Below are 57,671 nucleotides of genomic sequence, written 5' to 3'. Positions count from 1 at the left end.
GGTACGGGATACAAGACAGCTTCTGCCTGCAATTTTCACATTTTCTTTGAAATAGAAAAATGCAATTTCAGATAATTTTATATCTGCCAGCTCTTGGAGTATTTCTTCTGCTTTAGGCCCCTGGAAGGCCACCTCCGATATATCAGCCGATATATCCACAAGCTCTATATCATAGCCGCCTATATTATTCTTCATCCATTCAACATCTTTATCAACATTGCCCGCATTGATTACAAGCATATAATGATTATTTGTATACTTGTAGACTAAAAGGTCATCGACAATGCCGCCGTCGGGATAGCACATGAGAGAGTAGATAATCTGGTTTTCGTTCATATTAGATATATCGTTGGTGATCAGGTTTTGAATATAGTCTGTGGCCTGGCCTCCTTTTATCTCAACTTCTCCCATATGGGATACATCGAATAAACCCGCATTATTCCTGACAGCTTCATGCTCTGCGGTTATGCCCTCATATTGTACCGGTAGTGACCAGCCTGAATAATCAACGATTTTTCCCCCATATTTTCCATGAGAATTATAAAGGGCCGTTTTTTTAGGATCACTCATAAGACTATTCCTCCTTTTAATTTTAATATATTTATCCTATAGCTCATCGCCGCTGATATTTGCGCCTATCGATCAAAGGGCGCTAAGCTTCGGGATAATATTTTCTAAAGCTCATATGCAGTTATCAAATAGTATACAGTTGTATTGTGTCCAAAATATAAAGGGATATAATAGCATAATAATAAAAGATGCCATTATATCCCACTCTGTTCCTTTACCTGAGAGCTTCTACACTCGCAGTGTATTTCCCCTACGGCGCCGTTTTACGGACTTTTCAGAGGTCCGTCCAATGACGATCCTTTTGCCTGAGAGTGTTTGTAAAAAGATGGCTTCCTTTTTATAATTGCTCCTTCGGCTATCTATTATGATATCTCTCGCCATTTTCATCCGGTTGAATATTCATTCATTGCTATAATTATATAAATGTATTCCAAATATTTCAACCATTGATATATATTTAACCCAAATATTTAAAAATTATGTTGACATTAACGTTACGTAAAGGTGTATATTGATTTTGAAAGGAGGCAAACACATGGAATATACAGTGCAAGGTTTGGCAAAATTGGCGGGTGTCAGCACCAGGGCTCTTAGGTATTACGATGAAATCGGTATTCTTAAGCCGGCAAGAATCAATTCATCGGGATATCGTATATATGGCCAGGCGGAAATTGACAGGCTGCAGCAAATAATGCTTTATAGAGAGCTGGATATAAGCTTGGACAATATAAAAGATTTAATATCTTCACCTGCTTTTGACGGGGTTGCTGCACTTAGAGAACATCGTGAAAGACTCCTTGAAAAACGAAGCCAATTGGATGCGTTGATAGCCAATGTGGAAAAAACCATAGCCTTTGCGGAAGGGAGGATAAAAATGTCTGATAAAGAAAAGTTCGAAGGCTTTAAGCGAAAAATGATCGATGATAATGAAAAGAAATATGGAAATGAGATAAGAGAAAAGTATGGTGATGATGTGGTTGACAGGTCCAATAAAAAAGTTATGGGCATGACCTGGGAAGACTATGATAAGGTAACAAAGCTTGGAGAGCAGGTTAAGGAAAAACTTGCTGAGGCCTTTAAAACCGGTGATCCCGCAGGGGAATCTGCTCAAAAAGCAGCTGAGCTTCACAAGCAATGGCTCACATATTATTGGGATGAATACAGTAAGGAAGCCCATGCGGGTATTGCCCAAATGTATGTTGATGATGAAAGATTCAGGGCTTACTATGATGAAAAGCAGCCGGGTACGGCAGAATTTTTTAGAGATGCGATACTGATCTATACGGGTATGAAAAAGAAGTAGCAGCGTCCAACCGTGAGCTTGCTGATACAAGCACCGCTAAGTAGAATGGTATGTATATCTGTACACAGTTATGCATTTTGACATGTCTATTGCTCGCCTTTGGAAAACTCCTAACGGTTCCGAACAGGCCTCCTGCCTGGTGGAACCTAAGCTGTCGTCCATGACAGCTTTACGAAGTTTTCATCAAAGCCATCGCAAAGACCTGTTAGCAAAATACATATAAGTGCCATCTATACATACCATTTACTTATTCCGTTATACAAACGATAGTAGCTAATGTGTATATGCCTGAGTAACTTATTGCGCTATAGTAAAATAGCATCCATGTATAGGCTAAGTATGCTTATATAAAAATTGAGAATGACCCTTATGAGCTGAACCTTAGAAAAGCCGTAGGCGAGGCACGGATGCCGAGCAAGCTTTCCAGATCACGGATGACCTTTGGGAAGCGTAGGATTTTCTTAGGCTCAGTGAATTAGTGTCATCAATTTTCATATACTATACGAAGCTATACATGGATGCTATTGCTTATGAAGCTTGTCAGCAAGCTCACGGTTGGATGCTTTAGCTTATTTCTTGATCTCCTGCTTTCCGGTGACCTTGCTCTTATCATCCATTGTAAAGGTGCTCTTGGCTTCATCTGCAGTAAAATATACATTTCCGTCAACGGTAGCATCTACAAGCTTAAAATTCTTAGATGAAACATAAAGGTCGCCTTTAAAAGTTCCATGCTGGATGCTGGCTTCGGGACTGTTGATGGTGAGCCTTGGTGCTGTTAAAGTGTATCTGGCAGTGATGTTTCTGTTAGCATCCTGGGCATAAAGAGCGATCTTTCTTTGTATGATATCCTTGCCCTCATCGTCTTTCTTGCCGTTTTTAAATTCGCCGTCCAATACCAGCTCTTTATCAATGTTCAGGTCTTTTGTGATAGCGATGATCCATGTGCCGCTGCTGCCTATTGCCTTTTCAAATGCTGCCGCATTATCAACTATAGAAGCAGTTGTCACCTTATCCGGTGTAGCATCTGAAGGTGTTGGAGTCGGAGAAGGCGCAGGTGCAGGCTTTGTGCATCCTGCAAGCAGTGCAGCAGCAAGGATAAATATCGATATTAAATTCTTTGCTTTCATGAATGGCCCTCCTTAAAAGTAATAAATTTTACTTTGAACTTATTATATCCATATGAAAAAAATCAATGTAAAGTGCCTGGCAGCATGTTTGTTGTCTTATGATCAGAGATTTAATATAATAAATAGTATAAGCACACAGTGGTTTGCAGGAGGAAAAATGGAATTAAAACAAGTTGACGATATGAATGTGAAAGCTTTTTTCAAGTTTTATGAAAATCAATATTTGAATAATCCTTTTAAGCGAAATTCTATGTCAGGGCTGCTAAAGGGTTTGTTGAGCGGCAAGAGTGAATTATGCAAGTCTGCTTACCTGGAACCGTTGATGGTGATGAATGACGACAGAATTATAATGATATGTATATTGGCTTATGCTTATCGGATGCCTGAGCTTCTGCAGATAGGCTTCTTTGAAGCCGAAAAATTTGATATGGAGGCCTTTGATTTAATAATCCATCGAGCCGAAACCCTGACTAAAGAAAAGGGTGCAGATAAAATATCGGGCTCTTTAAATATTCATGTGAATTACGGTTTGGGGTTCTTAGCTAGTAATTATGAGGAGCGGCAAAGCTTTGGCATGCCTCATAACCCGCCTTTTTATCATGACTTTTTTGAAAAAAGCGGCTTCAAAGCCATAGAAATGATAAGCTATAAAAAAGATATGCATTCACTTGAGCATTTGCTCAATTCTGGACTTCAGATACGGATCAGAGAGAAATATACGGTTCGCCCGGCTGATTTCAGGAATTTAAAAGCCGAAGCGCATATATATACTCAAATAAATAATGAAGCTTTTAAAGAGCATCTCTTTTATTATCCGCGAAAAGCTGAAGAAGATTTAGAATTGTTTAAGGATTTCAGATTTTTGTTAAAACCTGAAAATCTTTTGTTTGTTGAAAAAAATGGAACGCCTGTAGGATTCATGCTATGGTATCCCGATTTTCATCAATTGATGAAGCCTTCAGAGACATTAGGTTTATCAACTGTGATTAAAAATAAATTTTTTTCTGATAAAATAGATACCTTTAAAATTGTAGAAATGGGAGTTATACCGAATGAAAAAGGGCGAGGAGCGATTTTAGCATTGTTTGATCATTGTTTTCAATGCGTTAAAGGGCGGTATGATAATTTTGAATCCGGTTGGATTCTCGAAAATAATACTCTTTCAAAGAGCTTTGGCATTAAATGGGCAGATAGCAGGCATAAACGCTATAAAGCCTATATAAAGGATGTGCATTAATTGGCTGTCTATAGCAATTTATCGGATATCAAATCAAAATTACCTTTTGAACATGAGTTGTCAGTATTGCTGGAGCTCCTGGAAAAAGTAAATCCATGCAGTCAAATATATAGCTTTAATGGAGACAGCTTTATCCTCTCATACTCTTTAAAGCTAAACCTGCTGAATTTCAAACATGCTTTCCCGCTGAGAGCCGATGTCAGAATCATTGGATTGCCTATTTCGCTCTGCTGCAAAGGCTATTGGGGAGAGGTTTCTTCTGTGGAAAGAGCCATAGAAGAGATGAAGGGGCTGAAGGTAGTGCTAAATGCTGATCCCGGGTTTAAAAGGCTCGTTGCAGGAAGAACCTTATCAACCTTTGTTTTTAATAATAGATTTTCTTCTTTTGAGGATTATCTAAAAGCACTGCGCAGTTCGTATAGGAGAAGGATTATGAAGGCGCTTAAAAAAGGAGAAGGCCTTATAGTGAAATCTTTAGACAGAAAAAGATTCAGCAGGGAGCATTATGATTTGTATTTGAGCATAATGGATAGGACCCAAAATCCCTTAGAAATACTGCCTATGCAATTCTTTACCGATTATGAAGCAGATTTTTTCGAATTTATCGATTCAGGTTCCGGCCAGCTTTTGGGATTCATCCAGCTAAAAGAATTGGGAGGAGAGCTTTGCTTTCTATTTGGCGGTTTTCGCAAGGAGTACAACGAGCCTTATGACCTTTATTACAATATGCTGCTTAAGATCCTTAAAGCAGGTATAGAGAGGGGATATAAGACCATCAACTTCGGTCAGACAGCAGAAGAAAGCAAATTGAAGATAGGATGCAGGGAAGTGTATAAATATTTATATCTGCATCATAGTAACCCTATTATCAATAAGCTTTTGCAGCGCTTAGTGCCTATGTTTTCATACAAGCCCTATAAAATCCGGCATCATGTATTTAACATGGACTTGAAGGAAGTATCGTTCAAGCCGGAGATAGAGAGCGTAAAGGGGGGACTCTTATGATTGTTTTGTTGAAAAAAGTGAGAGTCAAAACCCTGTTTTCATTATTTGATCCCGTAAAGGTTGAACCCTTGGAACTTTGCTATTTGGAGGCTGTATTAGACTCTAGCGGCATTGAGTGCTATATTGCCGATGATTTATTCGGACTCAAGGAACCAGAAGAAATCAAGCCGGATGTTGTGGTCCTTACTGGTTATAACGTAGCCGAAGAGGAAATCATACGAGAAGCCAGGGCTTGCAAGACAAAATACTCCGGAGTGATTGTTATTGTCGGTGGAGTTCATGCCCAGCTTAATGCATCTGCTTTTCATCATAAAAACATAGATTATGTCATTCATTCCCAATGCTTATCGGTTTTTAAGCAGGTTATCGAGCATATTTCGGATTCAAAGAACAAGCTGACCGAGGCAGGGGTAGATTATTTCATAGATCAAGCCGGTTCGGCAGATGGCATATGGAAGGTTGGAGGAAAGCATTATATAAAAGCAGCAGACTCAATCAAAGCCGATCGCCGTTTGTTTCAAATGATCAGTCCCAAGACATCATATCTGGAGAAAAAACAGGTGGCATTGATTAAAGGAAGCATAGGCTGCCCCTATGGCTGCGAGTACTGTTACTGCAGATGTGTCAATGGCGGAATATATATAAAGAGTGATTATGATAAAATGGTTGAAGAAATGGCTGATATTGGAGCAGAGTATTTCTGGATTGTGGATGATGTACTTTTTGCAATGCGTGAGGATGCTTTAGCTTTTATAGAAGCCATAAGCAAAATTGATTTAAAGGTTAAGATAATCGGATATTTAAGAGCAGACTTTATTATAAGGGAAGCAGATCTGCTGCCTCGCTTGAAAAAAGCAGGGCTGGCAGAAGTGATCGTTGGTTTTGAATCTGTCAACAATGAGGAATTGGAGGATTATCACAAGTCAACGGACGCGCTGCGTTACCCTGAGGCTATATCGCTGCTGAAAGAAAACTCCATAGATCTAACGGCATTATTCATGGTGCATCCGGATTATTCCCTTAGAGATTTTATTGACTTGAGAGATTTTATCAGGAAGCATGATATTGACGTTTATACCATATCTGTATTTACTCCGATAAAGGGTACAAACAGCTATGAAAAAGCAAAGAAAGACCTGATAACTCAAGATATAAAAAAATATGACTTTCTTCATCTGGTATTAAAGCCCAGGCTTCCGGTCCCACTATTTTATATTTTGTTTTATTGGACACATTTGAGGCTGCTAAAGTCAAAACGCATATGGAAATATATAAGACAAAGCATCTGTTGTGTTGACTGATAAAAGAGTGCTTTGTGAAGGGGCTTAGAGTTTGTTAGCGAAGTCAAGGTGAATTGCGACACAGGAGCAAGAGAAGGTGCCCTGGGGCAATAGGAAAAGTTGCGTCAACTGTTTGAGCCGAAACATAGGTAAATCAGAGAACCGCATAACTTGCTTGAATCTTAACAGTAATGACAAATGTTTCATGTGGCGAGTTTTGACGCAACCCTATGCAAGCTTACAAACTTTTAGTCCCGGAGCTCTGCAATAGTTATCAGTCAACACAACAGTTAAATTAGAGTTATTGCAGTTAGTTCAGTGATAAAACAGGAGGAATGTTATGGCTTTCAAAATATGGGATTTTTGGGCAAGCAGATATGATAAATTATGGGTTCAAAAGTATTCATTAAAACCTACAAGAAATTATATACTGAAGCTCATAGAAAAAGGCTATAGAGGCAATAAGCATTTAAAGGTTCTGGATCTGGGCTGCGGGCCCGGTGAATTGATTGAAGAGATAGAAAAGAGATATGGAGGCTATGATATTACAGGGATAGATTATTCTGAGGCAATGCTTGAAATTTCAATGAAGAGGAATCCCAAGGCCGATCATATCTGCATGGATGCGGCAGAATTGGACAAATATGATGATGAATTTGACATCATCATCTGCACCCACTCCTTTCCCTATTATAAGGATAAAGCCAAGGTTATAGCTGATCTATCAAATATTTTAAAAGACGATGGAAGGATATTTGTGGCCTTTGCCAGCGGCAACAGCTTTTATGACAGGTTCTGCTTATTTTTTGTAAAATTTACAACCGGTAAGGCTTGTTATCCGTCGGATTTTCAATTCAGGGAGCTGGTTAAGCCATGGCTGGAGATAGAAGAGCTGGGGGTAATCAAAGAGAAATTTTTCATGCCCAGAATTGCAGTTTATACATTGAAGAAGGTGAAACAGTGAAGGTGCTGCTCGTAAGACCAAAGCCCCACAGAGAAACCATTGGGCTTCAGCATGTTATGATATGCGAGCCCCTTGAATTGGAATACCTGGTCTCTAATATACCTGATTTTATCAAAAAAAGCATAGATATAAAAATAGTAGATATGATTTTGGAGAAAATCTCATATGAATCTGTCCTGCTAAAGGAGAAGCCGGACTTTATATTATTTACGGGCTATATCACCCATGTAGGAATTATAAAAAAACTGGCGGAGCAAGCCAAAGGGTTATTGCCGGAAATAAGCACCGGTGCTGGGGGAGTTCATGCGGAGGTAGTACCTAAGGATTTCAAATGTGAGTATATAGATTTCGTGTTTGACAGAAATGGTATTGACGGATTTAATGAAGCATTGAAAGCCTTGCTGGAAGGTAAGAGTAAATCAGATATCAGAGAGATGCTCAAGGAGTCAGGACCCAAAAAATACAGTTTTTCATATAAGCATCCTGCACGCGAGGCTGTCTCGCAGTATAGGAAGTATTATTACTATATGTTTCACAAGCCCTGTGCATTGATCAAAACCTCCTTTGGCTGTCCATATAATTGTCAGTTTTGTTTTTGCAGAGAAATTACAGATGGGAAATATTTTGCAAGGGATGTTGAAGATGTTATCGACGAACTGGAAGCCATAAAAGAAGAAGAAATATATATAGTTGATGATGATTTCTTGTATGATGCGGACAGGATCGGGGATTTCATAGCAGCTATCAAAGAAAGAAATATTAGAAAGAAGTTTCTGGTATACGGGCGAGCAGACTTCATAGTCGAGAATGAAAGCCTCTTGAAGGAATTCAAAGATTGCGGTCTGCAGGCGGTAATAGTCGGCATTGAGTCCATAAGAAGCAAGGACTTGCATGATTACCATAAAGGAACCACAAAGCAGGTCAACGAGAAATGTATAGGAATACTGAAGAGCATGGATATTGAACTCTATGCCACATTGATAATTCCGTTGGATTTCAGCAAAAAAGATTTCAGAGAGCTGACTGCCTGGCTAAAAGCTCTTGAAGTAAGGTTTGTGAACCTTCAGCCATTAACTCCCTTGCCTGGGACAGATATTTTTGATATGTACCTGCCGGAATTATTGATTCGCTGCGAAGATTATCATCTCTGGGATATGGCCCATGTAGCCTTAAAGCCGAAGCATATGAGCATATCAGAATTTTATTTGCAGCTGTTGGCTTCATATTATAAGGTTATTATGAGGCCAAGACATGTAGCTGCGCTGATAAAAAAGTATGGCATTAAAGCTAATATTAAAATGCTCATAGGCAGCAGCTTCGTAAGCTGGCAGTATTTGCAGAAAATTTGGAGAGGAAAATAAATGAGGAAATTATTGTTGATTCAACCCAGCCCCTATGATAAATTTAAGCATCCAATAAAAAAGAAACGATTGTATTTTGTCGGTTTAGCTATGCCTTTATTGGCTGCCATGACTCCGGAAGATTGGACTGTAGAGATTGTATTGGAGCTGCTGGAGGAAGTGCCAATGGATACCGATGCGGACTTGATCGGCATAAGCACCATGGGGCATGGGGTCATACGTTCTATCGATCTGGCCAGGGCTTTTCGTGAAAGAGGGAAAACCGTGATATTGGGCGGCTATATGGCCAGTATCATGGCAGAAGAGGCGCTGAAATACTGTGATGCAGTTGTGGTCGGTGATGCGGAGCTGGTATGGAAAGAGCTGTTAGAGGATTTTAAAAATGGAAGGCTGAAGAAGATATATCAAAATAATTTAAAAAGCGGAAGCTTTTCAACACCTCTGCCAAGATTTGACTTGATCATGGACAAGCCTATAGGAGATTTTCTTCCGGTGCAGGCGGGAAGAGGTTGTCCCAACACCTGCAGTTTTTGTTCAGTGGCCTGCTTATATAAGGGGCACTATATCAAAAAACCTCTTGAAGAGGTGATCAGGGATATACAGCAAGTAGCAGATTTAGGATTTAAAAAATTCCTGCTTCTGGATGATAATATCTTTTCTGATAGAGAATATTTAATGGAGCTGCTGGAACATGTAAAAAGCATGAATATGTCCTGGATGAGCCAATGCGACATCAGGATAGGAGAAGATGATGAACTGCTGGGAATCTTAGCTGACAGCGGCTGCACCGCTTTGAGCTTTGGCCTTGAAAGCATTTCCCAAGAGAGCCTGAAAGCGATGAATAAAGGCTGGGCAAATCCGGCTGACTATCCAAGGCTGATCAGGAATATCCGGGGCTATGGCATTGATGTATCGACAGAAATGGTAGTTGGCGGAGAAGGAGATACTATTGAGTCGATAAAGGACACAAAGGAATTTGTTGAGAGAAACAAAATAGGAGTACCCAGGTTTTATATATTGACCCCCATACCCGGCACAAGATTTTTTAAAGAAATAGAAAATCAAAAGCGTCTGGTCAAGGAAGATATTTATAGCTTTGACGGTACGGAAGCCGTTCATATGCCTGCCAATATGTCGCCTGAGGAGCTTACGGAAGCTTATTGGCAGCTTTATGAATCCTTATTTACCATTCCCTCAATAGTTAAGAGGAATATTCTTCGAAGAGAATTTATCAAAAATCCGGGAAAGTATTTGTTTAACTGCATAATAAATCTATATTACCGGCATCAAATAAAGCGAAGGATTACACCAAATATCTTTTAGAATCTGTTTAGCGTCTGCGGATGCCTTGGTTTTGCTGGCTGATATAAGAGTGCAGCACTGAACTAACTCGCCCTAAGACCCACACCGCTATAGGCGGCATGTGCCTAAGGGCGACTAAGTCCAGCATGGACTCGACTAACATTCAGTGGAGTTGAAACCCCACTGAATGAAGTCTCGTTCAATGTGAAGGGACTTAGAGTTTGTTAGCGAAGCATAGGACAAGTTGCGTCAACTGTTTGAGCCGAAGCGGGTTTTGACGCAACCCTATGCAAGCTTACAAAGTCTTAGTCCTTGAGCATAAGGTAAATTGCTCCACAGGAGCAAGAGAGGATGCCCTGGGGCATTCGCAATCGTTATCAGTCAACATAACTAAGTTGAATTGCTCAGCAGGAGCAAGAGAAGATGTCCTGGGGAAAGATGCACCAATGAGTCATTGCAGAAAAATAAAATTTATGAAATAAGCAATTTAAATAATAAAGGAGGCAATGAATTGAAAATATTATTGGTGAGGCCGCCCAGGATCAAACAAGCTATAACTTTAAGCGATTTCATGTTTTCAGAGCCCTTGGGCTTAGAGATGATTTATGGGGTTTTAAAGGAGAATCATAATGTAGAGATCTTTGATATGATGATTGAAACTATAAGTCTGAAGGATAAAATAAAATTATGCAGTCCGGAAGCTGTCGGTATCACCAGTTTATGCATTGACGTAAATAAAGTCCTTGACCTTTGCATTGAAGTAAAAAATGAGGATGATCAGATACACACCATTGTGGGAGGAACACAAGCATATTTAAATTCTGAAGCTTTTTTTCATGACGCCGTAGATCATATCTTTGAATATACAAATGAGGAGAACCTTATAGAGCTCTATGAAAGATTAGCTCAAGGCTCAATGAGATCCAAAATTGATGGAATCAGATCCAAAGAATTTGGTTATGCATCGACAAGGAAGAAAGGCAGATATGCCTATATGCTGCCTGATAGGTCTTCTACGGAAAAGTATCGTCGTGAATACTCCTACTTTGGCTATCGTCCCGCAGCAATAATGGAATTCGGTGTGGGCTGCGAGAAAGCTTGTGATTTCTGCTTGAGATGGAGGATTGAAGGCTATGAGGAAGGCTTAATCGATCCGGAATTGACCAAAAGGGACATGGCACAAATTAAAGAGCCCACTATAATGATGATGGATAACGATTTTTTTGCGAGCGAAGAAAAAGTCAAGGCATTTCTCAGTTTGATAAGAGGAATGGGTATAAAGAAGAACTTTATAGTATATGGTTCGGTCAAAGGCATAATTTTATATAAAAATGCAATTAAAGAGTTTGTAGAATGCGGTCTGAAGGCTGTTTTGGTGGGCTATGAAACATTTAAAGATACAGAGCTGGCGGACTACCGCAAAAAATCCACAATAGAGGATAACTATAAGGCGGCCGGAATCCTTCGGGAACTAGGCGTGGATGTTTGGGCATCCTTTATGGCTCATCCGGACTGGGATGCGAATGATTTCAGTGCATTGAGAAGATATATAAAAAGCCTTAAACCCCAGATAACCAGCATCAGTCCCTTGACTCCGTTCCCCAATCTGCCGATGTATAAAAAATATGAAGACAGGTTGCTCTATAATGCAAAGGATTATGAAAAATGGAGCTTTGGACAGGTGATGATCCGCCCTTCCGGAATGAGCCTGCGAAGATATTATTGGGAGCTGCTGGTGACGAATCTATATGTAAATATCTTTGTAAACAAAAAAACAGAAATGATTGACCGATATGGATTGATGAATATAATAAGGATTTTTACGGGCTCTTTAAAAGCTTTTAATAAATATATTTCCTTGATGATCAAAAATTGATAATGATTGAGGGGTGCGGTATTAAAAATGGAGTATGAAATTGAAATTGTAAGAAAAGAACAGCTACAGACAAGTCTTTGGTCAGGCGGCACAACGACACAGCTTGCAATTTACCCTAAGGATGCTGTTTACAGCCAGCGCAACTTCACTTGGCGCCTGAGCTCGGCAAATGTTGAAGAAGAAGAGTCTGTTTTTACCTCATTGCCGGGTATAAGCAGGATCATTATGATTATTGAAGGAGAATTACTTCTGGAGCATGAAGGCCACTACAGGAAGGTTCTGAAAAGATTTGATCAGGACTCCTTCAACGGAAGCTGGACTACCAAAAGCTATGGCAAAGTGGTAGATTTCAATCTGATGATGGGGGAAGGCTGTGAGGGAGATCTGGAGGCCATACATCTGGATGGAGAGACAACTAAAGCCGTTGACTTCCAAAATAAAAAAGGGTTTTTCCGATGTGTGCAGGTTGTGTACTGTGTCAATGGTGAGGTAAGCATCAAAGCTGCTGCGGAAGACAAAACTATTATACATAAAGGAGATATTATATTAATAAAAGCAAAGGATTGCGAGTGCGGTTCTTCGGATTTCGAGATATCCAATATAAAAAGTGACAGAGCTGACTTAATCCTGGCCCGAATATATTATTGAAGCCTTTTTGATATTTAATCTCATTTTGACTAATAGATGGTTTTGTAGTAAATTTATGATATGATCAGTTAGAATAATAAAGGAGTCAAGAAGATGAGTAATTCCTACATTGCAATTGTCGGCGGCGCAAACATGGATATACAGGGCTTTCCCTATGAAAAATTCATTCCCCGAGACTCAAACCCGGGGAAGATAAAAGTATCCCTCGGGGGAGTGGGTAGAAATATCGGAGAAAATCTGGTGAAGCTTGGAATCGAAACAAGGCTGTTGAGCGTTATCGGAGATGATCCTTACGGCTATGCCATACTTAAAGAAGCGAAGTTGATCGGGCTTGATATGAGAGATACATTGGTGCTTAAAGGAGAGTCAACCTCTACATATCTGTCTATACTTGACGAATCAGGCGATATGGCTGCGGCAATATCCTATATGGATATTTGTGAAAACATGAGCGTTGATTTTATAAAAGAAAAAAGGAATGTGATCGAGGATTCGAAGCTCTGTGTTATTGACACCAATATACCCAGAGAAGTGATCGAATATATTGTTACAACATACCAAGGAACTGACTTTTTTCTTGATACTGTCTCAACTGCAAAGGCAAAAAAGGTTAAAGAAGTGATTGGATATTTTCACACCATCAAGCCTAATAAAATTGAGGCCCAGATGCTCACGGGAATTGAAATAAAAGATGATGATGATCTGAAGCGAGCTTCGGAATATTTTCTGGCAAAAGGAGTCAGAAGGGTTTTCATAAGCCTGGGTGATAACGGAATATTCTACAATGACGGAAGCAGTATTGCTCACATACAAGTACCCAAAATTAGAGTAATCAATGCTACAGGAGCGGGGGATGCCTTTATGGCGGCTCTCGCTTATGGACATTATTATAATCTGAGCATCAAGGAGAGCGCCAATATGGCCGTAGCCGCATCAATACTCGCCCTTTCACACGAGGATACTATTAATCCTGATATATCGGTGCAGAGTATAAAATCAAAGATGAAGGAGATAAATTTATGCTGGAAGGATATTTAGATATAAAACCGGAAGTTGCAGATGCAATAAAAAACGGAAAGGCCGTTGTTGCCCTGGAATCCACCATCATATCTCATGGCATGCCATATCCGCAAAATGTGGAGACTGCACTCAAGGTGGAAAGGATCGTGAAAGAAAATGGAGCAGTACCTGCCACCATTGCAATTCTTGAGGGAAAGCTGAAGGTCGGCTTGACCGAGGAGGAAATAGAATATCTGGGAAAGGCAAAGAATGTTGTGAAAACCTCCAGAAGGGATATGCCCTTTATAGTTTCTGAAAAGCTTGATGGAGCTACTACAGTAGCATCTACTATGATTATTGCGGCACTGGCAGGCATCAAGGTTTTCGCAACAGGCGGGATAGGCGGAGCACATAGGGGGGCGCAAGAAACCTTTGATATTTCGGCTGACCTCCAGGAGCTTGCCCGCACTAATGTGGCCGTGGTATGTGCAGGAGCAAAATCGATACTTGATATAGGCTTGACACTTGAGTATTTAGAGACTCAGGGTGTGCCTGTAATAGGCTTTGGTACCAGCGAGATGCCGGCTTTTTATACAAGGAAAAGCGGCTGCAAGGTTGATTATAGAGTAGACTCGGTAAAGAAGCTTGCTGATATTATTAAGACAAAATGGGATCTGGGCCTTAACGGCGGGATAGTCATAGCCAATCCTATACCGGGAAAATATGAGATGGATTATGATATGATTACAAGGGCCATCGATAATGCTGTTGCAGAAGCGGAGCAAAAAGGTATAAAAGGAAAGGAATCCACTCCATTCCTCCTTGCAAAGGTAAAAGAGATCACAGGCGGAGAGAGCCTGGAATCAAATATTGCTCTCATATACAATAATGCGATGGTTGGGTCTCAGCTTGCAGTTGAGCTCGCAGGGCCGGAAAACTGAGAGGATTATAAACATGATGCAAAGAATAAGAATTTTATGATACAATACAATTGTGATTTCACTGCAAAAACTTTAGTCCTGAGGAGCAAGAGAAGATGACCTGGGGCAAGATGCACCAATGAGTTATTGCAGTAAAATCAATTGTATATCTTAGAAAAGGAGTTGAAAAGCAGGGTTATTATTTAATATAGTGGGCCCTGCGTATTATAATGAAAATTGGATTGATAGGACTGCCGTCTGTCGGCAAAACTACTTTGTTCAATCTGTTGACGGGATCAGATCAGGAAGTAGCAGGCTTCTCAACGGGCAAGGTCGATGCAAACCTCGGCATAGCTAAGATCCCTGATGAAAGGATTGATTTTCTCAGCCAAATGTATGAACCCAAGAAAACAACATATGCAACAATTGAAGTTATTGATGTCCCTGGTCTAGTGAGCGGCTCAAGCACAGGCAAAGGAGTAGGCAATCAATTTTTGGATAACATAAGAAAAACCGATGCTTTGATACATATAATCAGAGCTTTTAAATCTGACGAGGTTATTCATGTTGAAGGCAGCATCGACCCCATGAGGGACATAGAAACCATAAATATGGAGCTGCTTTTTGCCGATTTGGGAGTGATAGATAATAGAATAGAAAGAATACAAACCTCTAAGAAGGTCACAAAAGAAAATCTGGCTGAACTGGAAGTGCTTAAAAAGTGCAAGGAAGGTCTTGAAAACGGGCTTTTGATACACAATCTGAATCTAAGCGATGAGGAGAAGGAGCATCTTAAAACCTTTGGCTTCCTATCTGAAAAACCTATGATTTTAGTTGTCAATGTGGATGAAGACCAGTTCAGGGCTGATGATTATCCCTCCAAGGAAGCTCTTATGGAACACTCTAAAAATGTTAATACTCCTCTTATTCAATTGTGCATAAAGTCGGAGCTGGAGATAGCCAAATTAGATCCTGAGGATAGGGAGATGTTCTTAGAAGACCTGGAAATAACTGAATCCGGGGTTGATAAGCTCTCAAAGACCGCCTATGAGTATCTTGGGTTGATTTCCTTCCTCACTGCGGGAAACGATGAAGTGAGAGCATGGACGATAAATAAGGGCACTGCAGCGCGAAAGGCAGCCGGCAAGATTCATTCCGATATAGAAAAGGGCTTTATAAGGGCAGAGGTGTGCAAGTTCAGGAATTTGAAGGAACTTGGCTCCATGCAGAAGGTTAAGGAAAAGGGCCTGGCCACCTTGGAAGGCAAGGAGTATATCGTGGAAGACGGAGATATCATCAATTTCAGGTTTAATGTATAACGAGAGAGAAGGAACATAGAATTGTTGATAGATGATTTCAAGCTGGGCAGTTTGCCTTCGGCTGATGATAGAGAGCCCTATTTTTGGTTTTTATTTCATAAGGACAAAATATTATTAAAAAAGACTGACGAGGCTTATAAGATTCCGGATTCCATGGATGTTTCCGCTGAAGATTTAGTTGGAAAAAGCTTTTATATAGGCAGTATAGATAATAATCCCTGCTATGCATCAAGGCTGCTTGAAGAAAAGACTATTCTTAGGGGCATGGAAGCCTTTAACCTCAGGCAGGCATATGCTGAAATAGGAGATGTTTTTTTTCAGATAGCAGGCCGCGCTCTTCAAATAGTAAATTGGGATGAAAATCATAGATTTTGCGGAAAATGCGGGGAAAAGACTGAGGATAAAATCGATGAGCATGCCAAGATATGCCCGCATTGCGGACTCTTTTTCTATCCGAGGCTATCCCCTGCTATCATTGTAGCCATAGTAAAAGATAATAAAATTCTTTTGGCCAAGAATAAAAATTCAATTACCGGCTTTTACAGCGTACTGGCAGGCTTTGTTGAGGCAGGAGAATCCCTGGAGGAATGTGTAAGAAGAGAGGTAAGGGAAGAGGTGGGCATTGAAATTAAAAATGTTGAGTACTTTGGCAGCCAGCCCTGGCCATTCCCTAATTCTTTGATGATAGGCTTTACGGCAGAATATGATAAAGGCGAAATTGTGCTCCAGGAAAATGAAATACAGCATGCTGATTGGTTTGAGGCCGGTGATATGCCTCAAATACCCGGAAGCATAAGCATCTCACGAAAATTAATAGATTGGTTCATCGGGAACAACAAATGATATATGAGCAAAATGGGAGAGTCGGATATGACCATAAGCAGTTTTTTTAAGCTGGTAGAGATACAAACCAAGGCGGCAAGCATCATCCCTTTTTTAATAGGAACTTTTTATGCAATATATAGATATGATAGTTTTATATTAAAAAACTTTCTATTGATGCTTGTTTCATTATTATGTATAGATATGGCCACTACTGCAATCAATAATTATCAGGACTATAAAAAGGCAAATGTGAAATATGGTTACGGATATGAAAGCCATAATGCTATTGTCAGATATAATTTGGGCGAAAGAAGCGTAAGGGCAACGATTTTTATGTTATTGGCCATAGCTGCAGCATTTGGATTTTTGCTATATTTGAACACCAATATCATTGTGCTTCTCATTGGCGGAATGTCTTTTATAATAGGTATAGCTTACTCCTACGGTCCGGTACCTATATCCCGCACTCCCTTTGGAGAGGTGTTTTCCGGCGGGGTTATGGGTTTCTTTATACCTATATTGGCCATATATATTCATGTGCTTGACCGGGGCATTATAACATTAGGGATTAGCGGAGGTATTTTGAATCTCGGGGTTAACATTGCGGAATTGCTTTATATAATCCTGCTGTCATTGCCCTCTGTCATAGGAATCGGTGACATAATGCTGGCCAATAACATATGCGACATAGAAGATGATATTCAAAACGGCAGATATACTTTGCCCATATACATAGGAAAAGAAAAGGCATTGAAGGTTTTCAAAGCATCTTATCATTTTGCATATTTGACGCTTTTGATTTTAATTGTATTGAAGGCAATTCCATATTTCTGTATTTTGCTTCTTGCAACTTATTTCCTGGTCAGCAAGCATATTAAACTTTTTTATGATCATCAGAGCAAAAAGGATACCTTTGTACTGGCAGTCAAGAACTTCATTATCATTAACGGAGCTCTGGCCATCGCATTAGGACTTGGAGCAGTCATAAGCGTTTTGATTTGACATAGAATGGCAGATTAATTATAATTATTATTAATAGCCATACTTTACAAACAAATAATTATTTGAGAGGTGGGTATAACATGAAAGAAAGAGTAACTTTTTACCGCTGCAGTGTATGCGGGAATATTGTAGAGCTTATAAAAAACGGCGGAGGGGAGCTCGTATGCTGCGGCAAACCGATGACAAAGCTGGCGGCAAACACTACTGATGCTTCTCAGGAAAAGCATGTACCGGTTGCCTCCAGAAAGGATGGCAAAATAGTGGTAGAAGTTGGGTCTGTACCACATCCCATGATACCTGAGCATTTCATTGAATGGATTGCCGTTGTATCTGATGACGGAATTGAAAGGATTCATTTAAATCCGGGGCAGGAACCCAAAGCTGTATTCTGTAATAAAGACAGCGTAGACGTTTACGAATACTGCAATCTTCATGGTCTATGGAAATCAAATCTATAACCTGAGATATATAGTAAAAAACAGAGTTGGGGTTCACAACTCTGTTTTTATGTTGAAGCTTGAACGATATATTTTATATCTTGATTGATATACTCAAAGGATTTTTTTATAAAAAGTAGAATAAGAATGATGTTATAATACTAAGTTATAAATTGATGTGGAGTGGTAGCTGATAAAAGAGTATTTTGTGAAGAGGCTTAGAGTTTGTTAGCGAAGTATAGGAAAAGCTGCGTCAACTGTTTGAGCCTATATGCTGTTAAATTGGAAAATCTCATAACTTGCTTGAATTTTAACAGTAATGACAAACGCTGCATGCGAGTTTTGACGCAGCCCTATACAAGCTTACAAAGTCTTAGCCTTGAAGCTTTATACTTGTTATCAGCTACCACAACAGATTAAATTGATGTGGAGTGAAGAAATGAATACAGGAATATTTAAAGATCAACGTTATAAATCAATAGTTTTTCTTGTACTGGCTTCAATACTTTGGAGCACCGGCGGAATCCTTATCAAGCTTGTAGACTGGAATCCTGTAGCAATAGCGGGGGCCAGGAGCTTCATTTCTTCTATTGTGGTTTGGCTATATCTTAGAAAGCCTACGTTTACATGGTCAAAAGCTCAATTGGGAGGAGCCGTAGCCTATGCATCCACTGTAATTTTATTTGTAGCCGCAAACAAGCTTACAACGGCAGCTAATGCAATACTGCTGCAGTTTACAGCTCCAATTTTTGTTGCAATATTAGGTGTCTGGATTCTTAACGAAAAAATAAAATGGTATGACTATTTGTCTATTGCTGCAGTGGCTGCAGGCATGCTGCTTTTCTTTATAGATAATGTGGGCTCAGGAAGCATGCTGGGCAATTTGCTTGCTGTCATAAGCGGTTTTTTTCTTGCTTGCGTGACAATTGCTCTAAGGCTTCAAAAGGATGGATCTCCTGTTGAAACCACTTTTATAGGGAATGTGCTCACCTTCATTGTTGCAATTCCCTTTATGATAGGGAAGATACCTGATATGCAAAGCATATTGGGCATCGTATTATTGGGGATATTTCAGCTTGGCTTTGCCTATATCTTATATGCATTGGCTATGAAGCATCTGTCGGCATTGGAGGCAATATTGATAACCGTTCTTGAACCTTTATTGAATCCTATTTGGGTATTTTTATTTGCCGGTGAAAAGCCAAGTCCATATGCAATTTTAGGAGGATTGATCGTCATAGTATCTGTTACTTTGAGGAGCATCGCTGTAACGAAAGAATCGGCAAAGAAAAGTGAAGAACATAAATCGGAGGTCGATTAAGTGCATTTTGATTCAGCAGGTAAATTGGAATTGATAAAGCTTAATAGGAGCTTTTACGGGGAAAATGCTGTTGATCTGTCGAAGCAGCTCCTCGGCAAATATTTAGTGCATATTGTAAGAAATGAGGAGCTCATAGGAAGGATTGCAGAGGTTGAAGCATATATGGGTTATGGCGATAAGGCAGCTCACAGCTATAAGGGCAAAAGAACAGCCAGGACAGAAGTCATGTATGGTGAAGAGGGGCATGCTTATGTGTATTTTATCTATGGCATGTACTATTGCTTAAATGTTGTGGCTGCAGAAAAAGAAGTTGCCCAGGCTGTGCTTATCAGAGCCGTAGAGCCTGTAAAAGGCGTGGAATATATGGCAAATTACAGGTATGGGAAAGCTATTGAAGAACTGAAGAAGAGTCAAATTAAGAATTTGACTAATGGACCGGGAAAGCTCTGCAGGGCTTTTAATATAACGAAGGAATGCAATGGAGAAGATTTGACAGGTGATAGACTTTTTATATGTGAAAATCAGAAGCAGGAGGAGCCTTTTGAGATTGTAAAAACAAAGAGGATAGGCATTGATTATGCCGAAGAGGCAAGAGATTTTCCTTGGAGGTTTTACATTAAAGATAATCCATATGTAAGCATTATATAAAAATTTATATTGGGGGTTATGCAATGAAAAAGCCTAGGGTAGCCATAATATTTACCGGGGGAACTATATCAATGACGGTGGATCCTCGGATAGGCGCCGCTATACCATCTTTGTCAAATGATGAGATTATGTCTTTGGTGACGAATATTGATAAATTTGCTGAAATCGAATCCATAGATTTCGGCAAGCTGCCGGGACCTCATATAGGCCCATCAAAAATGATGGAGTTGCGCGGCCTGGTTTTGAAAACCATCAGCAGAGATGATATTTGCGGGGTAATAATTACCCATGGGACGGATACATTGGAAGAAACTGCTTATCTCCTGGATCTATCCATAAATTGTGAGAAGCCCATAGTCGTTGCCGGAGCTATGAGAAACAGCTCTGAATTGGGCTATGACGGACCTAGCAATCTGGCGGCCGCCGTATGCACAGCGATTTCACCGTACTCAAAAAATAAAGGTGTACTGGTGGTTATGAACAATACAGTAAATGCAGCCGGAGAAGTTACCAAGACGAACACATTGAGCTTGGATACTTTTAAATCTTTGGAATTTGGCGCTTTAGGAGTTGTAGATAACGATAGGGTTATATTCCACAGAGATGTAATAAACAGACAGTATATACCGACAGACGGAATTGAGACCGATGTGGATCTGATAAAATGTGCAGCAGGTATGGATTCAAAATTTATAGAATACTCAGTGGATACAGGTGCCAAAGGCATTGTGCTTGAAGCCCTGGGCAGAGGAAATGTGCCTCCCAAAATGATTGAGGGCATAAAATACGCCATAGATAATGGAGTTTTTGTAGTAGTTGTATCGAGATGTCCTACCGGAAGAGTATTGGATACCTATGGCTATGAAGGCGGCGGTAAACAGCTGAGAAATATGGGAATAATTCTAGGCGGCAATCTTCCGGGTCAGAAAGCCAGAATAAAACTTATGCTGGCTCTTTCTGTGACTCGTGATATGGAGAAATTGCGGCGCATCATGGAGCAAGGCGAATATTATGAGAATGAAATATAGGCTGAAAATAAATGGATTGGTGAAAGCTTAAAAAGCTAGCACCAATCCATTTATAAGCTACATCACTCTTTTTGCACCAAAATATCTTTGTGCATAATAGCTATTGCTTAAATTGCTTATAGTTACGCCTTTTGAACTGCTGGCATGGATAAAGTCGCCGTTGCCTATATATATCCCGACATGGGATGCACCCGGAGCATAAGTTGTAAAGAATACAAGATCTCCTGCTCTGAGATTAGCTTTGGTTACATAGGTTCCGGTTGGATATAGAGATTCTGTAGTTCTTGGAAGCCAGATTCCATATTTTCCATAGACATAGTGGACAAAACCGGAACAGTCAAAACCGCTTGGGGAAGTCCCGCCCCATACATAGGGCACTCCCATATAGGATTTTGCTGTTGCTACGATATTGCTCCCGCTTGCTCTCTCAACCGTTCCTCTGGAGCTTAAGGCAGCTGCCGAGCTGTTGTTCAATGCTCTGTAAGTATTTTTACCTACTATTCCGTCAGCATATAAACCATTTGCTTTCTGAAATCTGATGACTGAATTTTTTGTTATACTTCCAAAATAGCCTGTGACATTATTGTTGAAATATCCTAAACTTTTGAGCTTGGTCTGAAGTGTGCTCACATCAGAGCCCCTCATGCCCATTTTTAAGGTAGTATAGCCATAATCAGCTTGTACAATATTAGCGGACAAAAAAATGACTAATACTATTGCGAAGACGGTGAAACCCATCTTCGAATATCTTTTTTGCATCAATATTCCCCTCTCATCAGCCTGCGAAGTTAGTTGACGGATTAGGTTGAGAGCTTCCCTTAAACGGCCTTTAATAGCCCGTTTATTCACCCCAGAGTTAATTCCTCCGCTCCACAAAATGTGTGGACTAGGCTTTTTTGTAATTATATAAGACGGAGGCATATAATTAAACCTGTAATATATTGAAGAAGATATATAATATTCATAATATGCCTTATTGCGCATCATATAGCAAATTTCAACAGGCTGCAGCTATCCTGATCATATAAAACCACCGGTTCCTTCCATGCATTTATTTTCAACTGTGCCAAGCTGTTATAAAAATGATCGAAGAGGAGATGATCTAATTTATCCCATGCTTTGAAAAGGGAAAAATTGCATAATAAAAATTCGTTGCAATCAGGCTTTACTCTAATTTTTGATATAATTATCATGAAAGCCGCTGCTGACGGAGGTACAGCGATTGATGCATATGTATCTGATGGCAATAAATTATAATTGTACATAATATATATTGTGCCGGATGAAGCTTCGTAGTATAATAGCTATTGAAATCTTTCACTTGCTATGAAAGATTTTTACTATTTTTCAAGGGGGCATGATATCTTGAACAATGATAAGATAGACTTGCACATTCATACTTCGGCTTCAGACGGGACGTGGACCGCTGAAGAAGCCGTGTCTGAAATAATTAAGAACAATATAAGCATGTTTGCTATTACGGATCATAATTCAGTAGAAAATGTAGAGACGGCGGCTGAACTTGCTGTAAAGGCGGGCTTAGCCTTTATACCGGGTGTGGAAATTGATACTTCCTTTAATGGAGCTAATCTTCACATACTTGGATACGGCATAGATATACGCAACGATGGCTTGCTGAAGCTGATATCTGGAAATAGAGACTTTATGGAACAAAAAGACGAGGAAAGCATAAAATTTCTCTGCGAGAAAGGCTTTGATGTGAGCCTGTCGGATTACGGCCGTTATCAGAATAATCCGAAGCGAGGCGGATGGAAAGCTTTAAACTATTTGATAGACAAGAAGATCTGCAGTAATACAAAAGATTTCTTCCCTCTTTTTGACGGTTGGGGAAATCCATTTGAAAAAATGAAGTTTCCTGATCCTAAGGAAGTCATTTCTGTTATAAAAAATGCAGACGGTATAGCTGTATTGGCTCATCCGGGCGCACCCTTTTATCGCTTGAATTTTAAAGACCTATTGCATGGTATGCTGGATGAGGGCATAATGGGCATAGAATGCTACCATCCTGAGAATAATTCTGATATAACAAAGCATTGCAGTGAATTTTGCCGGGCTAACAACCTCTTTATAACCGGAGGATCTGACTGTCACGGCACCTTTTTTACTGCAAGAAAAATTGGCATACCAAGCATTGCGCGCGGCAGCATAAGGCTTAGCATTTAATGAGGAGACGGAAACCACTGAAAGACACGGAATTTTTCACGAAAAAGCAGGTCAGGATATTTAAATTTTCTGACGGTTTTATTGATCCCTAATCTGTAGCTACTAACTACCGATTGTTATCATTTGCCCATTCCCCTAGGGTACAAATCAATAATTTAATGTAACTTTAATATTATAAAAATTTCAGTGATTTTTGTGAAGTTTTAGTGACTTTTCGTGTTCTCCGTAACCCCTGCGACCAAAAAAGGAGGAGATAGAATGTCTGCTGAAAATCATCCTGCTTATGGCGAGGAGAAGGCCAGGCTCGGATATACTTTAAAGCATGTGGATAAAAGCCTGAATGCCTTTATAGCTCGCAAAAGCAATATAGATGAACAAGTGGCAAAGGGCAAGAAGCATTTCAACTCTGACAGCAGTCAGCAGTATATAGATCTCATGATCAATACAATGCTCCAGGACAGAGCAGAGTTAAAATTGGTAAATCTGACACAGGCAAAAAGGAAACCCTATTTTGCCTGTATTGATTTTAAAGAGGAGGAGAGCGATTCCGGAGAAAAATATTATATAGGAAAAATGGCTTTGATAGATGAGGATACAATGGAGTTAATAATTACAGATTGGCGTGCTCCCATTGCAAATCTCTATTATGAATCAAGGCTTGGCGATTCAGAATACTCGTGCCCTGATGGTATCATAAAAGGAGAACTTCTTCTAAAGAGGCAGTATGTAATAGACTGGGGCAGCCTGAAAGAAATATATGATATTGATATAACCACCAATGACGAAATATTGCAGGCTTCCTTAGGTGCTAATGCAGACAATAGGCTGAAGGACATTGTCAGTACAATTCAGGCTCAGCAAAACAAGATAATCAGAGCCGATATGTGGACTCCCTTGATAGTGCAAGGGGCTGCAGGAAGCGGGAAGACCACCATTGCACTCCATAGAATAGCATATCTTATTTATACCTACGAAAAGCAATTTAAGCCTGAGAATTTTATGATCATCGCACCTAACCGGCTTTTTCTGAACTATATATCGGAGGTTCTGCCGGAGCTGGGGGTGGAGAAAGCCCGCCAGACCACCTTTGAAGATTTTGCTCTTCAAATTATAGGTTTGAAATTAAAGATAGCGGATGGATATGAAAAAATTAATATATTTGTCAATGAGAACAAGGATAAGAGCCAATCAGCAAGAAACAAGCTGATGAAGATGGAGTCCCAGCTCAAATGTTCCATGCTGTTTAAGGAAATCATTGATGATTACATTCAAACTGTGGAAAAGGCTTTTATTCCCCAGGAGGATTTCAAGCTGAATTCTATAACTATATTTAAGTATGATGAGTTAAATAATCTTTTCTTGAATGAATACAGCAAATTACCTATTGTGAAAAGGTTAGACGAACTTAAAAAGCATATGACAAACAGGATGAAAGCCCGAAAAGAAGCGATAATAGAAAGCTTGGAGGAGTCTTGTGTCAGAGAAATAAACAGAATAAAAGATACAATAGAGGAATCGGCAGATAGGCAAAGTATTATTATCGATATAATTGATAATAAGAATGATCTTGTAAATAAAATTGAAACCCATTCAAAAAAAGCTGTTTCGGATTATATAAAGAAAATATCTAAATTGAATCCCTTCGAGTACTATAAGGATTTCTTGCAGAATTATATGGCAGGACCTGAGCTATCCATTGAAAATATTTCATCAGAGCTGATCAATTTTATGATCCGACATTCTATGCAGGCCTTCAGGGCAGGACACATTGAAATTGAAGATCTGGCTCCTATAATTTATATTAAGTATAAAATACATGGTATAGATGAGAAAATACCCGTAAGGCATATCGTAATAGATGAAGCCCAGGATTTCAGCCCATTTCAAATATTAGTCATCCGGAAAATAATAAAGGACTCCTCCTTTACCATATTGGGAGACTTGGCTCAGGGCATACACTCCTATAGAGGTACCGGAGATTGGGGAGATATAAAAGATAAGGTCTTTGAGGGCAGGTATTGTGAACTGCTTATGCTTGAACAAAGCTACAGAACCACCGTAGAGATTATGAATGCGGCAAATGCCGTGCTGAGCAATATCAAGCATAGGAATTTTCCTGTGGGGAAACCGGTAATAAGGCATGGAGCTCCTGTCCGTGTGATGCAGAAGGGTAATCTCAAGGAGATATGCCTTCAGATTGAAAGAGACTTGGATGCACTGGAGCCCGAATCCTACAAATCTGTGGCAGTAATATGTAAGACTATAGATGAGAGCGAGGAAGCATATTCTTATTTAAAGGCCTCTAAATATAAGCCAAAGCTTATCACAGGAAAAGAAAAAGAATATAACAGCGAAATCGTGATACTGCCTTCTTACCTTTCTAAGGGTCTGGAATTCGATGTGGTCTTCATAGCTAATGGAAGCAGAGAAAACTATGGAATGGAAGAGATGGACATAAAGCTGCTGTATGTATCTATGACAAGACCGCTTCATAGGCTCTTCATATATTATTTTGGAGAGATATCGCCTCTATTGCGGCTGTTATAAAAATCATACGAAGATTATAATATATTAAAGCAGAGATATTGCTGTTGAGGTGCAGCAGGCAAGTCGAATCAGCTTGGAATCGCAGCTTTAGTCATTGTGTCCTATATAATGATAAAAAATGTTTGGAGGTATGCAGATGAAAGAAATTGTACTCGCAGGCGGATGCTTCTGGGGAGTGGAAGAATATATGTCAAGAATCAGAGGCGTTATAGAGACAAAGGTTGGCTATGCTAACGGAAATACCGAAGATCCTTCATATTCGGAAGTAAAAACCGGAGAGACCGGACACGCTGAAGCATGCTATATAAGATATGATGAAGCGCAGATCTCTTTGGAAGAGCTGCTGAAAAGATTCTGGAGAGTCATAGATCCCACAATATTGAACCGCCAGGGCCCTGACGAAGGAACTCAATATAGAACAGGGATTTACTACATTAATGCTGAAGATATTCCGATAATCAAGAAAAGTCTTGAAGAGGAGCAGGAAAAATATCCTGAGCCGATAGTTACAGAAGTCGAACCTCTCAAATGTTTTTATGATGCGGAAGAATACCATCAAAAATATTTGAAGAAAAATCCGGGCGGCTATTGTCACATAAAATTATAGGGTGAGCCATGGCTCACCCTATAATTTTATTACCAATTTTTTGCCAATATTTCAAAGTGTGCTTTTGGATGAGAGCATACAGGGCAAATTTCCGGAGCTTTTTCTCCTACATGAATATGGCCACAGTTTCTGCATTTCCAATAGACCTTGCCGTCTTTCACAAATACAGTATTTTCTTCTACATTTTTTAATAGCGCCAGATATCTTTCCTCATGCTCTTTCTCAACATTAGCAACCATTTCAAAAAGGTTTGCAATGCTTGTGAAGCCCTCTGCTCTTGCTTCTTCAGCAAATCCCTTGTACATAGATGTCCACTCGTAGTTTTCGCCTTCTGCAGCATGCTTCAGGTTTTCTGATGTATTTCCTATTCCATTGAGAAGTTTAAACCAGATTTTAGCATGTTCCTTTTCATTATCTGATGTTTCCTGAAAAATGGCAGCTATCTGTTCATAGCCTTCCTTTTTTGCAGTGGAAGCGAAGTAGCTATACTTATTTCTTGCCATGGACTCACCGGCATAGGCTTCCCATAAATTCTTTTCTGTTTTTGTTCCTTTGATATCCATTTTACCACCTCTTTTATAATACTTGTACTTTAATCGACTACTCTTTAATTATAAAATAAATGGGGCCAAATGGCAATGGATAATGATGATTAGTAGAAAAACATTAAAAATCAGCTGAGCTTTTAAGCTATTGCTTATGAATTATCCTAATATTTTTTTCAAGTCCTCTTCAGGTGTAGTGATGGGTGTAATATTAAACTTTTCAACAAGCACATTCAGTACATTCTGGGAGAAGAAAGCAGGTACTGAAGGGCCTATATAAATATTTTTTATACCTAATGCCAGCAGAGTGAGCAATATGCATACGGCTTTTTGCTCATACCATGATAGCACTAAGGTTAAAGGCAATTCATTCACACTGCATTTAAATGCTTGAGACAAAGCGACGGCGACCTTTATGGCAGAGTATGCGTCATTGCATTGGCCCATGTCCATTATCCTTGGCAGCCCTCCTATTTCACCGATGTTCAGGTCATTGAAACGGAATTTCCCGCAGGCCAATGTCAATATAACCGTATCCTTAGGGCTTTTCTCAACAAATTCCGTATAATAATTTCTTCCGGGCTTTGCCCCGTCGCATCCTCCGACCAAGAAGAAATGCCTTATGGCTCCTGCTTTTACTGCGTCTATAACTTTGTCTGCAACGCCAAGCACTGTGCCATGACCAAAGCCTGTCATCAATTCGGTGCCGCCGTTTATGCCGGTGAGAACCTTATCCTCTTTCCACCCTCCAAGCTCCATTGCTTTTTCGATAACCGGGGTAAAGTCTTTTTTGCCGTTTGCCTCATCTATATGAACAAGTTCCGGGTAAGATACCACCTCGGTTGTAAAGACTCTGTCCATATAGGAAGGTTTAGGAGGCATCAAACAATTAGTTGTGAATAAGAAAGCGCCGGGAACATTATCAAATTCCTTCTGTTGATTCTGCCAGGCTGTTCCGAAATTGCCTTTTAAATGAGGGTATTTTTTCAGCTCAGGATATCCGTGTGCAGGAAGCATTTCACCGTGAGTATATATGTTTATTCCTTTGCCTTCTGTTTGTTCAAGCAATTGCTTAAGATCCAGCAAATCATGGCCTGAAACAACTATGAAGGGACCTTTTTCAATTATTGTAGTCACTTTGGCCGGAACAGGAGTTCCGTAGGCTGAGGTATTAGCTTCATCCAGTAGCTCCATGCATTTAAGATTGATCATTCCAAATTCCATGAGCAAGCTCAGCCATTCTTCAATGCTGTGATCCTCGCCGAAGGCATACATGCCTTTAAAGAACCAATTGTTTACCTCTTCATTTTGTTTGCCCAATACATAAGCATGATAAGCATATGCCGCCATACCCTTTAGGCCCAGAAGCAAGGTTGATCGGAGCGACATTATATCGGAGTCTGCGGACCAGAGGTTCTCTATTGGGAAGTCCTGGGCATTTCCAGCACTTTCCTTTTCTTTTCTTACCTCATCGATCAGCTTTTCAATAGTGACGGTATTGAAGTTTACATTTGTGACTGTGGTAAATAGGCCCTTAAGCATCAGCTCAACAGCATTTTTTGAAGGAGCTTTGCTGTAAGAGGCTCTGGCAAGACCTACTAATGCGCATATCAATTCATCTTGCTTGTTTGAAACCTCAGGCTGCTTGCCGCATACACCTACTTTTGTGCAGCCCTTGCCTCCTGCAGTTTGCTCGCACTGAAAACAGAACATGTTACTCATTGAATATTACCCCCTTAATTTTATTATAGTATTTTGATATATTTATTATAGTTTTTTGGACATGGTGCTTTTACTACAAAGAACTCCAAAGTTTCTTTATGATCGTTAAATACATTCATTTTTACATTGTATGGAATATTTATTATGCTTCCCTTTGAATAAATATGTGTATCCTGGTCATCCAGCCGGAGTGAAATTGTACCCCTTATAACTATCATGTACACATTCGAATTTGAATAGTGTTCCGGAAGCCCCTCACCGTTATTGAGAACCATATGGTTGATGTTGACGTTTTCGTCGTCTACTATTCTTTCGATGGTTTTTTCATCTGTGATAGCAAAGCCTTGTTTGCTTTCCAGCATCATATCACCTCCTTATTCTTCGATTATAGTTCCGTCTGTACCGATGACTACTATTCTCCAGGGTATCATTTTTCCGCTTTTCTGCAGTGCTTCCTTTACGGCATGTGATAAACCGCCGCAGCAGGGAACTTCCATTCTAAGAACGGTTACACTTTTAATTTCATTATGCTTCAATATTTCTGCCAACTTTTCTGCATAATTTGAATTATCCAATTTGGGGCATCCTATTAATGTGATTTTATTTTTCATAAAATCGCTGTGTATATTAGCATAGGCATAAGCTGTGCAATCTGCAGCGATGAGCAGATGTGAATCATCGAAATACGGTGCATTTATCGGAACAAGCTTTATCTGGCACGGCCATTGCCTTAATTGGGATTCCGGATGCAGCCCGCTTGAATTATGATCGCAGCATCCTGCTAAAGGCTCCTTATGCACAGCTTTCTCTATAACTCTCGCATGAGAACCTGGGCAGCCGCAGGCTAACTTCTCAGGAACGGGGTTCTTCTTCGCTTCAATATGAACCTTTACTGCATCTTCATCAAAAGCGTCGGCTTCTCTTTCTTCAATATTTATTGCTCCCGTGGGACATTCCGGCAAACAAGCCCCGAGTCCGTCGCAATAGGATTCTGAAATCAATTTGGCTTTACCGTTTACGAGCTGTAAAGCTCCTTCATGGCAAGCGTTTATGCATAAACCGCATCCATTGCATTTTTCTTCATCGATTTTTATTATCTTTCTGATCATAATGGTTATCTCCTTCATTTACATATTCATATGCATTAAGTATAATAGTATCAAATGATAAATTCGGTAACTAAAGATACGAAAGTGAGGCATTGCGAAATGTATGATAAATGGTTGAGCGCCATTGCAGTCTGCCCATTATTCCGCGGAATAGAGCTTGAAGAATTAAGTTCCATGCTTATGTGTCTCAAGCCTAAAGTTGAAAAGTATAAGAAAAATGAATTTATAAAAATTGCTGGAGATGAATATGAAGGACTAGGCATCATATTATCCGGCAGTGCAGCTATTACAAAGGAGAACTCTATCGGAGACAGAGTGATAATAACAGTAGTAAAATCCGGAGATATGTTTGGGGAAATGGCTGCTTTTTCGGATCAGAAGAAATGGCCGGCTACAGTGATAGCCCAGGAAGCAAGCCAGGTGATGTTTATGTCATCGGATATAATTTTAGGTGAATGCCCAAAGCTCTGCAGGGGTCATAGGTTTTTGATCATGAATATGTTAAAAATTGTATCAGACAAGGCTTTACTTCTCAATAAAAAATTAGACTATCTGAGCATAAAAAGCATCAGGGGGAGAATTAGCAGTTTATTGATCGATCATTATAATAAAATAGGAACTTTGTCTTTTATGATGTCTTTAAATAGAAACGAGATGGCCGATTTCCTTAATGTGTCCAGGCCGGCCTTGTCAAGAGAGCTTTGCAAGCTCAGAGACGAAGGAGTACTGGATTTTTATAAATCATCGGTAGTTATAAAAGATATTGAGGCTCTTAAATTGATGGCAGAATAATAGTGCTCATTTAACTGGTTGTGCCAGCATCATTTAGGTTGCTTTGCAGCATCAGCAATTGGAATCAAATGGCATACTGGATCAATTTATTTATAAAAGGGGGATGTGCATGAGGATTTATACCAAAACCGGCGACAAAGGTCAGACCAGCCTTTATGACAGCAGCAGGGTTGATAAGGACAGCATCAGGGTAGAATGCTATGGTACCATCGATGAACTGAATTGTTCCTTGGGATTTGCTAAAAACTTTATAGACAATGAAGAAGTAGTAAATGAAGTAAACAGGATTCAGAGATTGCTTTTTAATGTAGCCGGAGAGCTGGCCACAAAAGACGCAAGTAAATTTCCTCATAGGGTGACAGAAGAAGCAGTGCTTGATTTGGAGAGGGTTATAGATGACTTTATGAGCAGGACCAACAATACTCCTCAATTCATAATTCCGGGCAGCAGCAAGGCCAGCGGGGCGCTGCATATGGCCAGAACCGTATGCAGGCGGGCGGAAAGAAGAATAATAACTCTTAATAGAGAAGAACCCTTAGGTGAGATCCTTATGAAATATGTAAACAGACTATCAGATGCGATCTATGCTATGGCAAGGTTTTTAGAAAGCGAGATCGTGCTCGTGGATTTTAGCAGAGAATGACAATAACCCGATAGGCCTATCGGGTTATTGTCAGATGCTCCGAACATAGGGTTTATCTAAATACATTTTTCTGTCGGCTTCAAGTATTAGATCATCATTGGATTTTGAAGTATTTTCTTTTGTGCTGAATCCCAGAGCTATATCCGGCCTAATCGTATCATCCTCATATGTCAAACATAGCTTTTTTATTCTGTTGCAAATGTTTCGAGCCTCTTTGCTTGAACATTTAGGCAGTACCACTGCAAATTCATCTCCGCCAATCCTTGATATCACATCAGATTTTCTGCAGGATGCCCTGAGTATCCCCGCCATAATCTGAATAAGCTTGTCACCGGCCTTATGCCCAAATAGATCATTGGTGCTCTTAAGCCCGTTCATATCTCCGATTATAAGGCTATATGGATATTCTTCGGTTTTATCCATTTTTTCCAGGGTTTCATCGAAATAAGCCCTATTATATAAATCCGTCAGCTTGTCATGATAGCTTAAGTGAAAAATTTTATTTTCTGCTTCTTTTCGCAAGGTAACATCCTGGAAAACTGCCTGAATTTCAGCGGCAGAATCACTGTCATTTATTATCAGGAGCCGGCCCTCCAGAATCACTTCATTTTTGTTCTTGGTGAGAATTGTTAATTCTATGCTGTTGTTTTGAACTTCACGTACAAAATTTATGAGATCGCTTGTAAGGATTCTTCTGTTTTCCTTTGATAACAGCAATAAATCAAGTATATTCATTTTTAACAACTCATATTTTGAATAACCTGTGATATCGGCGCAGGCATTGTTGATCGAAGTAAATCTGCCGTTGTTGTCAAAGGTGCAAATAAGAGCACAAGCGTTTTCAAAAAGCTTTCTGTACCTTTCTTCGCTCAATTTAAGTTTTTCTGCAGTTTCTACCTGCTCGGTTATATCCCGGATTATCCCTTTTTCAGCAATGGGATTTCCATCCGAATCTCTTTCCCAAAGGGTCCACTCTTCCACCCATCTGATTGTTCCGTCCTTGCAGACCACTCTGTATGTATGCTTAAATTCTTTGGCAGCAGAAGCCCTTTTTTCATATACTGCAATTTTTGTTGATTCTACATCGTCTTTATGGACAAAATCCCAATAATCAATTTTGCCGGAGTAAAAGTCCTCCGTTTTATAGCCATAATTTGAAATATTATCGGTCAGATATTTTACAGGAATACCGGGGCCTATAGACCATTCAAAGACTACTATGGAACTTTTCTCAATTATATCATAAGCCTGTCTAAGCCTTTCGTTATATACGGAAATATCGTTAAAGCAAGGTTCATTCTTAGGCATAATAGCTTGTCCCCCTAAACTAAAATGCTATTTAATATAATTATATCTAATAATTGGATGAAATCAAATAACAATATTGTCAATTGGTTATAGTTAACAAAAAATCGTGGGACAAATTATGACACCTCTACATATCGTGTAAATACGGCAAGAATGTTATTGAATTATGTAGAATTTTAGGGTTATTATATATAATAGTTAAGTGTGGAAATATTCGCCATAAATATGAGCGTAATGTAAGGAGGAAGAGTTTTGAAAATACGAAGCATTAGTACCAGAATTATTCTATGGTTTGGACTGACACTAACGATTATGATGATTGGCCTTGGAACCCTATTAAATTTTAAGGTGATGGATGTCATAAAGTCGTCCACTATAGAATCAAGCAAGCAGATTGTAAATGCCAAAGCTAATGAAGTAGGTAATGAGATGAGGGGCTTTCTGGAACAGATGAAAATGGTTTCCCAATCAGATATTGTCAAATCTATGGATTTTGAAAGAATAAAGCCGTTCTTAAAATCTATGGTGCTGGAAGGCCGGCACAGAAGCATGACTGTAGCCAATTCTGATGGAATTGGATGGTCTACATTAGATGTGGATCTGAACATTTCAGAGCAAGAGCAATATAAGAAGCTTATTCTGGAGGGGCAAGAATATTTGGTATCTCAACCCTTTATGACTGATGTGCATCCTATGCCCATATCTGTAATATCCTACGCAGTCAAAAATGATGGTAAAAATGTAGGCTTAGTAAATATTGTTGTAGGCGTAGATTTTTTAAGTGAAATTTCATCAAAAATCAATTTGGGCGGTTCCGGCTTTGGATGGATTATAGACGGGAATGGCCTGATAATAGCCCATGAGAACCAGGAATATGTTATGAAGACAAACATAAAAGATATGAAGGAACTGGGATACATAGGGCTGGATGAAAAATATGAAAGCATATTGAATAATCAGAATGGCAACGAGTTGTATACCGATCCCAATGGAGCGGATTTTTATTTGATTTATGAAGACATTCCAAGCACACCTGGGTGGAAATTCTTAGTTTCCGTTCCCGCTTCAGATCTTATGAAACAGGCAGCCAATGTTAAAAATATTATGATAGCCTTTGTAGGGCTAATAATATTGGCAGTATTTATAATTGCTATTATATTATCAAGATTTGTTACAAAAGAATTGATACAAGCTGCAAAAACAGTGAAGTCTTATGCAAATGGCGACTTTACTGCAAATATACCTGAGAAGACGATGAACCTGAAGGATGAAATAGGTGAGTTAGGCAGAGGAATCAATGAAATGAAAAACTCCATGAAAGGTATGATATCCAATGTTTTACTCGCTTCTGAAGAACTCGGTGCAGTGGCGGAGCAAAGCACTTCCATCACTCAGGAAATGACCAGCACTGCTCAAAATCAATCCAGCTCAATGACGGAGCTGACAAAAACAGTGGACGAAATGGCGCGCTCCATTGGGCAAGTAGCCGAAAGCACGAATAAGCTGGCAGAAATAGTCAGCAAGGTATCTCTAAGCGGTGCTACAGCAAGAGATAAAGCTGATGAAGCAGTACAGAACTCCCAAAGCGGTAAAGAAGATATGAACACTATTCAAAATGAAATGAGCATAATAAATGAGTCTATCAATGAACTCTCTGAATCGGTGCTTCAGGCAGGAAAGTCTGCAACTGAGATAAGGGATATAGTAAAATTGATAGAGAATATTTCTCAGCAGACTAATCTGCTTGCTCTAAATGCTGCTATAGAGGCAGCCAGGGCCGGGGATGTAGGAAGAGGCTTTGCCGTTGTTGCTGACGAAATCAGGAAATTGGCAGAGGATTCTTCAAAAGCCACTAAGAATATTGCAGAGCTTATCGATAAGGTTGATGATGTGATTCAAAATGCAGTGGAGCAAACCAAGAGCAATACTGTAAAAATAGAAGAAAGTGCCGGACATATAAATGATGCAGGCGGCACATTTGAAAAAATATATGCTTCAGTTCAGGAAACCAATACTATAATACAAAGCATAATAAAAGATATCAACAATATAAATGAGTTTGCTCAAGAGGTAGCATCGGCTACAGAGGAGCAGTCTGCTTCAAGTGAAGAAATATTGGCAACAGCGGAAAATGTAAATGAGATGTCTGAGAAGGTTGCTTCGGGAAGCAATGAAGTGGCAAGCAGTGCTGAAAATCTTGCCAACCGTGCTGTAGAGTTGCAAAAGGCAGTATCCAAATTTAAAATTTGAACGAGACTTCATTCAGAGGGGGATTCAACCCCCACTGAATGTTAGTCGAGTCCATACTGGACTTAGCCGCTCTTGGCACCCGCCGCCTATAGAGGCGGGGGTCTTAGAGCGGGTTAGTTCAGTGATAAATAAAATCAAGTTCAACTGATAGTAATATGCATTAACACCGGTATAGAAAGAAGCTGCTTCAGATTAGCAGCTTCTTTTTGAACCGTCGGCATAAACTACGTATCCTCGTTGGAATATGCCCTTGTAGTAATCTATTTGGAAACCGGGCACTAAATCTGAAATATCTTTTTCCACCGAAAACTTGATATCATCTACCGGAAATACTTCGTCTCCTTCTTGGGGCTCTCCCGGAGCCAATCCAAATAAAGGGCCTGCTCAGCCATAGCCTTTGACTATGACTCTATAATCTTTTGAGTCGCCTTCCATAAGCTGATGTCTTGCATTTTCCGAAATGGATATATTCATAACTTTCACCTCATATAATTATTACCTATAACCCCTAGGGGGTATAATATTATTATAAACGCTTGGTTTTGAAAATGCAATAGATATATAAATTTTAGCATGAGAATTTATAAATTTTTTTATAATATTTTTTAAAAATAAGGCAGAATGATAAACTTCATAATAATGGTATTAGTGATGTGGTATAATGAATATTGTTGAAGGATAGGCTTTAATTTAATTTGCTGAATGGGGGGTATGAGTATGGGAAAAATAAAAAAGTTTATAAAATATTATGGTCCATATAAAAAAATATTTTTTATGGATATGCTATGTGCTTTTGCGGCAGCAGGTGTGGATCTTTTATTCCCGGTAGTGGTAAGATTCTTATTGAATGAGGCCATCGCAAAGGGAGGCGGAGCTTCTGCAAGCCTTATAATAAAGATCGGGCTTTTAATGCTGGCCCTTTATTTTGTACAATATGCCTGCAACTATTTTGTAACGGCTTGGGGCCATATTATGGGAGCGAGAATGGAGTATGATATGAGGAATGATATATTCAATCATCTCCAAAAACTGTCCTTTTCATTTTATGATAACAACAAGACCGGTCAGCTCATGTCAAGGATTGTAAATGATTTATTTGATATTTCAGAGCTTGCTCACCATGGACCTGAAGAAATATTTATTTCTTTAGTTAAAATAATAGGTTCTTTTCTGATTTTACTCAGCGTTGATTGGAGGCTGACATTAATAGTATTTGCTTTTATACCTCCTATGGCTTATTTTGCTTTTGTATATAATAAAAAGATGAGATCGGTTTTCATGAGAAACAGACAAAAGATTGCGGATGTAAACTCTCAGCTTGAAGATAGCATTTCTGGGGTCCGTGTGGTCAAATCCTTTTCAAATGAAAATATTGAAATATTCAAATTCAATAAGGGTAACCTGGAATTTCTTCATACAAAAGAAGAAAGCTATGGTTATATGGGCAAGTTTTTTAGCGGCGTAACCTTGTTTCAAGGGATGATATACGTTATTACAATCATATCAGGTGCCCTTCTCATGCGGACAGGCAGTGTAAAGCCCACTGATTTGGTTGCCTTTCTGCTATATATAAACACTTTGCTGAATCCCATAAGAGCACTGATAAACTTTACTGAGCAATTCCAGAAAGGCATGACAGGATTTGAAAGATTTTTGGACATATTAAACACTGAACCTGATATATTGGATAGTGAAGACAGCATAGAAATAAATGAAGTGAAAGGCAAAATTACATTTGATAATGTATCCTTCAGATATAGCACAGGCAAGTATGTTCTGGATAATATCAACCTGAATGTAGAGCCCGGAGAGACCGTAGCTTTAGTAGGGCCTTCGGGAGGAGGCAAATCGACCATTTGCAGCCTTATACCCAGGTTTTATGAAGCAACGGAAGGTCAAATATTGCTGGATGATATAGATGTCAAAAATATTAAATTGAAATCCTTGAGAAAAAATATTGGCATAGTACAGCAGGATGTTTATTTATTCGCAGGTACGGTAATGGAAAATATCAGATACGGCAAGCCGGAGGCTACAGAATCAGAAGTTATTGAAGCTGCAAAGCAAGCCAATGCCCATGATTTTATAATGGAGCTGGAAAAGGGTTACGATACTTATGTAGGAGAAAGGGGAGTCAAGCTGTCGGGAGGGCAGAAACAGAGGATAAGCATTGCCAGGGTGTTTTTAAAAAATCCTCCTGTATTGATTTTGGATGAAGCTACTTCTGCACTGGATAATCAAAGCGAGAAAATAGTTCAGGATTCCCTGGAAAAACTTTCGACAAATAGAACAACCTTTGTTATAGCTCACCGCCTTTCTACTATAAGAAATGCAAAAACCATTTTGGTGCTTACAGATAATGGCATTGTTGAAAAAGGCAGCCATAGCGAATTGATAAAGAATAATGGTGAATATGCCAATTTATATTATGCGCAATTTATGGATGATGATGAGATGTCTATATAAAAATCAGCCCTGAAATTTTAAATCTCAGGGCTGATTTTATCCCTATGAAATATATTGTTGCCAATATAATCCCAGATATTTGTCTCAAGCCATCCATCACAGTTATTAGTAATTTCAACCACTAAGAAGCAATCATAACTATCCAGAACTTCTTTGATGGACTCATATATTGTGCTTATATCCTGACTGGACTTGATTATCCATAGATTATTGAAGCACTGTACCCAACTATCCTGATCGGCGCAGTCTTTTATTACTTTATATAAGCTGTATGTTTTTTTACTGTTCCTGCTTATATCATAACTAATCAAGTATGCTTTCAATCAATCATCCCCTTAAGCAGGTTTTATCACCTATAAAACCTTACAAACTTTATGGAGTAAATATCGCATAAGAGTAAATCATCCGTTTCGGTCTCAATGATAATTATATAGCTGACTCCGACATCTACTAAAGTTCCTTCTCTATCAACCAGCATGTTAGTGCCTATTAAGAACTCAACTTTGACCTTAGAACCTATTTGGGTTTTTAAATATCCTTGTGTATATTGAGTGTCCATAACCACAGGTGGGATTGCCGGCTGCAGCATTTCCTGCATTGGCATTTGAGCTACTGAAGGCATTTGTGCTCCTGCAGGCATCTGTTGCATCTGCGGTGTTTGGTTCATGCCTTGAGAGATTGCAGGCATTTGGTATTGCATCATTTGATTTCCGGAGGTTCCATATGGATATCCGGCTCCTCCCATTTGCTGAAGAGGCACAACAGGTATATTGTTAACTCTATAATCCATACAGCTCATTTTTGCACTCCTTTCAAATCAGGTAAGGTAGTATAATTGGGTAGGGTTGTAGAAGCAATGCTGTTCAATTCTGGTAGAAAAGCTGCCGGTTCCATTATACGGAAATATTTGAGGGCATATAGGCTGAAAAGGGTTGAAGTACCAAAGGCTCCAAGCTGCTCCTAAGATTTTGTTTCCTGACAATGCCCAATCAGCGATATCGTAATGTATTTGTTCCGGGGGATTCGCCCATATGGTCTGTGGGTTAGGCATGCCGCCAAGAACAGAGGTCATGCAATCGAATTGACCGGGTTGATTGAGAATCCTTCTCAAATCACCCTGGCCGGTTCTGAGATATTCACCGTTGGGTATATTGACTCTGTTCATGACGACTGTAGCTACCGCTTTCATTCCGTTTTCGCCTTCACCGCCGGCTTCGCATCTAATCAGTCTTGCAAATAGTTCTCTAATGTCGTAGGCCATAAAATACACCTCTAGCACAATGTTAATAACATTATATGTATCAAAATTCATACTGACACAATAAAAATATTTATAAAAAATAAATAATCAGACAATGTTAAAAAATAAACAATTATTAAAATATTCTAATAATAATGTAATCTATGTTGTAAATCATAAAAATTATTGGTAGAATTGTAATGTGGAGTTTTAATCAGGGGCATTTAATATCGCTCAAAGAACTTTTGTAAATTCTATAACATATATCAGCATAATGTTTATTGAGCGGATATTTTATGTATAATAAAAAACGAGGAGGTATTCCATGGACAAGTTAATGGAAATCAACGGCATTATCAATGGCTTTGTATGGGGGCCCCCCATGCTGGTGCTTCTTGTAGGTACTGGCATTTATCTAACTCTACGCACTAATTTTATGTCTCTTGGCAAACTAGGCTACATTCTTAAAAGTACGTTGATGAAAATTTTCTCTAAGGAACAAAGAGGCGAAGGCGAAGTAACAGCCTTCCAGGCTGTTGCAACTGCGTTGGCAGCAACTGTTGGAACAGGAAACGTTGCCGGAGTTGCTACTGCTATAGCTACCGGAGGACCGGGAGCTGTATTTTGGATGTGGCTCTCTGCTGTATTTGGAATGACTACTAAATATGGAGAAGTTGTACTTGCTGTTAACTACAGAGAAAAGACTCCTGACGGACGTTACGTCGGAGGTCCCATGTATTATATCACAAACGGATTAAAGTGGAAATGGCTGGCATATATATTCGCTGCTTTTGGAGCTCTTGCAGCATTTGGCATAGGCAATATGGTTCAGTCCAACTCCGTTGCAGCATCCCTCGAAGTAACCTTTGGGGTACCCAAGCTGGCTTCTGGTATCGTAATTGCAGTTTTATCAGCAATAGTAATAATTGGCGGCATAAAGAGAATAGGACAGGTTACTGAGCTATTGGTGCCCTTCATGGCTGCGTTTTATATTGTTGGCGGCATAATAATAATATTAGTGAATATCTCTCACGTTGGAGAAGCTTTTGGAATGATTTTTGGCAATGCATTTACACCTGCTGCTGCAGTTGGAGGCTTTGCAGGTTCAACTGTGAAGCTTGCTATGACAAAAGGTATTGCCCGCGGAGTATTCTCCAACGAAGCCGGTCTTGGAAGCGCTCCTATAGCCCATGCTGCGGCAACTACGGATCATCCCGTACGCCAGGGGCTTTGGGGAATATTTGAAGTATTTATGGATACAATCGTAATATGCACTATTACTGCATTATCTATCATGCTGTCAGGAGTATGGGATAGCGGAGAAACAGGTGCAGCATTGACTACAATGGCATTTAACGAAGGCCTTCCGGGAATAGGCGGATATATAGTATCCATAGGAATACTGCTGTTTGCATTCTCAACCATACTGGGCTGGGCATATTATGGAGAACGCTGCGCAGAATATCTATTCGGACCTAAGGTCAATAAAATTTACAGAATAATTTTTATACCATTTATAGTTATAGGTTCTATCGGCGGCTTGAATATGCTTTGGGATTTAGCTGATACTTTAAACGGCTTGATGGCTATTCCTAACTTAATAGGTGTCTTGGGATTGAGCGGAGTCATAGTAAAGCTCACTAAGGAATTCTTTTCAAAGCAATATATAGAAGAAAAGAAAAATATAAAGGCATAAAATAAAAAATAATAATTAATAAAGCGAGGATCCGGATCCTCGCTTTATTAATTATTTTAAAAAAGAAAGATTTAATTTTTATCACTGAACTAACCTGCCCTAAGACTCCCGCCTCTATATTCGACGGGTGCCTAATGGCGGCTAAGTCCAGCATGGACTCGACTAACATTCAGTAGGGATCGAATCCCTCACTGAATGAAGTCTCGTTCAAGCTTCTCGATATAATCTGCAATAAGCGAATCATAGGCATTCATAATCGCTAATATGGTTTCGTTTTTGGAAGACGCATATTTGAACTCATCCACTTTCGAAATCGGAAGCACCTTTGGTGAAGTTCCGGTTATAAAAAGACCATCACATTTTTCTAAAAAAGATTTATGTATAGATACTTCAATAACTTCTATGCCCAAGCTTCTGGCCAATTCAATTACGCGGGTTCTGGTGACTCCAAGAAGCACCTCTTGCTTCGGAGAGGTGTAAAGCGAATTATTTTTTACAAAAAACACATTGGATTTGCTGCCTTCAGTTATTTCATTTGCTTCATTTACCAAAAGCGCCTCATAAGCACTGCTCTCTAATAATGCCTTATTGACTCTTTCTCTTAATCCGGAATTTTGGACTTTTGCATTCGGGTTTTCCCTCAGGGCATTGAACAATATGGTTTTGATGCCCTTCTCATAAAGCTCGGGCTGGGGATAGTTGCTCCGAATAAAGAATACGGAGTAATCGATGACACCTTTGTCATCTTTGCAAGCAAGAACTTTTAAGTTTTTAACAGGTTTATTGTTAATTTCTATAAGCTTTTTAATATCTGCAGAAATGCTGTCGGATAATGGCCTTATATCCATACTGATCATGTCTGAAGACTTTATCAATCTATCCATATGCTCCTCCCAAAATAGAGGAACTCCATCAATGACTCTTATTACCTCATATACCACATTGGCTGCAAAATCGTTGCAGGGCTCATATGATTCCCGCTCTATTATGCTGCCATTATATATTAAGTATTTTTCAATGATTTCATTTTTCAAGCTATCATCTCCCATATTATTTTCATCATAGGTATTATACCACAACTTAAACTATTTTTTTCGAATCGCATTATTTCAGTACATTCTTCTTTATTGCTTTTAAACTTGCTAAATTTTGCATATAATCTAATATATACTATAGACAGGAGGGATGTTTATGCCCGATTTATTTGAGGTGCTTTTACGGCTGGGAATAGCAGCAATTCTGGCAGGACTGGTGGGGCTGGAAAGGGAAACCTCAAACCGCCCTGCCGGTTTAAGGACTCACATACTTGTGAGTGTGGCTTCCTCACTTGTCATCATAGGAAATCTGTATGCCTTTGATTTGTTTAAGAATCAAACCAGCATGGATCCGATGAGGCTGGGAGCACAAGTGATAAGCGGCATAGGATTTTTAGGAGCCGGCACGATTATTAAGGAAGGTCCTACTATAAGAGGGTTGACTACAGCTGCCAGTCTTTGGTCTGTTGCATGTATAGGTTTGGTCTGCGGAATAGGTTTTTATATGGGAGCGATCTTTGCCACAGGATTTGTACTGCTGTCCCTGATTGTATTAAATAAGCTTGAAATTATGATAAATGAGAAGAATGCCTATCTCAATTTAAGCGTAAAGTCTGTAGATAGGCCGGGTCAAATCGGCAGGATCGGTATTGAGCTTGGAAGGCTTAATGTTACGATTAAAAATATATCAATAGAGACCGCTGATGATTTTAATGTGATAATAAAGCTTACATTAAAAAGCCTGAAGGACATTAAAGCTGAGGATATAATTGAAGCAATAGGTGCTATTGAAGGCATAAGCCTTATTGAACTGAGTTAAAACTTCTTCCACTGTATAAAAGAATGGTGTATAATATTTACAACTGTACATTGAATGATGCAGTATAATAACTATACGAGGTACAAAAGAAGATGAGAACAGATTCAAAGAATGGTATTTACAAGAGATTTGCGGTTATGGGAGGAACTTTTGATCCGATACATTATGGACATTTAGTTACTGCAGAAGCAGTTAGAGATAAGTTCAAGCTGGACAAGGTTCTTTTCATGCCTACAAAGAACCCTCCTCACAAGATGCACAGACCCACCTCTGATGTAAATCACAGATATCTTATGACAGTGCTGGCGACAATTACAAATCCTTATTTTGAGGTATCAAGGCTTGAAATAGAGAGAAGCGGCATGACTTATACTGTGGATACCATAAGAGAGCTTCGCAGTATTCATGGCGATGATGCTGAGATATATTTTATTACGGGTGCGGATGCGATATTAGAGATACTCACCTGGCATAATGTTGATGAGCTTTTAGGAATGTGCAGATTTGTAGCAGCTACAAGGCCCGGTTTTTATGGAAAAGATATGGAACAAAAGCTTACAGAAATTAAGTCTAAATATGATAAAGAAATATTCAGCATTGAAGTTCCTTCTCTGGCTATTTCGTCTACAGATATCAGAGACAGGATATTGAACAATAAAACCATAAGATATCTTCTTCCTGAAGCTGTTGAGCATTATATCAGAAAAAGCCGGCTATATTTGAAGTAATGGGGAATGAGATATGTTAGATTTATCCGATATATATCTATATTTGGAAGAGCATCTGTCCCACAAGAGATATACTCATTCAAAAAATGTAGCAGATTTAGCTGAAGCTCTTGCCAGGCATTACGGCTGTGATGAGCGCAAAGCCAGACTGGCCGGATTGATACATGATTGCAGCAAGGAAGAAAAATATGATGATTTGGTTTATTATGCGAGAGAATCCGGATTCCCCGTAGATCAGGAAAGCTATAAGATACCTGAGGTATTGCATGGGCCTGCTTCGGTTTATGTGAGCAAAGCAGTATTTGGTATAAATGATGAAGAAATTTTGTCTGCTGTAAGATATCATGTCACAGGCAGAGAAAGCATGACACTAATGGAAAAGATTATTTTTATTGCTGATTACATTGAACCCTCAAGAAAGTTTGAAGGGATAGAAGAAATAAGGGCTTTGGCCTATAATGATCTGGATAGCGCTTTGCTATATGCTCTTGATTTAACAATATTATATGTTATAGAGAAAAAAGGATTGCTTCATCATGATACGGTTAGTGCAAGAAATTTTCTAATAGGTAATGTCACACAAATATGAATGGAGTGTTATCATGAAGAAATTTTTAATAATTTTTATCGCATCATTTTTGGGTTTTGCTATTGTGATCGGAGGGGCAACATATTATTATCTGGGAAGATTTAAAGCCAGTAGTTCGGAGTTCGCTCAGATAGTAGAAGAAAATCCGGATCTTGAGCCTCCCAGCGCCAAGGACGATCCTATCATAAACTTTCTTATAATGGGAATAGATGATGCAAGATCGGATTTTATGATGGTACTGAGATTTAATAAAGAAAACAATAAAGCAGCTTTAATATCTGTTCCAAGAGATACAAGGGTCAATATCGGCAACTATGGTTATAATAAGATTAATTCTGCTGTGGCCAGAAAAGAAGGAGCGCCTTTGGCTATGGATACCGTAGGAGATCTTTTAGATATTCCTATACATTATTATATAGAGATGGACTTCAAAGGCGCCGAAAAAATAATAGATATTATGGGCGGTGTCAGGATAAAGGTTGCTGAAAATATGAAATATGATGACCCCACCCAAAATCTTCATATAGATATAAAGGCCGGAGAGCAGGTTTTAAATGGCAAGAATTCAGTTCATTTTGTCAGATACCGTGCTACTTATTCTAATGGAGATCTGGGAAGGATACCAAATCAGCAGGAATTTGCAAAGGCATTGATCAAGCATATGACCAGCCCGAAAATATTGCCCAAGGCTTTTTCCATACTGGATACTGCCAGCAAGTATATCAAAACAAATATGGAGCAGTCTGAAATGGCATCTTATGCGCTGAGATTAAAGGATATTGATCCGGAAGGCATAAAGATGTATACTTTGCCGGGTGATGGAAGTTATATAAATAAGGTTTCTTATTTTGTTTACGATGAGGAGAAGCTCAAACAGATGACTGAAGAGATAAATGATGAAATAGGGCTGCAAAAAAGCGCAGAAGAAAAAGTCCAGGATGAAAAAAATGATGATATTGCCGGTTAAATACAGCATCAGCAAAGGAAATCGGCCGGAAGAACAAATTAATTTAAAATGCAGGAGGGATATTATTGGAGGATAGTTCTAGAGCCAAAGTCGATAAGGTTATGCAGATATTGCAGGATAAAAAGGCAAAGGATATAAAAGTTCTTGATATACGCGAATTATCTACTTTAAGCGATTATTTTGTTATAGCTACAGGTACTTCTACCACCCATGTTCAAGCTCTTTGTGATAATCTTGAAGAAAAGATGGAGGAAGCCGGTTATACAATGCATCATAAAGAAGGCTTCAGAAGCGGTAGATGGATCCTATTGGATTATTATGATGTGGTGATTCATATTTTCTATGAAGAGGAAAGGAAGTTCTATAACTTGGAGAGGCTTTGGGTAGATGCAAAAACAATAGAAACAGAGGAATAGTTATTATATAAAATCTCACTTCCTTTATGGATGTGGGTTTTTGTTTGTGATACAATATACAATATACAATATATATGTAAGCATGAGGAGGGTAAGTCCTTGAAAAATAATATACATCCTATATTAAAAGCACTAGTGCCTATTGTTGAAGGTTTGGCACAGACCTTCGGTAAAAATTGTGAAGTTGTGCTTCATGACATAAGCAATCCTCAGAACTCCATAGTTGCCATAGCAAACGGCCATGTTTCCGGCAGGACTATAGGCGGGCCTATGAGTGAATATGGCCTGGCAACCTTGAAAAAGGCCCAGTTTGACAAGCATAAGATAAATTATATGAAAAAAACCTCTGATGGTAGGGTTTTAAAGTCTTCTCTCATGTATATTAAGGATGAAAAAGGAGAAGTAATAGGTTTCTTATGCACTAATTTTGATATATCTGAAATTACTGTTGTAAAAAATATTTTAAATGACATGATTGATATTGATACTCCAGGCTCTCCTGGTGAAAGCCAGGAAGAGAGTTTTGGCAGCACCATAAATGAGGTTCTCAGCAATATCGTCAACAAGACATTGGAGTCCTTTGGCAAGCCTGTGGCCTTTATGTCAAAGGAGGACAAGGTAAATATAGTAGAAACCTTGGAGGATAAAGGCGTTTTCCTTATAAAGGGTGCAGTAGACTATGTTGCAAAAGTGCTTTGTGTTTCCAGGTACACAATTTATAATTATCTGGATGAAATAAGAGTAAATGAATAAATTTTAAGGAGGTTTTACAATGGTTAAAGAAGTGATTAGCACAACCAGTGCTCCAGGTGCTATAGGGCCTTATTCGCAAGGTATAAAATTTGGAAATCTTTTATTTGTATCAGGGCAAACCCCTCTCAATCCGGCAACGATGAAAATTGCTGAAGGAGATGTTCAATGTCAGGCAAAACAGTGCCTTGAGAACATAAAAGGAATTCTTGAGGCTGCAGGTACCAATCTCGATAATGTGCTCAAGACCACTGTTTTTATTAAAGATATGAATAACTTCAGCAAGGTTAATGAGATATATGCCCAGTACTTCACAAAGAATCAACCTGCCAGATCCTGTGTAGAAGTTGCAAGATTGCCCATGGATGTTTTGGTTGAAATTGAAGTTATAGCTTACATATCTTAGAGAACAATAAAGAGGCCTGCTTACCAAATGCGGCCTCTTCTTCTATTCATAAAGAGCACAGGGGTTTCCCTTTTTCTTCTTTTTTTCCTGAGATAACGGCTGTATACTACAACAGTTCTCCACAAAATGTATAATATAAAAGCCCATAAAAGCCATTTCAAAAATCTTTTTGGTGATTTTTCGGGCATTAAAAACTCTTCCGCAGATAGCAATTCTATTTTTTTGACCTCTTTGCCATCTAACGAATAGCTGATAAAGCCAAGAACTTGATTCTTTTCTATAGGCTTTTTAATTCCATCAATTATATTTATGCTGCTTCCTATTTTAGGTATTTCCTCATTTGATACAAGAAGGCCATAATCCTCTGCAGCCAGCAAATTTACTTTTTCATCGGAGCCCGGCAATGTCACGGTAGTAACAACCTGGTCTTTGGTCAATAAATTCTTGTTTGAATAGCTGCTGAATCCGTACTCAAACAACTCTTTTGTGGCAGTATAAACATTTGAAGAATCGCTTATGCCGTTTTCAGCCATTACGACAGATATAAGCTCTGTTCCGTCCTTTAAAGCACCGGCTACCAAATTGTTCTTGGCTTTTACGGTGTAGCCTGTTTTAATGCCTATTGCATATTCATAGCTATACTTTTTATTGCTTTTCCATATCAACTTATTTGTATTGGTTATGTAGTCTCTCACCGGCTGCTTATTGGTTTCCGGTATGGTATACTTAACGGTGTTCACCACTTCCCTGAACTTCGGAAGTGTCATTCCGTATTTTGCAATCAAAGCCAGATCTTTGGCTGTAGTAACATGATTATCATCATGAAGACCGTTGGGATTGACAAAATTAGTGTTTTGGGCACCCAGCTCCTTTGCCCGTTTATTCATAAGCTTTGCGAATTCCTCTACCGAGCCTGATATGTGCTCCGCAATTGCAACTGCAGCATCATTTGCTGATTCCAGCATCATCGCATATAAAAGCTGTTCTAAAGTAAGCTTTTCTTCAGGTATAAGATAGATCTGACTGCTTCCTCTTTCAACCAAAGAAGGATTGGTGCCAATAGTGACTACATCATCCAGATTTCCATGTTCTATGCATAGTATTGCAGTCATTATTTTTGTTGTGCTGGCCGGAAACCTCTTGATATCCGCATCTTTTTCATATAAGACTCTGCCCGATTTCGCATCCATAAGAATAGCTGAAGGGGAGCTAACATTAGGTTCGGCCCATATGCTGCTGATACTGCAAATGAAAACTATAAACGCTGTTAATAATATGAACTTTTTTTTCATCATTGCCTCCATCTCAAGTATTCAATATTTAGTATATCAAAAAAAGATATAAAAAACATTATTTATATAAAGATTGTAAAAAAAACAGGAATTACTCAAGAGTTGTAGAAAATATCTATATTAAAGTTGTACAAGGGGTGCAGGAAATTATGAATTCCAGAAAAGAAAAGCTGCTGTTTTCGATAATAATAGTTCTATGCTTTGCTCTCTCAGGTACCATTTATATAAATTCACAAAAACCTTCTGAGATATTACTTCAGGATGGAGAACATGAGAAAACAGAAAATGATGGAGAAGAAAATGATATTCCCCAAGAAGCTTCAAAGATAGGCGTTCATATCGCAGGACAGGTCAAGCAGCCGGGTTTTATATGGGTTAAAGAAGGAACCAGATTGGGAGAAGCCCTTTCTTATGTAGGAGGCGCACTTGCTGAAGCAGATCTGGATGCAGTAAATTTGTCAAAAAAGCTCATGGATGAAGAAAAGGTTTACATACCTAAAATTGGGGAAACAATACAAGGGACAGCTTCTGAATCAAGCAGCAGCCAAGCCGGAAGCTTGAATGACGGGAAAATAAATATAAACATTGCAGGGGCATCTGAGCTTGATTCCCTGCCTGGAATAGGGGAAGCCTATGCAAAAAGAATTATTGAATACAGAGAGGCCAACGGCCCTTTTAAAAGCATTGAAGACATAAAGAATGTGACGGGGATCGGAGAAAAAAGATATGAAGCAATCAAGGATTTGATTATGGTAAAATAGATTGAGACATATTCACCTTGAGTTCTATTCAAAGGAGGTTGAAATAATGGATATAAAGAGTAAAAGACTTACTCAAATGACTGAAAGCTCTGGCTGAGCGGCTAAAATAGGTCCTGAGACCTTGGCGCAAGTTTTGCGCCACTTGCCTAAATTTCATGATGATAATTTGATTGTCGGCATGGATACTTCAGACGATGCTGCTGTTTATAAAATAAATGATGATTCTGCAATCATACTTACTATGGATTTTTTTACACCTATTGTAGATGATCCCTACAAGTATGGCCAGGTTGCAGCCGCGAATTCATTGAGCGATGTCTATGCAATGGGCGGAAAGCCATTAACGGCTATGAACATTGTATGCTTTCCGAACTGCCTGCCGGTGGATGTATTGGGGCAGATATTGAAAGGCGGAGCCGATAAAGTGATGGAAGCCGGTGCGGTGATAGTCGGCGGTCATACTGTAGAGGATAATGAGCCCAAATATGGACTGTCTGTTATGGGAATGGTTCATCCGGGCAGGGTAGTAACAAACTCCGGGGCGAGACCCGGAGATATATTGATATTGACAAAGCCTCTGGGTATAGGGGTGCTGAATACCGCAATCAAAGCAGATATGCTGGATGAGGATGTGATGAATATGGCTGTAGACACCATGTCCTATTTAAACAAGGATGCCTGTGAATCAATGCAGGCTGTTGGGGCCAACGGCTGTACAGACATCACCGGATTTGGTTTGCTGGGCCATGCATTGGAAATGGCTGAGGGAAGCAAAGCAACGATTGAAATATGGTCCGACTATATACCTATTATCAAAGAAAGCATTGAGCTTGCAAGGATGGGGATAATACCCGGGGGTGCTTATAAAAATCAAGCACATATAGGCAGCAAGGTAAATTTTAAAAATGACATCAAACAAGAAATAAAAGATATACTTTATGATCCGCAGACTTCAGGCGGCCTGCTGATCTCGGTCAATGAAGATAAATCACAAGAACTTTTGAAATTACTGAAAGAGAAAAACAAAACCGAATTCAATATAATAGGAAGAGTTAAAGAACCCGGCGCAAATCCCTTGGAAGTAGTTTGATAAATGGAGGATGACTATGCTTGATAAAAAAAATTTGCTCAGCAGTATACCTTCTGTTGATGAACTTTTAAATAATGAAGAAATAAATAAGCTGTTGGATATATGCCCAAGGTCCGTATTGGTTGATTCCATAAGAGATTGCTTAAAAAAATATAGAGACTATATTTTAAAAAGCCAGGATATTAACGAAGCAGAGCTGAAGCTCAATGATATTATAGCTGCCATAGGTGGACATGTAAGAAATAAGATGGATAATCACTTAAAGCGTGTTGTGAATGGTACCGGAGTAGTTCTTCATACCAATCTGGGAAGAGCATGCATCAGTTCTTTGGTAATCGAAAGCTTGCTAGAGATATCATCAAGGTATTCAAATTTGGAGATGGATATCGGCAAGGGTATAAGAGGTTCGAGATATGATCATGTAGAGGATATATTATGCCGTATCACGAAAGCGGAAGCGGCAATGGTTGTAAATAATAACGCTGCGGCAGTGATGCTGGTTCTCAGTACAATGGCTAAATCCGGAGAAGTAGTCGTATCAAGAGGACAGCTTGTGGAGATAGGCGGTTCCTTTAGAATTCCTGATGTTATGGCTCAAAGCGGGGCAAAGCTTGTAGAAGTGGGCACTACCAATAAGACACATCTTTGGGATTATGAAATGGCAATAAATGAAAATACAAGAGCCCTGATGAAGGTCCATACCAGCAATTATAGAATATGCGGATTTACCGAGGAGGTGAGTTCGGAAGCTTTAGTAGAATTGGCCAGAGAAAAGAGCATTCCGGCTATAGAAGATTTAGGAAGCGGAGTTCTTATTGATTTGACGAAATATGGTCTTCCATATGAACCGACTGTTCAGGAGGCAGTAGCTTCCGGAATGGATGTAGTTACCTTCAGCGGTGATAAAATGCTTGGCGGACCGCAGGCTGGTATAATTGTAGGCAAAAGGCATCACATAGAGAGCATGAAAAAAAATCCCCTTACAAGGGCATTCAGGATCGACAAATTGACCCTTGCTGCATTGGAAGGAACTTTAAAGCTTTATCTGGACGAAGAAAGAGCAATAAAAAATATTCCGGTTTTAAAGATGCTTACTGAAAGCAAAAAAGACATCGAGGAAAGAGCGTCATTATTGTATAAAAGGCTCATAAGCTCTATAGGAGAAAGCTGTTCTGTATCCATTGAAGAAGAGTTTTCTGAAGTGGGAGGCGGCTCTATGCCGATGCATAGAATGCCAACGGCTGCTATATGCCTGACTTCTCATAGAATTACTGCCAATGAGTTGGAAAAAAGGCTTAGGAGCAACGAAATACCTGTTATAACGCGCATATTTAAGGATAGGGTGCTCATAGATATGAGAACTATTTGGGAAGATGAATTTGCAATAATAGAAGGAGCTTTAAAAAAGGCTCTGTCATAATTCATTAAAAGTGAGGTATATGCTTTGAAACATATAATTATAGGAACTGCAGGACATATAGACCATGGCAAAACAACCCTTATCAGAGCACTGACAGGAAAGGATACAGATAGATTAAAGGAAGAGAAGGATAGAGGGATTTCCATTGAGTTGGGCTTTACCTATTTTGACCTGCCGAGCGGAAGGAGAGCAGGCATAATTGATGTGCCCGGGCATGAGAGATTCATCAAAAACATGTTGGCAGGCATTGGCGGCATTGATCTGGTCATGCTTGTCATAGCAGCAGATGAGGGCGTCATGCCGCAGACAAAGGAGCATCTCAACATACTTTCCCTATTGAAAATTAAAAACGGCATTATAGTTTTGACTAAAAAGGATATGGTGGATGAGGAATGGCTTGAGATAGTTATTGAACAGGTAAGGGAAGATGTAGCAGGTACATTTTTAGAGAATGCTGCCGTTATACCGGTTTCTTCGGTTACAGGAGAAGGCCTGGATCAGCTTGCAGCCCAAATCGACTTATTAACAGAGAACATAAAAGCCAAGGATATAGATAAGCCTTTCAGGCTTCCTGTAGATAGGGTTTTTAGCATTGCAGGCTTTGGAACAATTATTACAGGTACGTTGATTTCAGGAACTATAAAAGAAGGGGATAAGGTGATGATATATCCTCGAAAAATTGAAGCCAGGGTCCGTACCATACAGGTTCATGATACAAGCGTAACCAAAGCCGAAGCAGGCCAAAGGGTAGCTATGAATTTAGCCGGCGTTAAGCTTGGGGAAGTTGTCAGAGGAGACGTCATTTCAGCGATAAATACAATGGAACCCACCTTTATGTTTGATGCAAGGCTGGAGCTTCTAAAAGACGCTGAAAGAAGCATAAGCAATAGGGATAGGTTGAGGATATATCATGGCTCTGCAGAAGTATTGGGAAGAGTTGTGCTCCTGGATAGAGAAGAACTGGAGCCGGGAGAAAGTGCGTTTGTGCAAATAAGGCTTGAAGAGGAGATTGCCTGTTTGAAGGATGACAGATTTGTCATAAGATTTTACTCTCCTATGATAACTATCGGAGGAGGCATAATACTGGAACCGAATCCGCCCAAGAGGAAAAGATTTAAAGAAGATGTGATTGAAGAACTTACAATTAAAGAGAAGGGAGATATTGAGGACTTAATAAATCAGCAGGTACTAAGGATGAGCGAATATTATCCCGATATGGCTTCAATAGCAAAGGCAGCCGGCAATATCACTCTGGAACATTGCGATAGCATATTGAAAAAACTAGACTCAGAAAATGTTATTAAAGCCTTTAAAACAAATGAAGGTACTTTTTATGTTCATACTCAGTTTCTGGAAGACCTGGAAGGAAAGGCAAAGATATTGCTTGATGATTTTCACAAGAAGCATCCTCTGAGGAACGGCATGTCCAAAGAGGAGCTTAAGACAAAGATAATGCCCAATGCTAAGCAAAAGATTTCTGATGAGATTTTTGATCATCTATGCTCAAAAAATATCATAAGGATAAATGGGCAGGTTGTATCGCTTTGGGACTTCAAAATAAAATTTACAGATGATCAGGAAAAGATAAAAAAGCTTATTATAGATTTATTTGAAAAAAATAGATATAATCCTCCCAGATATGCGGAGCTGACTGAGATGCTGAAGCTGCAGGAAAAATCTTTGTCACCGGTATTTAATGCGCTGGTCAGCAGCGGTGATCTGGTAAAGGTCGATCAGGATACTGCCTTTTCAAAAGCTGCAATAGAGACTGCGACAAGCCTGGTATTGAATTATATCAAAGAAAATAAATCAATACAGCTTGGAGAATTCAGAGATCTGCTGGGAACCAGCAGAAAATATGCAATGGCAATATTGGATTATTTTGATCAAATTAAAATTACAAAGAGAGTAGAAGATAAAAGAATATTATATAACAGCAAAATATGAACAGATGAAAGAAGGGGTCATTATGGGAGAACAATATAAGCATTTTTCTCATGAAAAGTGTGAATTCTATCCATGCCACAAAATTGAACAAGGCAAGAAGATGAACTGCCTGTTCTGCTATTGTCCATTATATGCATTGAAAGAAGACTGCGGAGGCAATTTCAAATATGCTGAAGGAGGTATCAAGGATTGCAGCAGCTGCTTTATACCTCACAGTGAAAAAGGATATGATCATATAATGCAAAGAATATCAGGACTTATTGAAATCGCAAAAAAAAGATAAAAAAATACGGCTATTGCCGTTTTTTCTTTTGGCGGGAGTATGTGGGAATCGAACCCACCCAGGAAGCTACCAACCCCCCACGCTGGTTTTGAAGACCAGAGGGCACACCAGCACCCATCTACCCCCATGATTAAAATCCTTTTTACATAATAACACAGGATGCATTAAAAAAACAATGGATAAATTAATTATTAGCAAAATAAATAAATATAATCCATAAAATTTCTTATTTTAAGACAAAATTTGTAAGAACAAATATTACTAATGGCAAAGAAAATAAAAATAATAAAGTGGTAACAAATACGGCTACAGATGTAAAGGCAGCTTCTGCATCAAACTGCTTGGCAAGTATTGCATTGGTTGAAGCTGAAGGCATAGCGGCCATCAAAACGCATATGGATATTACAGCATGGTTAACTCCCAGTGCATTTAGTGCAATAGCGACGGTAAATGGTATAAGCAGTAGCTTAAAGACTGCTATAGTTATTACACGCCAATCAAAAAAGCTTTTTATTGAATCTAAATCTGCTATAAAAGAGCCGATTAAAATCATAGAGATGGGAGTCGTCATTTTCCCTGTCAAGTCTAAAGCATTTTGTATAATAAATGGCAATTTTATATGGAGCAGAAATATAGTTATTGTAAGCACTGCTGATATGGTTCCGATATTGAAAAGCCTTTTTATATCAATCTTGCCTTTTTTGCTGATCACCAATATGGCATAGGTCCACTGGAATATATTAAACAGAAGATTTGCCACAGTGGCATATAGTAAGCCCACGGGGCCAAAAAAAGCATTTGCTATGGGGAAACCCATAAAGCCTACATTAGCAAAGGTTAGCAGGTTAATATAAGCTCCTGAGAGAGGAAATTTGAATTTCAGAAGCTTTGCGGTTATGTTTGCAAATACTATAACGGCAAAATATTGTATGAGTGTAATATAAAATACCTGCATCATGTTGGGCAGAGTATTAGAATCATAGCTTATATTAGCTGAAGATAACATTAAAGCTGGCAAAGATATGTATAATAAAATATTGGACATAGACTTTTCCGAAGTTTTATCTATCAACTTTACTTTTTTGGCGATCAACCCAATGAACATTATAATAAAAAGAGTTGATATCTGATTAACTGCAACTTGAAGGTCCATATTTCACCCCGATAATATAAATAATGTGAATAACAATAAATAATATAACATAGATTTTGATAAAGAGTCAAATATTGAGAGAGCATTGAGAGAGCTTTAATAAGATAAATATGTGGGTGAGTATATGGAAGAAAAATTAAGCCTGTATTCCAATAGTAATGATCCGCTGCTGAAAGATATAAGGGTATTGATAGATATCTTAACCCCTCTTGTAAGCTCGTACAGACTTCTGGTAGGGGGCGCAGACGAGTTTAATCGTATAACGCTGGCACATAAAAGCGATTTGGAGGATGCGATTAAAAGAGCTGATGATATGGGGGATATAATAGATGTTATTGATGAGAAATTAAAGGCTCTTATCAAAAATCTGATTAAAAGTATGGATTGCTATGATGAAAATATAATAAATATTCAACCGAGTATGATAGAAAAAGAGGACAACGATATTAATTAACTCGTTGTGCAAGCTTTTATCAGCTTACACAACAGATTGACTTGATCAATTCTTCGATGCTGAATTTATCCAACGAAAGCCGCACTTTATTTTCTACTGCTTTTTTCACTTTCGACGGCAGGGCAGCATCGCCGAACACTACAGCTCCTATGATTATGTTATCCTTAACAAAAAACTTCACATATTTGCGATCATCTTTATTAAACTCTTCCAGTACGTCGCAATCTTCAGCAAATATATTTCCTATGGTAAACAAAGCAATCCCATGAATTTTTAATTGCGTAAAAGGCTTCATATCTTCATACTTCAATTTCTTTCCTGCCGCATTGCACCCTGCAACTTTGCCCTGGGACATGGCTATAGGCCATATACAATAGTTGTTTCCATCGAATTCTGCTGCGTCACCTGCTGCATATATGTTTTCTACATTTGTTTCCATAAGCTCATTGACGGTTATAGCCCTGCCAATATCCAAGCCGGCATCCTTAAAGGGACCGATGCTTGCTCTTACCCCCGTGGACAGAATCACAAAATCAGTCTCTATAATTTTTCCATCCTTCAATTTTACTCCTTCTACAATAGTTTTACCTATAAACTCTTCTGTTTGAGAATTCAGATAAATATTCATGCCCTTATTGCTAAGCGCTTCAAAAAGCAAGGAAGATGCGGTATGGTCAGTTTGCCTGGGCAGCAGCCTCTCTTGCGGATTTTGCAGCACTGAGGCCCGCAATGCCTCCTCCGATTATAAGCAGTTTTTTACTCATAGTTTCACTTCTCCATTAGTATATTTGCATAATTTTGCATAATATTGTCTATCGAATAATGATTCGACATATTTATTGTTATTCCTCTTATTAATTAATAATTATTATCTTATAATTTAAAATATTTATTGGTTCTATATAAGTTGCAATAAATACGTTACATAGCTTTTATATTGACTGATAACGATTGCAAATGCCCCAGGCATCCTCTCTTGCTCCTGTGGAGCAATTCACCTTATGCTCCAGAGCTAAGACTTTGTAAGCTTGTATAGGGTTGCGTCAAAACTCGCTTTGGCTCAAACAGTTGACGCAACTTGTCCTATACTTCGCTAACAAACTCTAAGCCCTTTCACGATGCACTCTTTTATCAGTTAATATAAGCTTACTGCTGTAAAATATTTAATGCGTTATATGTAATAATGCAAAATTTTTCTATATGCTTCTTCCATCAAATTGTTTAGATTCTGGAGCATGCTTCCTCCACCTTGTGCAGTTTTCGAATTTCCGCCGCCTTTTCCATTTATAATTGGCAGCACTTCTTTCAATATTGAATTCATATTTATATCGATATCATCTGAACGGGTGAAAATAACTTGGGCTGAATCATTTAAAACACCAAACAAGGCCACGGTTTGGTTGTGATTAGCAATTTCCGATGAAAGCAGTTTAATTTCATCAGCTTTTCTATCCTCAAATATTTTAACAAGTATTTTTTTACCATTTATAGCTTTGCATTTGCTGAAAAGCTCTTCAGCTTCATATTTCAACAGTGCTTTTTTAGCGCTTGCATAATCTTTGCTTAAATTTTTATGTTCATTAATCAATTTTTCCACAGCTTTATCTAACTCTTGATATCTTACTGAAAACTTAGCACCGAGGGTAAGCATAAGCCTATTCTTATCTCTGTAATCCCCTAATGCTCTATTCCCGCATAGAAACTCAAACCTATAGGATTCTTTAAGCTTTTCGAAATTTGTGATTTTTATTATACCCACTTCGCCGGTGCTCATAACATGAGTGCCTCCGCATGGGGAGTAGTCTATATCACCTATTTTAACTATTCGTATGTTGTCTTTAACGCTTGGATGCTTTCTTAACGGCAGTTTTTGAAGCTCTTTCTCATCAACAATCATTGTTGTTATGGGCAAGTTTCTATATATAATTTCATTGGCCATATCTTCAACGAGATTGCAGCGGTTTTGGTCAAAGTCTTTAATATCTATCTCAATGCTCATAGTGTTTGTGCTCAAATGGAAACTATCGGTCTTGCCATTGAACAATTCCAGGAAGCAATGAGATAATATATGCTGGCCGGTATGCTGCTGCATAAAGTCATATCTTCTTTTCCAGTTGATTTTACATTTTACTTTTTGTTGGCCTAATCCTTGGTCGGTTATATGCAGTATCTGATCTTCTTTTTCAATTACCTCAGTAATCTCACACTCACCTATATAGCCTATGTCAGACGGTTGCCCGCCGCCTTCGGGATAGAAGCATGTCTGATCCAGCAATAATCCGTAGCGGCCGTTATATTCGATACAGTTGACTATATTAGCTTCAAAGTCTCTCAAATAAGCACTCTCATAATACAATCTTTTGCTCATTTTCTCCCTCCTGTCTTCATTATTTTTTAGTTTATCCAATTATTCTTCAAATGTAAACATGCTTCAGCAGCTATAATTATCGTATGGATTTATAGACTTCACATGACATGATGAACTTTATCAAATTCATATAATATATTAATAAAAATTTAAGGAGTGGTAAGATGTTTAATGAAGCTATAATCATACCTGTAATAATGGCAGTGATCGAAATCCTGAAAGGTGTGGGATTGCCCAAAAAGTTCGGTGCCTTGGCTGCCTTGGTCCTTGGAATAGTGATTGGGATCTTCTTTTTAGATCAACCTCAAATCAAATTGAGAATATTTCAAGGAGTAATTTATGGCCTCTCTGCTTCCGGGTTATATTCTGGTGCAAAAAATGCAATAGAAGAGGTAAGAATGAGACGAAAATAGAAGAAATTTATGCAATAATTTTTTACCATATATTGGTTAAATAATAAATACAAAAAAAGCAATAATATATAATGCGTAAACAATACAAAAGAGACATTTTTTGGAGGTGAGTTCTAATGGATGATGAGAATACACGCAATGATGAAGCTAGAAGAAGTACGGGCGGAGGAGCCATAGGATTCATTATTAGATTTGTTGTAGCCGCGGTAGTCCTGCTTGTTACTTCCTGGTTGGTTCCGGGCTTCTCTATCAGAGGATTCTGGACGGCTCTGATTGCTGCATTGATAATCTCTGCCGTAGACTACCTTATAGGTAGAATCTTTAATTTCGATGCGGCTCCATTCGGAAGAGGAGTGTCAGGTTTTATAGTATCTGCAGCCATAATATACTTTACACAATTTTTTGTTGCTAATATGGCGGTATCTATATGGGGCGCTTTAATAGGTGCTCTTATAATCGGGTTGGTCGATATGCTGCTGCCCACGAGATTCATGTAAAA

At 39.0% G+C, this 57,671-nt stretch carries 58 protein-coding genes, 1 tRNA gene and 3 riboswitches (1 of these 62 running past the window's edge); of the genes, 41 read left to right on the top strand and 18 right to left on the bottom strand.

The genetic code is table 11. The features are described from left to right. On the bottom strand, window positions 1–570 hold the 5' portion of the coding sequence (gene gcvT, locus LJD61_RS12500) for a glycine cleavage system aminomethyltransferase GcvT (RefSeq protein ID WP_255227887.1). Its footprint begins 537 nt before the window's first position; only the first 570 of its 1,107 coding nucleotides appear in the window; its start codon is at window positions 568–570; the stop codon falls past the left edge of the window. A gap of 204 nt (window positions 571–774) precedes the next feature. Further along, window positions 775–850: riboswitch (glycine riboswitch) on the bottom strand. Window positions 851–853: 3 nt separating this feature from the next. Further along, window positions 854–957: riboswitch (glycine riboswitch) on the bottom strand. A 148-nt stretch (window positions 958–1,105) separates the two neighbouring features. On the opposite strand from gcvT, the gene LJD61_RS12495 reads away from it, so the two are divergent. Continuing rightward, window positions 1,106–1,873 carry a MerR family transcriptional regulator gene (locus LJD61_RS12495; protein ID WP_255227886.1) on the top strand — a complete coding sequence of 256 codons (768 nt, stop codon included), beginning with the start codon at window positions 1,106–1,108 and terminating at the stop codon, window positions 1,871–1,873. A 569-nt stretch (window positions 1,874–2,442) separates the two neighbouring features. On the opposite strand, the gene LJD61_RS12490 is transcribed toward LJD61_RS12495, so the two are convergent. Continuing rightward, window positions 2,443–3,000 carry a hypothetical protein gene (locus LJD61_RS12490; RefSeq protein ID WP_255227885.1) on the bottom strand — a complete coding sequence of 186 codons (558 nt, stop codon included), beginning with the start codon at window positions 2,998–3,000 and terminating at the stop codon, window positions 2,443–2,445. A 157-nt stretch (window positions 3,001–3,157) separates the two neighbouring features. Between LJD61_RS12490 and LJD61_RS12485 the strand changes: the two genes are divergently transcribed. The 17 genes from LJD61_RS12485 (at window position 3,158) to LJD61_RS12405 (ending at window position 21,172) form a co-directional block, all read left to right on the top strand. After that, window positions 3,158–4,237: a hypothetical protein gene (locus LJD61_RS12485; RefSeq protein ID WP_255227884.1), complete on the top strand. Its 1,080-nt coding sequence runs from the start codon at window positions 3,158–3,160 to the stop codon at window positions 4,235–4,237. After that, the gene (locus LJD61_RS12480; RefSeq protein WP_255227883.1) at window positions 4,238–5,242 is read left to right on the top strand and encodes a GNAT family N-acetyltransferase; all 1,005 of its coding nucleotides are present in this window, start codon (window positions 4,238–4,240) and stop codon (window positions 5,240–5,242) included. It abuts the gene before it with no gap. After that, complete coding sequence (locus tag LJD61_RS12475) at window positions 5,239–6,543, top strand: B12-binding domain-containing radical SAM protein (RefSeq protein ID WP_255227882.1); 1,305 nt, start codon at window positions 5,239–5,241, stop codon at window positions 6,541–6,543. The genes LJD61_RS12480 and LJD61_RS12475 overlap by 4 nt, the downstream gene beginning before the upstream one ends. A 319-nt stretch (window positions 6,544–6,862) precedes the next feature. Beyond that, complete coding sequence (locus LJD61_RS12470; RefSeq protein ID WP_255227881.1) at window positions 6,863–7,486, top strand: class I SAM-dependent methyltransferase; 624 nt, start codon at window positions 6,863–6,865, stop codon at window positions 7,484–7,486. Then, window positions 7,396–8,847, top strand: a complete 1,452-nt coding sequence (locus tag LJD61_RS12465; protein WP_255227880.1) for a B12-binding domain-containing radical SAM protein — start codon at window positions 7,396–7,398, stop codon at window positions 8,845–8,847. The genes LJD61_RS12470 and LJD61_RS12465 overlap by 91 nt, the downstream gene beginning before the upstream one ends. Next, window positions 8,848–10,170, top strand: a complete 1,323-nt coding sequence (locus LJD61_RS12460) for a B12-binding domain-containing radical SAM protein (protein WP_255227879.1) — start codon at window positions 8,848–8,850, stop codon at window positions 10,168–10,170. Between the two features lie 490 nt (window positions 10,171–10,660). Further along, window positions 10,661–12,025: a B12-binding domain-containing radical SAM protein gene (locus LJD61_RS12455; protein ID WP_255227877.1), complete on the top strand. Its 1,365-nt coding sequence runs from the start codon at window positions 10,661–10,663 to the stop codon at window positions 12,023–12,025. Between the two features lie 27 nt (window positions 12,026–12,052). Then, window positions 12,053–12,673, top strand: a complete 621-nt coding sequence (locus tag LJD61_RS12450; protein WP_255227876.1) for a HutD/Ves family protein — start codon at window positions 12,053–12,055, stop codon at window positions 12,671–12,673. A gap of 93 nt (window positions 12,674–12,766) precedes the next feature. Continuing rightward, window positions 12,767–13,711, top strand: coding sequence for a carbohydrate kinase family protein (locus LJD61_RS12445; protein ID WP_255227875.1), 945 nt, complete (start codon window positions 12,767–12,769; stop codon window positions 13,709–13,711). Beyond that, complete coding sequence (locus LJD61_RS12440) at window positions 13,693–14,613, top strand: pseudouridine-5'-phosphate glycosidase (protein WP_255227874.1); 921 nt, start codon at window positions 13,693–13,695, stop codon at window positions 14,611–14,613. Before LJD61_RS12445 ends, LJD61_RS12440 begins: the two co-directional genes overlap by 19 nt. A 209-nt stretch (window positions 14,614–14,822) precedes the next feature. Then, complete coding sequence (gene ychF / locus LJD61_RS12435; protein WP_255227873.1) at window positions 14,823–15,911, top strand: redox-regulated ATPase YchF; 1,089 nt, start codon at window positions 14,823–14,825, stop codon at window positions 15,909–15,911. A 21-nt stretch (window positions 15,912–15,932) separates the two neighbouring features. Beyond that, a complete protein-coding gene (nudC, locus tag LJD61_RS12430) occupies window positions 15,933–16,754 on the top strand; it encodes an NAD(+) diphosphatase (protein ID WP_333783115.1) in 822 nt (273 codons plus the stop codon). A 27-nt stretch (window positions 16,755–16,781) separates the two neighbouring features. Beyond that, complete coding sequence (locus LJD61_RS12425; protein WP_255227871.1) at window positions 16,782–17,738, top strand: 1,4-dihydroxy-2-naphthoate polyprenyltransferase; 957 nt, start codon at window positions 16,782–16,784, stop codon at window positions 17,736–17,738. A gap of 80 nt (window positions 17,739–17,818) precedes the next feature. Continuing rightward, window positions 17,819–18,196, top strand: a complete 378-nt coding sequence (locus LJD61_RS12420) for a desulfoferrodoxin (protein WP_255227870.1) — start codon at window positions 17,819–17,821, stop codon at window positions 18,194–18,196. A gap of 418 nt (window positions 18,197–18,614) precedes the next feature. Continuing rightward, window positions 18,615–19,496, top strand: coding sequence for a DMT family transporter (locus LJD61_RS12415; RefSeq protein WP_255227869.1), 882 nt, complete (start codon window positions 18,615–18,617; stop codon window positions 19,494–19,496). Window positions 19,497–19,529: 33 nt separating this feature from the next. Next, on the top strand, window positions 19,530–20,144 hold the full coding sequence (locus tag LJD61_RS12410; RefSeq protein ID WP_255227959.1) for a DNA-3-methyladenine glycosylase: 615 nt from the start codon (window positions 19,530–19,532) through the stop codon (window positions 20,142–20,144). Window positions 20,145–20,167: 23 nt separating this feature from the next. After that, on the top strand, window positions 20,168–21,172 hold the full coding sequence (locus LJD61_RS12405; RefSeq protein WP_255227868.1) for an asparaginase: 1,005 nt from the start codon (window positions 20,168–20,170) through the stop codon (window positions 21,170–21,172). A 57-nt stretch (window positions 21,173–21,229) separates the two neighbouring features. On the opposite strand, the gene LJD61_RS12400 is transcribed toward LJD61_RS12405, so the two are convergent. Further along, entirely contained in the window at window positions 21,230–21,931 is a 702-nt protein-coding gene (locus tag LJD61_RS12400; RefSeq protein ID WP_255227867.1) for a C40 family peptidase, read from the bottom strand. Window positions 21,932–21,934: 3 nt separating this feature from the next. Continuing rightward, a riboswitch (cyclic di-AMP (ydaO/yuaA leader) is annotated at window positions 21,935–22,075 on the bottom strand. Window positions 22,076–22,537: 462 nt separating this feature from the next. On the opposite strand from LJD61_RS12400, the gene LJD61_RS12395 reads away from it, so the two are divergent. The 3 genes from LJD61_RS12395 to msrA all read left to right on the top strand — a co-directional run bounded on the left by LJD61_RS12395 (window position 22,538) and on the right by msrA (window position 26,510). Then, window positions 22,538–23,356, top strand: a complete 819-nt coding sequence (locus tag LJD61_RS12395) for a PHP domain-containing protein (RefSeq protein ID WP_255227865.1) — start codon at window positions 22,538–22,540, stop codon at window positions 23,354–23,356. Between the two features lie 258 nt (window positions 23,357–23,614). After that, the gene (gene helD, locus LJD61_RS12390) at window positions 23,615–25,903 is read left to right on the top strand and encodes an RNA polymerase recycling motor HelD (RefSeq protein ID WP_255227863.1); all 2,289 of its coding nucleotides are present in this window, start codon (window positions 23,615–23,617) and stop codon (window positions 25,901–25,903) included. A 136-nt stretch (window positions 25,904–26,039) separates the two neighbouring features. Beyond that, entirely contained in the window at window positions 26,040–26,510 is a 471-nt protein-coding gene (gene msrA / locus LJD61_RS12385) for a peptide-methionine (S)-S-oxide reductase MsrA (protein ID WP_255227862.1), read from the top strand. Window positions 26,511–26,539: 29 nt separating this feature from the next. Here msrA and rbr read toward each other — a convergent pair whose 3' ends face one another. The 4 genes from rbr to LJD61_RS12365 form a co-directional block, all read right to left on the bottom strand. Continuing rightward, on the bottom strand, window positions 26,540–27,073 hold the full coding sequence (gene rbr / locus LJD61_RS12380; RefSeq protein ID WP_255227861.1) for a rubrerythrin: 534 nt from the start codon (window positions 27,071–27,073) through the stop codon (window positions 26,540–26,542). Between the two features lie 141 nt (window positions 27,074–27,214). Then, window positions 27,215–28,777, bottom strand: coding sequence for a hydroxylamine reductase (gene hcp, locus LJD61_RS12375; protein WP_255227860.1), 1,563 nt, complete (start codon window positions 28,775–28,777; stop codon window positions 27,215–27,217). Between the two features lie 23 nt (window positions 28,778–28,800). Then, entirely contained in the window at window positions 28,801–29,139 is a 339-nt protein-coding gene (locus LJD61_RS12370; protein ID WP_255227859.1) for a cupin domain-containing protein, read from the bottom strand. 12 nt (window positions 29,140–29,151) lie between these two features. After that, on the bottom strand, window positions 29,152–29,886 hold the full coding sequence (locus LJD61_RS12365; RefSeq protein WP_255227858.1) for a 4Fe-4S binding protein: 735 nt from the start codon (window positions 29,884–29,886) through the stop codon (window positions 29,152–29,154). Window positions 29,887–29,985: 99 nt separating this feature from the next. Here LJD61_RS12365 and LJD61_RS12360 point away from each other — a divergent pair, with 99 nt between their 5' ends. Further along, complete coding sequence (locus LJD61_RS12360; RefSeq protein ID WP_255227857.1) at window positions 29,986–30,678, top strand: Crp/Fnr family transcriptional regulator; 693 nt, start codon at window positions 29,986–29,988, stop codon at window positions 30,676–30,678. A gap of 109 nt (window positions 30,679–30,787) precedes the next feature. Next, window positions 30,788–31,321, top strand: coding sequence for a cob(I)yrinic acid a,c-diamide adenosyltransferase (locus LJD61_RS12355; protein WP_255227856.1), 534 nt, complete (start codon window positions 30,788–30,790; stop codon window positions 31,319–31,321). 30 nt (window positions 31,322–31,351) lie between these two features. Here LJD61_RS12355 and LJD61_RS12350 read toward each other — a convergent pair whose 3' ends face one another. After that, entirely contained in the window at window positions 31,352–32,629 is a 1,278-nt protein-coding gene (locus tag LJD61_RS12350) for a sensor domain-containing diguanylate cyclase (RefSeq protein WP_255227855.1), read from the bottom strand. Window positions 32,630–32,881: 252 nt separating this feature from the next. Here LJD61_RS12350 and LJD61_RS12345 point away from each other — a divergent pair, with 252 nt between their 5' ends. Further along, window positions 32,882–34,879 carry a methyl-accepting chemotaxis protein gene (locus tag LJD61_RS12345; RefSeq protein ID WP_255227854.1) on the top strand — a complete coding sequence of 666 codons (1,998 nt, stop codon included), beginning with the start codon at window positions 32,882–32,884 and terminating at the stop codon, window positions 34,877–34,879. A 192-nt stretch (window positions 34,880–35,071) separates the two neighbouring features. On the opposite strand, the gene LJD61_RS12340 is transcribed toward LJD61_RS12345, so the two are convergent. Further along, window positions 35,072–35,245: a hypothetical protein gene (locus LJD61_RS12340; protein ID WP_255227853.1), complete on the bottom strand. Its 174-nt coding sequence runs from the start codon at window positions 35,243–35,245 to the stop codon at window positions 35,072–35,074. Window positions 35,246–35,596: 351 nt separating this feature from the next. Between LJD61_RS12340 and LJD61_RS12335 the strand changes: the two genes are divergently transcribed. Further along, entirely contained in the window at window positions 35,597–37,345 is a 1,749-nt protein-coding gene (locus tag LJD61_RS12335; protein WP_255227852.1) for an ABC transporter ATP-binding protein, read from the top strand. Between the two features lie 17 nt (window positions 37,346–37,362). Here the strand turns inward: LJD61_RS12335 and LJD61_RS12330 are convergent, their stop codons facing one another. Genes LJD61_RS12330 through LJD61_RS12320 form a run of 3 tightly spaced genes read right to left on the bottom strand, consistent with a single transcriptional unit; the run spans window position 37,363 to window position 38,606 of the window. Continuing rightward, a complete protein-coding gene (locus tag LJD61_RS12330) occupies window positions 37,363–37,668 on the bottom strand; it encodes a hypothetical protein (protein WP_255227851.1) in 306 nt (101 codons plus the stop codon). Between the two features lie 26 nt (window positions 37,669–37,694). Next, entirely contained in the window at window positions 37,695–38,144 is a 450-nt protein-coding gene (locus LJD61_RS12325) for a hypothetical protein (RefSeq protein ID WP_255227850.1), read from the bottom strand. Between the two features lie 18 nt (window positions 38,145–38,162). After that, window positions 38,163–38,606 carry a cell wall hydrolase gene (locus LJD61_RS12320; RefSeq protein WP_255227849.1) on the bottom strand — a complete coding sequence of 148 codons (444 nt, stop codon included), beginning with the start codon at window positions 38,604–38,606 and terminating at the stop codon, window positions 38,163–38,165. Window positions 38,607–38,910: 304 nt separating this feature from the next. Between LJD61_RS12320 and LJD61_RS12315 the strand changes: the two genes are divergently transcribed. Next, the gene (locus LJD61_RS12315; RefSeq protein WP_255227848.1) at window positions 38,911–40,281 is read left to right on the top strand and encodes an alanine/glycine:cation symporter family protein; all 1,371 of its coding nucleotides are present in this window, start codon (window positions 38,911–38,913) and stop codon (window positions 40,279–40,281) included. Between the two features lie 188 nt (window positions 40,282–40,469). On the opposite strand, the gene LJD61_RS12310 is transcribed toward LJD61_RS12315, so the two are convergent. Further along, on the bottom strand, window positions 40,470–41,315 hold the full coding sequence (locus LJD61_RS12310; protein ID WP_255227846.1) for an aminotransferase class IV: 846 nt from the start codon (window positions 41,313–41,315) through the stop codon (window positions 40,470–40,472). 157 nt (window positions 41,316–41,472) lie between these two features. Here LJD61_RS12310 and LJD61_RS12305 point away from each other — a divergent pair, with 157 nt between their 5' ends. From LJD61_RS12305 to LJD61_RS12275, 7 genes are all read left to right on the top strand, one after another. Next, the gene (locus LJD61_RS12305) at window positions 41,473–42,135 is read left to right on the top strand and encodes an MgtC/SapB family protein (protein WP_255227844.1); all 663 of its coding nucleotides are present in this window, start codon (window positions 41,473–41,475) and stop codon (window positions 42,133–42,135) included. Window positions 42,136–42,227: 92 nt separating this feature from the next. Further along, a complete protein-coding gene (nadD, locus tag LJD61_RS12300; protein ID WP_255227843.1) occupies window positions 42,228–42,863 on the top strand; it encodes a nicotinate-nucleotide adenylyltransferase in 636 nt (211 codons plus the stop codon). 13 nt (window positions 42,864–42,876) lie between these two features. Then, the gene (gene yqeK, locus LJD61_RS12295; RefSeq protein ID WP_255227842.1) at window positions 42,877–43,452 is read left to right on the top strand and encodes a bis(5'-nucleosyl)-tetraphosphatase (symmetrical) YqeK; all 576 of its coding nucleotides are present in this window, start codon (window positions 42,877–42,879) and stop codon (window positions 43,450–43,452) included. Between the two features lie 13 nt (window positions 43,453–43,465). Beyond that, window positions 43,466–44,419 carry an LCP family protein gene (locus LJD61_RS12290; protein ID WP_255227841.1) on the top strand — a complete coding sequence of 318 codons (954 nt, stop codon included), beginning with the start codon at window positions 43,466–43,468 and terminating at the stop codon, window positions 44,417–44,419. A gap of 101 nt (window positions 44,420–44,520) precedes the next feature. Beyond that, window positions 44,521–44,835, top strand: coding sequence for a ribosome silencing factor (gene rsfS, locus LJD61_RS12285; protein ID WP_255227958.1), 315 nt, complete (start codon window positions 44,521–44,523; stop codon window positions 44,833–44,835). Window positions 44,836–44,934: 99 nt separating this feature from the next. Beyond that, a complete protein-coding gene (locus LJD61_RS12280; RefSeq protein ID WP_255227840.1) occupies window positions 44,935–45,588 on the top strand; it encodes a helix-turn-helix transcriptional regulator in 654 nt (217 codons plus the stop codon). Window positions 45,589–45,607: 19 nt separating this feature from the next. After that, complete coding sequence (locus LJD61_RS12275; protein WP_255227839.1) at window positions 45,608–45,991, top strand: RidA family protein; 384 nt, start codon at window positions 45,608–45,610, stop codon at window positions 45,989–45,991. Between the two features lie 20 nt (window positions 45,992–46,011). Here LJD61_RS12275 and LJD61_RS12270 read toward each other — a convergent pair whose 3' ends face one another. Continuing rightward, window positions 46,012–47,283 carry a D-alanyl-D-alanine carboxypeptidase family protein gene (locus tag LJD61_RS12270; protein ID WP_255227838.1) on the bottom strand — a complete coding sequence of 424 codons (1,272 nt, stop codon included), beginning with the start codon at window positions 47,281–47,283 and terminating at the stop codon, window positions 46,012–46,014. A gap of 149 nt (window positions 47,284–47,432) precedes the next feature. Between LJD61_RS12270 and LJD61_RS12265 the strand changes: the two genes are divergently transcribed. Genes LJD61_RS12265 through LJD61_RS12245 form a run of 5 tightly spaced genes read left to right on the top strand, consistent with a single transcriptional unit; the run spans window position 47,433 to window position 52,784 of the window. Then, window positions 47,433–48,044 carry a helix-hairpin-helix domain-containing protein gene (locus LJD61_RS12265; protein ID WP_255227837.1) on the top strand — a complete coding sequence of 204 codons (612 nt, stop codon included), beginning with the start codon at window positions 47,433–47,435 and terminating at the stop codon, window positions 48,042–48,044. A 46-nt stretch (window positions 48,045–48,090) separates the two neighbouring features. Beyond that, entirely contained in the window at window positions 48,091–49,134 is a 1,044-nt protein-coding gene (gene selD, locus LJD61_RS12260; RefSeq protein WP_255227836.1) for a selenide, water dikinase SelD, read from the top strand. A 16-nt stretch (window positions 49,135–49,150) separates the two neighbouring features. After that, window positions 49,151–50,554 (top strand): L-seryl-tRNA(Sec) selenium transferase, encoded by a 1,404-nt coding sequence (gene selA / locus LJD61_RS12255; protein ID WP_333783112.1) that lies wholly within the window; start codon window positions 49,151–49,153, stop codon window positions 50,552–50,554. A gap of 24 nt (window positions 50,555–50,578) precedes the next feature. Beyond that, window positions 50,579–52,501 (top strand): selenocysteine-specific translation elongation factor, encoded by a 1,923-nt coding sequence (selB, locus tag LJD61_RS12250; protein ID WP_255227833.1) that lies wholly within the window; start codon window positions 50,579–50,581, stop codon window positions 52,499–52,501. A 22-nt stretch (window positions 52,502–52,523) separates the two neighbouring features. Further along, window positions 52,524–52,784, top strand: a complete 261-nt coding sequence (locus LJD61_RS12245) for a cysteine-rich small domain-containing protein (RefSeq protein ID WP_255227832.1) — start codon at window positions 52,524–52,526, stop codon at window positions 52,782–52,784. 29 nt (window positions 52,785–52,813) lie between these two features. Here LJD61_RS12245 and LJD61_RS12240 read toward each other — a convergent pair. Together LJD61_RS12240 and LJD61_RS12235 are read right to left on the bottom strand one after the other, a co-directional pair. Continuing rightward, a tRNA-Sec gene (locus LJD61_RS12240) sits at window positions 52,814–52,910 on the bottom strand. A 100-nt stretch (window positions 52,911–53,010) separates the two neighbouring features. Next, window positions 53,011–53,937 (bottom strand): AEC family transporter, encoded by a 927-nt coding sequence (locus LJD61_RS12235; RefSeq protein ID WP_255227831.1) that lies wholly within the window; start codon window positions 53,935–53,937, stop codon window positions 53,011–53,013. A 124-nt stretch (window positions 53,938–54,061) separates the two neighbouring features. Here LJD61_RS12235 and LJD61_RS12230 point away from each other — a divergent pair, with 124 nt between their 5' ends. Next, window positions 54,062–54,391: a hypothetical protein gene (locus LJD61_RS12230; RefSeq protein WP_255227830.1), complete on the top strand. Its 330-nt coding sequence runs from the start codon at window positions 54,062–54,064 to the stop codon at window positions 54,389–54,391. Between the two features lie 19 nt (window positions 54,392–54,410). On the opposite strand, the gene LJD61_RS12225 is transcribed toward LJD61_RS12230, so the two are convergent. Further along, window positions 54,411–55,106, bottom strand: a complete 696-nt coding sequence (locus tag LJD61_RS12225; protein WP_255227957.1) for an NAD(P)/FAD-dependent oxidoreductase — start codon at window positions 55,104–55,106, stop codon at window positions 54,411–54,413. A 456-nt stretch (window positions 55,107–55,562) separates the two neighbouring features. Continuing rightward, window positions 55,563–56,759 (bottom strand): alanyl-tRNA editing protein, encoded by a 1,197-nt coding sequence (locus LJD61_RS12220; RefSeq protein ID WP_255227829.1) that lies wholly within the window; start codon window positions 56,757–56,759, stop codon window positions 55,563–55,565. 164 nt (window positions 56,760–56,923) lie between these two features. Between LJD61_RS12220 and LJD61_RS12215 the strand changes: the two genes are divergently transcribed. Both LJD61_RS12215 and LJD61_RS12210 read left to right on the top strand, forming a co-directional pair. After that, complete coding sequence (locus tag LJD61_RS12215) at window positions 56,924–57,172, top strand: holin (RefSeq protein ID WP_255227828.1); 249 nt, start codon at window positions 56,924–56,926, stop codon at window positions 57,170–57,172. Between the two features lie 116 nt (window positions 57,173–57,288). Then, complete coding sequence (locus LJD61_RS12210) at window positions 57,289–57,669, top strand: phage holin family protein (protein ID WP_255227827.1); 381 nt, start codon at window positions 57,289–57,291, stop codon at window positions 57,667–57,669. Window positions 57,670–57,671: the final 2 nt, after the last annotated feature.

Source organism: Lutispora saccharofermentans (assembly GCF_024363565.1).
GTDB classification, from domain to species: domain Bacteria; phylum Bacillota; class Clostridia; order Lutisporales; family Lutisporaceae; genus Lutispora; species Lutispora saccharofermentans.
This window is presented reverse-complemented; position numbering and strand designations above follow the sequence as displayed.

What these genes read in the sequence shown, in the direction of transcription:
- LJD61_RS12235 (WP_255227831.1), bottom strand. Translation starts at nt 53,937, where the DNA reads ATGGACCTTCAAGTTGCAGTTAATCAGATATCAACTCTTTTTATTATA.
- LJD61_RS12355 (WP_255227856.1), top strand. Translation starts at nt 30,788, where the DNA reads ATGAGGATTTATACCAAAACCGGCGACAAAGGTCAGACCAGCCTTTAT.
- LJD61_RS12495 (WP_255227886.1), top strand. Translation starts at nt 1,106, where the DNA reads ATGGAATATACAGTGCAAGGTTTGGCAAAATTGGCGGGTGTCAGCACC.
- LJD61_RS12215 (WP_255227828.1), top strand. Translation starts at nt 56,924, where the DNA reads ATGTTTAATGAAGCTATAATCATACCTGTAATAATGGCAGTGATCGAA.
- LJD61_RS12335 (WP_255227852.1), top strand. Translation starts at nt 35,597, where the DNA reads ATGGGAAAAATAAAAAAGTTTATAAAATATTATGGTCCATATAAAAAA.
- LJD61_RS12365 (WP_255227858.1), bottom strand. Translation starts at nt 29,886, where the DNA reads ATGATCAGAAAGATAATAAAAATCGATGAAGAAAAATGCAATGGATGC.
- LJD61_RS12445 (WP_255227875.1), top strand. Translation starts at nt 12,767, where the DNA reads ATGAGTAATTCCTACATTGCAATTGTCGGCGGCGCAAACATGGATATA.
- LJD61_RS12305 (WP_255227844.1), top strand. Translation starts at nt 41,473, where the DNA reads ATGCCCGATTTATTTGAGGTGCTTTTACGGCTGGGAATAGCAGCAATT.
- LJD61_RS12450 (WP_255227876.1), top strand. Translation starts at nt 12,053, where the DNA reads ATGGAGTATGAAATTGAAATTGTAAGAAAAGAACAGCTACAGACAAGT.
- LJD61_RS12320 (WP_255227849.1), bottom strand. Translation starts at nt 38,606, where the DNA reads ATGGCCTACGACATTAGAGAACTATTTGCAAGACTGATTAGATGCGAA.
- selA (WP_333783112.1), top strand. Translation starts at nt 49,151, where the DNA reads ATGCTTGATAAAAAAAATTTGCTCAGCAGTATACCTTCTGTTGATGAA.
- LJD61_RS12360 (WP_255227857.1), top strand. Translation starts at nt 29,986, where the DNA reads ATGTATGATAAATGGTTGAGCGCCATTGCAGTCTGCCCATTATTCCGC.
- helD (WP_255227863.1), top strand. Translation starts at nt 23,615, where the DNA reads ATGTCTGCTGAAAATCATCCTGCTTATGGCGAGGAGAAGGCCAGGCTC.
- nadD (WP_255227843.1), top strand. Translation starts at nt 42,228, where the DNA reads ATGAGAACAGATTCAAAGAATGGTATTTACAAGAGATTTGCGGTTATG.
- LJD61_RS12460 (WP_255227879.1), top strand. Translation starts at nt 8,848, where the DNA reads ATGAGGAAATTATTGTTGATTCAACCCAGCCCCTATGATAAATTTAAG.
- rsfS (WP_255227958.1), top strand. Translation starts at nt 44,521, where the DNA reads ATGCAGATATTGCAGGATAAAAAGGCAAAGGATATAAAAGTTCTTGAT.
- yqeK (WP_255227842.1), top strand. Translation starts at nt 42,877, where the DNA reads ATGTTAGATTTATCCGATATATATCTATATTTGGAAGAGCATCTGTCC.
- LJD61_RS12220 (WP_255227829.1), bottom strand. Translation starts at nt 56,759, where the DNA reads ATGAGCAAAAGATTGTATTATGAGAGTGCTTATTTGAGAGACTTTGAA.
- LJD61_RS12415 (WP_255227869.1), top strand. Translation starts at nt 18,615, where the DNA reads ATGAATACAGGAATATTTAAAGATCAACGTTATAAATCAATAGTTTTT.
- LJD61_RS12370 (WP_255227859.1), bottom strand. Translation starts at nt 29,139, where the DNA reads ATGCTGGAAAGCAAACAAGGCTTTGCTATCACAGATGAAAAAACCATC.
- LJD61_RS12315 (WP_255227848.1), top strand. Translation starts at nt 38,911, where the DNA reads ATGGACAAGTTAATGGAAATCAACGGCATTATCAATGGCTTTGTATGG.
- LJD61_RS12485 (WP_255227884.1), top strand. Translation starts at nt 3,158, where the DNA reads ATGGAATTAAAACAAGTTGACGATATGAATGTGAAAGCTTTTTTCAAG.
- hcp (WP_255227860.1), bottom strand. Translation starts at nt 28,777, where the DNA reads ATGAGTAACATGTTCTGTTTTCAGTGCGAGCAAACTGCAGGAGGCAAG.
- LJD61_RS12425 (WP_255227871.1), top strand. Translation starts at nt 16,782, where the DNA reads ATGACCATAAGCAGTTTTTTTAAGCTGGTAGAGATACAAACCAAGGCG.
- msrA (WP_255227862.1), top strand. Translation starts at nt 26,040, where the DNA reads ATGAAAGAAATTGTACTCGCAGGCGGATGCTTCTGGGGAGTGGAAGAA.
- LJD61_RS12245 (WP_255227832.1), top strand. Translation starts at nt 52,524, where the DNA reads ATGGGAGAACAATATAAGCATTTTTCTCATGAAAAGTGTGAATTCTAT.
- LJD61_RS12400 (WP_255227867.1), bottom strand. Translation starts at nt 21,931, where the DNA reads ATGCAAAAAAGATATTCGAAGATGGGTTTCACCGTCTTCGCAATAGTA.
- rbr (WP_255227861.1), bottom strand. Translation starts at nt 27,073, where the DNA reads ATGGATATCAAAGGAACAAAAACAGAAAAGAATTTATGGGAAGCCTAT.
- LJD61_RS12350 (WP_255227855.1), bottom strand. Translation starts at nt 32,629, where the DNA reads ATGCCTAAGAATGAACCTTGCTTTAACGATATTTCCGTATATAACGAA.
- LJD61_RS12325 (WP_255227850.1), bottom strand. Translation starts at nt 38,144, where the DNA reads ATGAGCTGTATGGATTATAGAGTTAACAATATACCTGTTGTGCCTCTT.
- LJD61_RS12490 (WP_255227885.1), bottom strand. Translation starts at nt 3,000, where the DNA reads ATGAAAGCAAAGAATTTAATATCGATATTTATCCTTGCTGCTGCACTG.
- LJD61_RS12265 (WP_255227837.1), top strand. Translation starts at nt 47,433, where the DNA reads ATGAATTCCAGAAAAGAAAAGCTGCTGTTTTCGATAATAATAGTTCTA.
- LJD61_RS12420 (WP_255227870.1), top strand. Translation starts at nt 17,819, where the DNA reads ATGAAAGAAAGAGTAACTTTTTACCGCTGCAGTGTATGCGGGAATATT.
- LJD61_RS12465 (WP_255227880.1), top strand. Translation starts at nt 7,396, where the DNA reads ATGGCTGGAGATAGAAGAGCTGGGGGTAATCAAAGAGAAATTTTTCAT.
- LJD61_RS12210 (WP_255227827.1), top strand. Translation starts at nt 57,289, where the DNA reads ATGGATGATGAGAATACACGCAATGATGAAGCTAGAAGAAGTACGGGC.
- LJD61_RS12470 (WP_255227881.1), top strand. Translation starts at nt 6,863, where the DNA reads ATGGCTTTCAAAATATGGGATTTTTGGGCAAGCAGATATGATAAATTA.
- ychF (WP_255227873.1), top strand. Translation starts at nt 14,823, where the DNA reads ATGAAAATTGGATTGATAGGACTGCCGTCTGTCGGCAAAACTACTTTG.
- LJD61_RS12270 (WP_255227838.1), bottom strand. Translation starts at nt 47,283, where the DNA reads ATGAAAAAAAAGTTCATATTATTAACAGCGTTTATAGTTTTCATTTGC.
- LJD61_RS12290 (WP_255227841.1), top strand. Translation starts at nt 43,466, where the DNA reads ATGAAGAAATTTTTAATAATTTTTATCGCATCATTTTTGGGTTTTGCT.
- LJD61_RS12405 (WP_255227868.1), top strand. Translation starts at nt 20,168, where the DNA reads ATGAAAAAGCCTAGGGTAGCCATAATATTTACCGGGGGAACTATATCA.
- LJD61_RS12440 (WP_255227874.1), top strand. Translation starts at nt 13,693, where the DNA reads ATGCTGGAAGGATATTTAGATATAAAACCGGAAGTTGCAGATGCAATA.
- LJD61_RS12275 (WP_255227839.1), top strand. Translation starts at nt 45,608, where the DNA reads ATGGTTAAAGAAGTGATTAGCACAACCAGTGCTCCAGGTGCTATAGGG.
- LJD61_RS12475 (WP_255227882.1), top strand. Translation starts at nt 5,239, where the DNA reads ATGATTGTTTTGTTGAAAAAAGTGAGAGTCAAAACCCTGTTTTCATTA.
- LJD61_RS12230 (WP_255227830.1), top strand. Translation starts at nt 54,062, where the DNA reads ATGGAAGAAAAATTAAGCCTGTATTCCAATAGTAATGATCCGCTGCTG.